Here is a 57,671-nt window from a genome sequence, read left to right as displayed (position 1 = left end):
ATCTTCGTGATGGACTTGCATTAAAACGTACTGTTCCTGATTTAGCTCAACAATTTGCTCGTGCGATTTGTATGCCGAATCTTGTTCCTCCTGTAAAAACAGTTGAAGAAGCGTTGGCATATCGTGAACGTATTATGGCACATGTACCAGAAGGTGTATCTTTTGATCCCCGTATGGTGTTGTATTTTACTGATCATACTGAGCCAGCAGAAGTTAAAAAAATTAAAGACTCCGCTTTTGTTAATGCGATTAAATTGTACCCTGCTGGTGCGACTACGAACTCTGACAATGGTGTAAGTGACATCCGTAAAGTGTATGCAGTCATTGAGCAACTTGAAGAACATCAAGTGCCATTATTGTTGCATGGCGAAGTAACGCACAATCATGTCGATATTTTTGATCGTGAAAAACGTTTCTTAGATGAAGTTTTAGCACCTCTTTTAAGACAATTTCCAAAATTAAAATTAGTTTTAGAACATATCACCACCAGTGAAGCTGCGCATTTTGTACTTGAACAAGATCGTAATGTCGCTGCAACCATCACGCCACAACATTTACTTTTTAATCGTAATGATATGTTGGTCGGTGGTATCAAACCTCATTTTTATTGTTTACCAATTTTAAAGCGTCAAGTACATCAACAAACATTATTAGAAGTTGCAACGAGTGGTAATCCTAAATTTTTCTTAGGAACGGATAGTGCGCCACATTCTAAAAATGCCAAAGAAAATGCATGTGGTTGTGCAGGCTGCTATAGTGCACCAACAGCTATTGAACTATATGCACAAGCATTTGATCAAATTGGTAAAATTGAGCGTTTAGAAGGTTTTGCAAGTCATTTCGGTGCTGATTTTTATGGTCTGCCACGTAACACCGAAACCATTACGCTGATTAAAGAAGAACAAATCATTCCTGAAAGTTTTGACTACTTGGATGGCGAAAAAATTATTCCGTTGTATGCGGGTAAGACCATTCAATGGAGAAAAGTGTGACAACTGAAATACAGCCTACAATTGCTCAACGATTTCGTGGTTTTTTACCTGTAGTTGTTGATGTTGAAACTGCAGGCTTTAATGCGGATACAGATGCTTTACTTGAAATTGCCTGTATTCCAATTATTTATGATGCGGCAGGAAAATTTGTACCTGGTGATGCCTATCATGCGCATATCAACCCATTTGAAGGTGCGAATTTAGATCGTCGCTCATTAGAGTTCATCGGTATTGACCCATCAAACCCAATGCGCGTTGCGATGGCAGAGGATGAAAAATCAGCATTAAAACGCATTTTTAAAGCTGTGAATGAAGTTCGCCGTCAGCAACATTGTACACATGCGGTTTTGGTTGGGCATAATGCACATTTTGATTTAGGTTTTCTTAAAGCAGCTATTGCACGTACTGGTACTAAGAATCAAAACCCATTTCATAGTTTTTCTGTATTTGATACAGTTACTTTGAGCGCAGTGATGTTTGGACAAACGGTATTAGCAAAGTCATGTATTCAGGCAGGTATTGAGTTTGATGGTAAAGAAGCTCACTCTGCTTTATACGATACACAAAAGACGGCTGAACTATTTTGCTATATTTTAAACAAACTCTCTCCTCATCTCCTTGACACTTTGATGGCAGATCAATAAGATAGCGCCATCTTCTATACGACCCTATCGTCTAGAGGCCTAGGACATCGCCCTTTCACGGCGGTAACCGGGGTTCGAATCCCCGTAGGGTCGCCATATTTTAGAATGTTAAGCATTCTTATAAAAAACCTGAGTATAGTGACTCAGGTTTTTTTATTACTGTATTTTACATACTAGATAACCTGAGTTCGATCAAAAAAAGAGTAGAAAAAAAGCCCTAAAGTTTGTAACGTATTGGTTCTCAAGACAAAACATTACAACCTAAGGCTTTCTATGGATCATATTACAGAATTATTTTGTCTTTTAGATGATTTTTGCAAAATATTTGATGAATCTTTAGAAAAATCTCTCATTCCACATCAAAATTTAAGGTTACAGAAGTCTGCCCTAAGCTTATCTGAAATCATGACAATCGTGATTTTATTCCACCAATCTGGATTTAGATTCTTTAAATATTTTTATTGTCATATGGTCATTCCTTTTTGGAAATCTGCTTTCCCTAAACTTCTTAGCTATAACCGTTTTGTTGAAATTATGCCTCGTTGCTTGCAAGCACTTAGCTGTTTCTTTAATCAAATTAAAGGAGCAGATACAGGAATTTGTATCATTGATTCAACTAAGCTTGTTGTTTGTCATAATCTTAGAATTAAACGACATCGTGTGTTTAAAGACCTTGCGAATCGTGGAAAAAGTAGTACAGGATGGTTTTACGGTTTTAAATTACATCTTGTGATCAACAACTTAGGAGAGATTATTAATTTAAAAGTCACATCAGCCAATGTTCACGATGTTGCAGTACTTGAGGAGCTTACTTCAGAATTTAAAGGTATCCTGCTTGGTGATAAGGGATATTTAAGTAAAACAAAAAAAGATGCTTTAATCGCAAGAGGGTTAAAATTATTAACACCTTCACGAAAAAATATGAAGCAGAAAGAGTCACAAACATTATTTGAAAAGCAATTATTATCACGACGTGGTTTGATAGAAACAGTGAATGACCAATTAAAAAATTTGCATCAAATAGATCATTCACGTCATCGTTCGGTTAATAATTTTATGGTGAATATTATGTCGGCAGTAGTCGCCTATTGTTTAAATACTAGCAAACCAACTTTTAAAAATTTGATTGCAAACTAATAATATTCATCGAACTCAGGTTAGATATTATTCGGTTCAATTTTAAACTCTACCTCAAGCACTTGTGGATGACCTCAATAGCTATCAATATTTATCAAAATTAAAAAATAGGCTTCTAATCGTATAACATCTAACATCGGTAGGCCATTATTTAATTCAGAATTAAACTTAAACTCTTCATATTCAGAGTTTAAGTTTAGTGGATAGCTAAAAATGTGTTGTCTGCTTATTCGAATCTATGATCTTTTACATCACGACACATCTGCTGTAAAACTTAGCACTTTCTCTAACGTCATTTGATTTTGAAGCACCATTAACAAACGATCAATTCCTAAAGCAATCCCGGAACATTCAGGCATATTGGGTAAAGCTGCAAGCAAATATTCATCAATCGGCATCACATGCAAGCCTAGCTTTGCACGCTCCACATTATCCGCTTCAAAACGACTGCGTAATACCTGCGCATCAATCAACTCATCATAGGCATTGGCAAGTTCTAAACCCTCGATATACAACTCAAAACGCGCAGCAACTAATTGCCCATCTTCATCAACTCGAGTCTTAGCAAGTGACGCCATTTCAGGTGGAAAGTCTGTTAAAAATACAGGTGTGTCAAAACCTAAACTTGGCTCAACTATATGCGAAAATAACAAATCCATATAAGTCAAACGATCATCACCCAAGTCAATATTTAAACCGACACGATATGCAGCATCTTTTAACTCTTTCAAAGTCGCTTGTAGCGGATTTAAATCCAAACGATCCATAAAAGCATGTTTATAACTGTAAATGGTTGGGCGAACTTTACCAAAACGAGCAGCCAAAACTACATTGAGTAAGTCGGTCACTTCAAGCATCAAATCTTTTAGAGAAAATTCAGGACGATACCATTCCAACATGGTGAATTCACTGTTGTGTTTACGCCCATGCTCATCATCACGGAAAACCTTACAGATTTGATAAATCGCACCACTGCCACTTGCCAACAATCGCTTCATAGCAAACTCAGGCGAAGTCTGTAAGTAATGTGTTTGTTTTTTACCTTGAACATGACGATGTGCTTGTATAGACGCCAAATGTACATCTGTTACGCCTGCTTGCGAAAGTACAGGTGTTTCCACTTCTAACACATCACGTTCCGCAAAAAACTGACGAAGCTGTGCATACATTTTTGCACGTGCTTTAAGAGCTTCAATATCACAACTCGGTTGATAATTCATAGTATTTTGAATAAGCTTACTCATGCTTTAGGTCCTCCATGCGCTGCCCATTCACGGCGTAGAGGATAGGTTTTTCTTAAGTGGTCAAAGGCTTTTTGATCTACTTTCCCATCTTTCACACAGGCACGTAAACTTTGATCATCACGTGAAATATCATAAATATCTGTTAAATGTTCTTTTAGGGTTTGCTTAATATTATTGCCATAAAAATACTGTTCACATGCAGGCAATTGCGACTCAAACTTTTTATGCGCTGAATAATCAAAAGTACGACAAAATGCATCATAAATCATTTGTGTACCACGTGCTTTGCCTTCCAAGCTATAACCTGCAATATGTGGCGTGACAATTGAAACTAAATTCAGCAAATGCTCAGAAATCTCAGGCTCATGCTCAAAAACATCAAGTACCACTTGTCGTTGATTATTTTCAATATCAGCAATTAAAGCGCTTTCTGCAACCACTGCGCCTCGTGCAGAATTAATTAAAATTGCATTAGGTTTCATGAGCTTTAATGCATTTTCATCAATCAAATGATAGGTTTTATGTTCACCTATTTGAGTTAATGGCACATGCGTGCTGATAGCATCAGCGGATTTTAAAAGTTCTTCCAATTCAACTTGTTTAATATCGTTATGTTGTACAAATGGATCATGCCCGATCACGTTCCAACCTAACAATTTCGCCATATATGCAAGTCGTGAACCCACATTTCCCAAACCGATAATGCCTAAGGTAAAAGCACTATTTTGATCCATTAAAGTTGGATTTAATTTTAACAAGGCAGTAATGACGTATTCAGCAACCGCTTGGGCATTACAACCTGCTGCATTTGACCATGCGATTTGATTTTTTTCTATCGCAGCAATGTCTAAATGATCGGTACCAATGGTCGCACTGCCTATAAATTTAAGTGCAGTATTTTGAATCAAACTATCATTTACTTGAGTTACAGAACGTACCAACAATGCATCAGCATCACGGACATCTTTTTGAGTCAATGTACGTCCTGCTGCTTGTTGAATTTCCCCAAATTCTGAAAAAAAATACTCAGTAAATGCTAGATTCTCATCTGCAACAATTTTCATGATTTATTCCAATACAATAGTATGTCTATCATAACGCTTTGTATCGATGATCTCCATGCACTTCGGATAACTTCTTCAGTAAAATTAAAACACTAAGTTACGTCTGGCTTAATAAAACTGTGCTTATATCTTCATTTGCTTTATTCGTTTTTTAAATTTACATATGACCTATAAAAAAAGCTCCCGAAGGAGCTTTAAATCATTGATCAATTACAATGGCTCAAGGTTTTACCACAACCAAGACTTGAATTGCTTCTGGCGTTACAGCTAAACCTTCGAGTAAATCCAAGCCTTCTTTTTGCAATTTTTGCAAACGACTGATTTCATCTTCACGAATACTTGGATTAAACTGTTTTAAATAAGTTAAACGATCAATCTCATATTGCCATTTACTCCCATAGATTTCTTTGGCTTGTTGCTTTAACTCAGGCAATGCGCCTCTAGCAAGCTCAAGCGCTTGAGCATAGCGTTGCTCAATCACCTCACGTCTTGCTTTCACTACCTGACGACAACTATTTCCATCTAGATGATGCAAATAAGGTTTTAAAATTTCAGGTGCAATTTTATTAGATAAATCCTGTCCTTTTTCACTGAGTAATACACGAATCAATTGCGTCGGTAAGCTTGACGGTAAATTCAATGCTTTTGGCGCAACCACATCAACTTTAAACCATACTTCAAGCAGAACTGAACCTTGTGGTAAAGCCGCTGATTTAAGCAAAGCAACATTGGTACTACCGAAAGATTGTGTGCGGATCATTTCCATCACACTTTCAGTAAATGGATGCTCTAAAGTGATGTACTGTGCATCTTCACGGATCTGTGCTTGATCACGATAGAAAGTGACGGTCATGCCTTCTTCATCAATATCCAACCCTTGTACTTGCATTTGATCGGTTGGTTTGATAATAACTGTTCCGTTACTTTGCTCATCAAAATCAATATTGGTTGATGCCATAAAGCGCTTCATAAACATTGGCAATAAAGTATTGTCATCATAGTCTTCAAGCGCATTAACAATCTCTTGTGCCACCATCGGACGACACGAATTGTACTCTAGCAAACGGTCACGACCTTCTTGTAATTCATCTTCCAATGCTTGACGTTGCACACTTACCGCTTCAAGTAAATCTTCAAAGACTTGACCTTTATCTGCCAATAAACAATCTTTTAGGTCAACAATAAAGTTTTCTTGTAGCGTTTGTGCAGTAGGTGAAATATTACTGAAAATATTCAATGCTTCATTATACCAACGGAACATACGCTCTTGTGCTGTGCCTAAAAGGTAAGGCACATGGATTTGAATACGATTTTCTTGACCAATACGATCTAAACGACCAATACGTTGCTCAAGTACATCAGGGTTTGCAGGCAAATCAAATAATATTAAATCTGAGGCAAACTGGAAATTACGCCCTTCTGAACCAATTTCAGAACACAGTAAAATCTGCGCACCATATGATTCTTCCGCAAAATACGCTGCAGCTTGGTCACGCTCAAGCAAGCTCATGCCTTCATGGAACATTGCAGTACGAATACCTGCATGAATACGTAAGGCATTTTCCAATGCTTCAACCACTGGACCACTACGTGCGATCAATAAAACTTTTTTATGTTTCAACTGGGTGCGAAGCATTTCCATGATCCACGACACACGTGGATCAGTTTCCATCCAAGCACCATCAAGTTGTGCTTCTTCAGGCCACATTTGCTCACGTAATTTCCCATCTTTCGACCAAGTTTCTGGTGCAGGAAGAGGTGCAGGCTGACAATCACGACCTGGGAAACCTTGAATCGCTTCACGGGTATTACGGAATAAAATACGCCCTGTACCATGACGGTCTAATAATTCATGAATGGCACGAAAACGCTGTTCAGGTTGGTCTTCAATCGCATGACCCAGTAAGCTTTCTACTGCCGCGAAATGTTCAGCTTCAAGTGGCAAATCAGACATCAATACTTCTGCGATTTTCGCAGTGTGATGATACTGTTCTTCTTCATCTAAGAAACGATCAAGCGAACTAAAACGTTGTGGATCAAGCAAACGTAAACGTGCAAAGTGACTTTCTACCCCAAGTTGCTCAGGTGTAGCAGTCAATAATAAAACGCCAGCAGTTTTTTCAGCAAATTCCTCAACAAGGTCGTAACGATCATTCCCCCCTTCTTCTTCACTCCACATCAAATGATGTGCTTCATCCACCACAAGTAGATCAAAACCTGCTTCAATGGCTTGTTCACGCAAATCATCGTGGTCAATCATCAAGTCAACCGATGCAATAATGCATTGTTCGGTCAAGAATGGATTCAGTTCAGGGTCATGCTCTTTGAGGGAAGCTGTACGCGTTAAATCAAACAATGAGAAATTTAAATTGAAACGGCGACGCATTTCGATCATCCACTGATATTGCAGCGAATCAGGTACCAAGATCAAAATACGTTCAGAACGCCCTGTTTTCAATTGTTGATGAATGATCAAGCCTGCTTCAATGGTTTTACCCAAGCCCACTTCATCGGCAAGTAATACTCGTGGAGCAAAACGTTTACCCACTTCGTGGGCAATATAAAGTTGATGTGGAATTAAACCGACCCGTGCACCAATCAAACCACGCAAAGGTGAATTTTGCATACTGGCTTGCATTTGCATCGCTTCAATACGCAGGTCATACCATTCTTTATAATCAACTTGGCTTGCTAGTAAACGATCAAGTGGTTTTGAAAGCTGAATCGAAGCCCCGATACGCGTTTCATTCAAAGATTTACGTTCTTGTGTACCATCAACCAAAGTACGAATCACATCATAACGTAACACGCCATGACGATCTTCAACCGCTTCAACTGTCCAAGTGACACCTTCTTGATCTTGCAATTCGTCATTTACATTGAAAACAATACGAGATAAAGGTGCGTTGTTACGTGCATAAACACGTGTTTCATCACTTTTAGGAAAGAGGATGCTAATTGAACGCTCATCAACGTCAATTAAAACACCTAAACCAAGTTCTGTTTCTGTATCAGATAACCAACGTTGACCTATAGCAAATTGTTGCAATTTTTCCACCTTTATCTCATGTTAGGACTGAAAACAGTTGCTCAAATCAGGAGAATATTTGAACAAAGTTTTACCCTATTACGCAATACTTTTTGACACAAAGCCCATAAAAATAACGAGCATTTTCAATCTTTGTTAATAAAACCGATCTAAAACGGAACTGGACAATGAAATTGTACATTCTCCTCTGTTTTAGGATGATGAAAGCACAGTTGCTCTGCATGTAGACACAGACGTGGCATCAGCGCTTGTTGCTCAACTGTTGCATATAACGTGTCACCAATAATCGGATGACCTAAAAACTGCATATGCACACGCAACTGATGGGAACGTCCTGTAATCGGGGTGAGTTTGACACGGGTTACAGCTTGTCCCTGAATTTCATAATTTTCGATTGCCTGCCATTCAGTCACTGCAGGTTTATTATATTCAGGCGCTGCGATATGCAATGGTGGATGACTTGAATCATAGATCACAGGCACATCTATTATACCGTGACCTTGTAAATGTCCAGCAACCACAGCTTGATAAGTTTTTGAGGTTTGGCGCTCTTGAAACTGGCGAGAAATACTTTTTTGCCCCCATTTAGACAGTCCGAATACTAAAATACCTGAAGTATCGCGGTCTAAACGGTGAATGAGTAGCGTTTTAGGTTCTATTTTTAATAAACGATTAATCACACAATCTTGTAGGTCTTCTGTTTTTCCGGGAACTGTGAGTATACCTGCGGGTTTTGCGATTACCATAAAATCTTGATCACAATGTATCAGGTGTTCGGTAAGAAAATTACTCAAGGTTCAATTCCGCTGATCGTGCAAACAAGCAGGCAATGATAAGAATCTTAGCCTAAAAATACAATGAATATTTTCGTTTTTTCACTTTGTTGATCTGATTTTTCTGCCTTTCTTAAACACTTAAGTTTTTCAAACTCAAAACACGACAGAGAATCTCAAAATTCACTCATATCAACATTTATAACTACAAAACAATATCTGATTTATTTCAAATCCAATCTTATATCCGAATCATCCCAGCAAAAAGATAAACATATAAAAAAATATAATATATTGCACTGCATTAAGTGAAATTATTTCACAGTTATTTACTGCACTTTTTACGATGAAAATCTAATGTCTGAATATGACTATCAGCTTAAAAAATAAATGCATGAACTTCTTTTTAGCATTTCCACAAGAATCATGAAAAGAATAGTTGCCCTGCATAGCGCAAACGATACAAGCCCACGATTAAGAATCTGTATTTTTAAATTTTAGCCTTCATTTAACCGTAACAAACGCTTAAGAATGATGACATTTTGCCAATAAACTCATGAAAAATACTCAGAATTCGCTTATTTATAGTAAATTTTGGCATCTTTCAAACTTATCGCATTTACATGAAACTGCTATAAATACTGTGAAAACAAACCGATGAGTATAATAAATGTCGAAGTTATTAAAAAATTCTCTTCTTGCCCTTACTTTAGGTACCGCCACCATTTTAACGGGTTGTGCAACTGCAACTCTACTCGACAAAGATGATGGTATTCGCACCAAAACAGTAAAAAATGTCTTAATTAATGACTATGTCGTTGCTTTTGGCAAACCTGCACAAGTGATCCCAAACATTCCACAAGATAGCATCGTAATCGTGGGGCAACAATATAGTTATGTACTCACACATGGCGGTGCAAGATTTGCCAAAATCATCTCAGCACTTGACCCAAAAAATATTCAAGTCACCCGTTCACTCGATTTTTACTCCGCAAAAAATGATGGTAATTTCTCAGGTGCACTCAACCTTTCTTATATCAAACTCTCTGAAGATGTGACCAAAGCCGACCGTGAGTTTTTCATTGAAAATGGCGCTGAAGAATGTACCAATTCAAGCGATAAACGTTTAAATGCACAACGTTTTTGCTTCGATATTAAACTTGCTGGTGTAGTTTATCCTGCTGCGACCAATCGAAATTCCTTTAAAGCCTTAAGTAAGCCATATCGTGTCAGCATTTATACCCAACAAGAACAAAAGGACTATTCAAAAGCTAGCAGCAATGCAGCGAATAAATTGATGTTATTCCCTTTTGCTGTGGCATTTGATGTCGTAACCTTACCTTTTCAAGCGATTCATAAAATATTTGATTGATTACTCAAGTTTATGCAGGATAAAACAGTAAATATCCTGCATACTCCAATATATTTTATGATTCCTTTTTCATTTGCTTATTTGTGGATTTTTATCGTTGCAGCGTTCGGCTGTTTGGTTTTTTGTTTATTTGCAATCGGACTAATTTTCAGTAAGCAATGCCGCATAAAACTCAAAAATGGCAATATTTTTCTACAATCTTTATTTTTTAGTAGTTGTTTATGTGTACTACTTGCAATCGGGCTCTCTTTACTGGTTAAAACCGCAAAAAATGAAAGTCAAACTAAACATGAAGCAATCTATCAAACGCTAACTACACCACAAACCATTTTAGGGATTCATATGCCCAAAGGGACAAAACTGTGGTTATTTGAACCCAATAATTTAAACTCATTTCGTGAAGCGACTTTCCCAATCCCTGTGGCTTTTGGTCATTTTCAGATTACAAGGGTACAAATCCCGAGAGGATTTGAATTAGAAATGTTTGATGACCGTTCAATCACCTTAGATGGCAAAGGCATAGATCAAATCGAAGGTTGGCAATGTAAACTTGAAAACTATATGAAAGTGTATTTGGATGAACAAGCCAATCTTTCTGGCTTAGCGTTTTGTGTATTGGCGAATCCCGTCAAACTCAAACAAATCACCTTACAAGCCAATGCAGATCTGCAACGTAGTCAATCCCCTAAATATCCTGATGGTTTTATTGCTCAAGATAGATGGTTGATTAGAAACCCCATTACTCATTATAAAAATATACCAATAGAATGGGCGAATGTATATTTAGATAAAAATCATCAATTACTTGGCATAGAAAATGGCACTCTTGCCAAAGATATATATTTTGGTGGCATTTATTATCCAAAAGGTTCAGCGTTTAATTTATTAGTACATCCCCTCATCAAAGATCAAGAAACTTGGCTCTTTACACCACCAATGAACCAAACCGCAAAAATGAATAATGGAACAATTTACACAGATCAACACGCGATTTTACACAGTGCGAAAGGGGAAATTTTACAAGTTCTAAACGCCTATGATGCAAGTATCATGTACCGCAGCAGCAATTCTTAAAATGTACTTTTTAATGACATACAGTTATATGCAACAAAGCCCATCCGATATGAACATTCAAACGTAATGTCCATCTCAGATTTACAAAAATGATTAAAATTTAAGATAAAATTTGTGACTCCGAATAAAACGAATGAGGCTGTCCTTTTCCTATAAATCTATTCTGATCGGCTTGTTCTAAAACCTCTTCGCTTTTTGTCGTATTTTGTCCAGAAACAGAAGTACCATAACTAAACTGCACAGGAATCGTCTTAGATTTAAATTTTATAGGATTAGACTTCATCACCTTTAATAAACGCTCAGCAATTTGAGTCACTTGCTCTTGATTAATATCATGTAAAATTAAAATAAATTCAGAGCAACTCAAACGTCCAACCAAATCTGTTTCACGAATATTATGCGTTAATCGTTCAGCCACGTTACTTAACACTTCATTCATGGCTTCGGATTGATATTGCTCTTTTATTTTGTTGAGATTATCAATATTAAATAGAATAATACCGTACTGTTTTCCTTCTTGTGGGTGTAGTTCTTTTAAAAATTGATTAATCGCAAACTGATTATATACACCTGTAAGTGTGTCAATTTCCAGACTATTATCTTTTTGATTTTTATGAATTAGTTTTGTAATCAAAGAGTTTTTTAACACTTGATTAACTAATCTATAAATTTTACGATGCTTTTCCGAATAAACCTTATCTCTCATTGCACACTCCCCAATTTACATTTTTTTATTTTTCATATTATTAATGTAGCAATTTATTTACAGTTATCCAAATTTAATTTTATCTAAATTATTGACTTAATTATTATTTAAAATAAATTATGTGATAAAATTCGCAAAAATAAAATATTATTTAACCTGAGTTCGATCAAAAAAAGAGTAGAAAAAAAGCCCTAAAGTTTGTAACGTATTGGTTCTCAAGACAAAACATTACAACCTAAGGCTTTCTATGGATCATATTACAGAATTATTTTGTCTTTTAGATGATTTTTGCAAAATATTTGATGAATCTTTAGAAAAATCTCTCATTCCACATCAAAATTTAAGGTTACAGAGAGATGGATCCGTAAATTTGAACAACTCCTATAAGTGATATTCTGCTCCTCAAATGATGTTATAAACATCAATATATGGAGTATTTTATGGCACGTAGACCAAGAAGAAATCATTCAAATGATTTTAAAGCTAAGGTAGCACTTGCTGCGATTAAAGCAGAAAAAACACTTGCTGAATTGAGTGCTGAGTTTGATGTTCATCAAAACCAAATTATTGACTGGAAAAATCAATTGATCTCAGCTTCCTCGCAAGCTTTCGATCAATCAAAAGCTCCAACAGAACCACCCATCGATCTAAAAAAACTACATGCAAAAATCGGTGAGCAGGCATTAGAAATTGATTTTTTAGAAGGTGTGTTGAAGAAACTGGGCCGCTTCAACCACAAAAGTTAATCGACGACTCACTTCAGATTTCAGTATCTAAGCAAGCTAAGCTGCTGAAAGTCTCCCGTGGTTGTTATTACTATCGCCCAAAACCTGTGAGTGCATCAGATCTGAAGCTGATGCGATGTATTGATGAATTACATATGCAATATCCTTTTGCAGGCAGTCGTATGATGCGTGATTTGTTGAATCGTCAAGGACATCATATAGGACGACGTCATACACGTACTTTAATGAAGAAAATGGGTATTCAGGCGTTATATTGCAAACCAAATTTAAGCCAGGCTAATCAAGCTCACCGTAAATATCCATATCTGCTCAAAGGGTTGGCTATTCAGCGCAGTAATCAAGTGTGGTCTACGGATATAACGTATATCCCTATGGCAAAAGGCTTTGTTTATTTATGTGCTGTGATTGATTGGCATAGCCGCAAGGTACTTGCGCATAGGGTATCGATTAGTATGGAGGTGGATTTTTGTATTTCGGCTTTAAATGAAGCAATTGAAAAATATGGTCGACCTGAAATATTTAATACAGACCAAGGCAGCCAGTTTACCAGTGATGCATTTATTGATGTATTGAAATCAAATGGCATTCAAATCAGTATGGATGGTAAAGGTCGATGGGTAGATAATGTGATGGTTGAACGATTATGGCGGAGCGTTAAATATGAAGAGGTGTATCTCAAAGCTTATAGCAGTGTCACAGATGCGAAAAAGCAATTAAGTGCATATTTTGAGTTTTATAATTTGAAACGACCTCATTCGAGTCTAGACAAAATGACACCAAATGAGTTTTACTATGATCAGCTACCCCAACAAAACAAGGTGGCTTAACTAGAGCGGAATATCACTTATAAATACGCTTTTAGTTGTTCAAACAAGTGGGACCACCTCTCAGAAGTCTGCCCTAAGCTTATCTGAAATCATGACAATCGTGATTTTATTCCACCAATCTGGATTTAGATTCTTTAAATATTTTTATTGTCATATGGTCATTCCTTTTTGGAAATCTGCTTTCCCTAAACTTCTTAGCTATAACCGTTTTGTTGAAATTATGCCTCGTTGCTTGCAAGCACTTAGCTGTTTCTTTAATCAAATTAAAGGAGCAGATACAGGAATTTGTATCATTGATTCAACTAAGCTTGTTGTTTGTCATAATCTTAGAATTAAACGACATCGTGTGTTTAAAGACCTTGCGAATCGTGGAAAAAGTAGTACAGGATGGTTTTACGGTTTTAAATTACATCTTGTGATCAACAACTTAGGAGAGATTATTAATTTAAAAGTCACATCAGCCAATGTTCACGATGTTGCAGTACTTGAGGAGCTTACTTCAGAATTTAAAGGTATCCTGCTTGGTGATAAGGGATATTTAAGTAAAACAAAAAAAGATGCTTTAATCGCAAGAGGGTTAAAATTATTAACACCTTCACGAAAAAATATGAAGCAGAAAGAGTCACAAACATTATTTGAAAAGCAATTATTATCACGACGTGGTTTGATAGAAACAGTGAATGACCAATTAAAAAATTTGCATCAAATAGATCATTCACGTCATCGTTCGGTTAATAATTTTATGGTGAATATTATGTCGGCAGTAGTCGCCTATTGTTTAAATACTAGCAAACCAACTTTTAAAAATTTGATTGCAAACTAATAATATTCATCGAACTCAGGTTATTTAGTAAAATTAATTTTATATTATATCTTTGCTTTATGGTAAAAATCCCTTATTTTTTATATGGTTTTATAAATATACATCTCTATAAATATTTTATAGCGTTTAAAATACTTGTGTTAAAAACCTCTCAATCGCAAATCTTGCAATCTCAGCATCCTGAAAAGATTTCACACCTGAAACCCCTATAGCACCGACCAATTGTCCTTTATACAAAATCGGTTCCCCCCCTTCTAACATACCTGAAAAAGTTTCCATGGTTAGAAAGCCCATTTGACCATTTTTAATCAAGTTTTCAAATACACCAGATGGACGACGACTGATTGCAGAACATTTGGCTTTTTCCAAAGCTAGATTTGCAGTCATTGGGGAAGCACCATCCATACGTTTCATCGCTAATAAACTGCCCGTTTCATCGACAATGCAAATACTCACATTAAAAGCGTACTCAATCGCATATTGATATGATTGTTCGAGTAAAAACTCAGCATCAGATAGCGTTAAATAATGTTTAGTTTTCATTTAAATTCTCAAATCAGTTTGAAGCACCCTCTCCTGTGCAAGTTTTAAGCACCGCTTAAAATGATGCGCAAGTGAGGGTTAGGGAGAGGTAAAATCAAACTCTCTTTTGAACAAATTAAGCTTTCATTTCGGCAAAAACTTCTTTTGCCATATCTATCGTGTATTGAATATCTTCATCACAATGTGCAGCTGAAATAAAGCCTGCCTCAAATGCAGATGGTGCAAGGTTGACACCACGTTGTAACATACCATGGAAGAACTTACGGAATGCATCCACATCACATTTCAACATGGAATCAAAGCTAGTAATATCAGTTTGATCTGTGAAATATAAACCAAACATGCCACCCACTTGTTGGGTTTTAAATGCAATACCTGCTTCATCCGCAGCAGCTTGTAAACCTGCAAGTAATTTTTCAAGCTGCGCGGTTAATTTTTCATAGAAACCTTCAGCACGTAAATGCTTAAACATTTCAATCCCTGCACGCATTGCCAATGGATTCCCTGACAACGTCCCTGCTTGGTAAACTTTACCCAATGGCGCGATACATTGCATCACTTCACGCTTACCACCGAATGCACCAACAGGCAGCCCTGCACCGATGATTTTACCCAAAGTGGTTAAATCAGGAGTGACACCATAATGCGCTTGCGCACCGCCTAAACCGACACGGAAACCTGTCATCACTTCATCAATAATAAATACTGAACCATGTTCATCACAAACATCACGAATCGCTTGTAAGAAACCATCAATCGGTTTGACCAAGTTCATATTTCCTGCAACAGGCTCAACAATCACACCTGCGATTTCTGAACCAAACTTGGCAAAGCATTCTTTTAAAGTGGCAATGTCATTATATGGCAAAGTTAAAGTATGCTTGGCAAAATCAGCAGGTACACCTGCCGAAGTTGCTTCACCCTCACCACTGGTCAATAAACCTGAACCTGCTTTTACAAGCAGTGAATCAGAATGACCATGATAACAACCTTCAAATTTGACAATTTTGTCACGACCTGTATAACCACGCGCCAAACGAATTGCCGTCATGGTTGCTTCAGTCCCTGAGTTGGTCATACGCACCAACTCAATCGAAGGCATAATTTCACAGATTATGTCAGCCAATGTCGTTTCATGAACAGTGGGTGCACCAAAGCTTAAACCATCAACAGCAGCGTCCTGAACTGCTTTGATAATGTCAGGATGTGCATGCCCAAGAATCATTGGTCCCCATGAACCCACATAGTCAACATAACGCTTACCATCAACATCATACAAATAAGCCCCTTTGGCTTTTTCAATAAATACTGGCGTACCACCGACACCATTAAAAGCACGTACAGGAGAATTCACGCCACCTGGAATATATTTACTGGCTTGTTTAAATAATTGTTCTTGCTTGGCAGATAAAGTCATGAAAAATGCTCAACTTAAAAATATAAAGACATTTAAAAAAGCTTATGCTTTTGATGTAAATAAATCAGCCCATTCATGGGTTCGCACAGAAACGCCTGATAAAGATCGTCCTAATATATCACTAATTACCGCACAAAGGTCGGCACCTGCTTCGATCACAATATCTGAATTTTCAACAGTTAATCCCCCTATTGCACAAATCGGTACATTCAATATTGCTTTGGCTTGTTTTAAGGTTTCTAAACCAATATTACCTGCTTCAGGCTTAGTATCAGTTGCATAAATTGCACCAAACGCCACGTAATTCGCCCCATCGGCAATGGCTTGTTGTGCAAGCTCTATCGAGTTATTACAACTACGACCTATTAAGACATTTTTAGGTAAACGTTCAACGGCTTCTACAATCGAGCCATCCCCTTGTCCAAGATGAACGCCAACGCCATATTTTACAGCAGCGTCTAGATCATCATTGATCACAAAAGGTACTTTATATTGTGCACACATTGATTTCATGTATTCGATTTCATAGGCTTGATCTTCTTTTGCGACTTTTTTACGGCGATATTGCAAAACAGCAACTTCATAGGTCGCCATTGCTCCTTCAAGCTTAGCCAATAAAAGTTCAATTGGATCATCATTGGTGATGAGATAAAGACCACGCATCTAAAAATTCCTTACAACATATTCTTTTTGATTATATCGCTATGTGTCTGGAAAGTCTGAAGCTGCAACAAAAAAGCCCAAACAATAGCTGTTTGAGCTTTTCTTTTATATGTATAACGTCGCTAAAACTTAGAAGCGATAACCTACGCCCACATAGGTAATTAATGGATCTAGATCAACTTTGGTTTTGGCATGAATGAGTTCCTTACCTGTATTTTGATCAGTTACGGTAATGGTCGCTGTATTATTGAAGTTTGGCATATATGTTACAGATGCTGTGGTAAACCAACGATCAGTTACATCATATGAAAACCCTGCTGTTACAACAGGAGCAAAAGCATCATCAGTATCTACATTCACTACTGGATTTGCACTGGATGAGCCAGTATTTTGCAAAGCAACACCTGCTTGACCATCCAACACATTTTGCACCATATGCCCAGCATTAACGAGGTCTTGATCCACCCCACTATCCAGTTTTAATTTATTGAAATGTCCATAGACAATACCACCACCCACAAATGGACGGAATTTATTCACACCAGATTGACCAAAATGATATTTTGCGGTGAGAGCTGGTGTCCAAGCAGTCACTTCGGCAACTTTACCATGTGCACCCAAATCGGTAATTAAAATATCTTTAGTAATATCTAAACCATTGATATTTGATGGCAATGCTGCTGTTGAATTGGCAATAGAATGTGCCGATGCAACAATTTGACCTTTACCTTGAATATCAACTTTTGGTGGAATACCACCAATTAATTCAACAGAAACTTTATCATTAACAAAGTAACTTAAAGTTAAACCTAATGTATCTACATCATCGGCCTCTAATCCTGCATTATTTGACCAATTTGAAATACCATATACATCAGCAAATGCACCATTGGTGTATAAACTCGGAACAATAAATTCTGGATCTTTATCTGTACCTTTTTGGATTCTATCTACTGCTAATTTTGAAACATACGTTTTATTTCTAATCTCTTCTAGATTATTTGCTGAAAGAAAGTCTTTTCCTTTTAATGAACCGACAGCATAGTTACCACCCTCCGTAACGGCTGTATTAATTTGTGTAGAATTAGCTTTTCCTTGTGGCATGACATGTAACCACCCCGCAGAAACTGCCCAGCGTTTAAAATTATTGGCATCTGCATAGGCAAAACTTGTAGACAAAAGCATCGCAACGGGTAAGACCGCCTTCACTAATTTACTCATGATTTATTCCCTGTAACACATCTGTTTATTTTTATGATTTCAGCGGATCCTTTCTGAAATCTCATATAATTATTAGAATAATTACTCTATAAATCAACTAAAAAATAAAAATAAAAACAACACTTTTTAAATTTTAATTTTATTTTTTGGTATAAAATGCTAATTTCAAATCAAATTTATATAAATTCAGGTTGTTTAGCCACCCATTCAAATGGCTACTTTTTACACAAAAACTAAACAAACTAAGCTTTAGCTTTGTTATTTTTGGGCAAAATAATAGTTGAATCTAAAATTATTAAACTTTTTAATGGCTAATATTTTGCTGCAAGAAATGTATATTTATAGTACTTTTGTAAACATCTCATAAGAAATGCTGCATATCAAATACAGTATTTTTATGATTAAAATCGAAAAAATATTATCCATTATTCATCTAAAGTTTAAATCTAAACTTTTACCGCATCCAATAAGATTTTGCCATTCACAACTGCTTTATGTTGTGCCTTATCAGCAAATTATCGTTACCACACTTGTAATATTATTAAAATCATTAATCATCATAGAATCACTATAAAGTGGTCTAAAAGCGTATGCTTTAACTTTATCCTCAACTCCAATAAAATAAGTGTATTATCACTACATATAGTCAACTTTAAAGTTAGGCTGTTCTTTGCCTTTTGCCTCTAATTTGCTGTTTATTTGAATTTAAAAATTATTTGCATTTCACTTTTTCGCAGTCAGTTTATAGTTAACCTCTATGAGTTTTTTACTTGCATTTAACTCTGTTACTGCAATCAACCATTAGTTGATTAAAATTAACCAATGTTCGTGCCCCCTCAAACATTTATATTTGTGTCATCACTTTCTCTATATGCAACCTTCATCATGCACTTGTCATTAAGATGAGTAATTTAGCTATTATTGATATTCTCCCTTTTAATTCAGCAATCTCATAAGTCTTGTATCCGTTTTTTAATCACTTCTATTTTCCAAATGAGATATAGGTCTCCGCAAATCATCAAAAAATTAATATCTTGGACAAATGCTCAATTAGATATTTTTGAAGCAAGATAAATGTTATAATTTACACACATATATCTGATTTACAATAAAAAATTCAAACAATGCAAAACATCAATGATCAAAATATAAGCCTTAAAAAAAGACCTATCTAAAATTTATCGTAAGTCATTTTTATTTGGTTTTTTAGGCTTATTAATTCTTATTTCTTCTGGATCTTTTTTTATATCTATATTTGGATATTTAAGCTTATATTATATTTACAAATCCTTTAAATCACATAATAAAAAAGTATTAAAACATTAAACTCTATAAAATATAAAAAACTTAAAAAAGCTTTTTATTCAGATTATTTTTTATCGTTCTTATTTTACTATTATTTTATTCGCCTATTTAGGTAGAAGTTATTGAAAGCACATTAGAATCCTCCCAACAGCCGATAGAAGAAAAAGCACACCCTACTTCAATCCCTCGAATACAAAAGAAAAATACCTACAGCAAACCAATCTACAAAATTTGAGTTTAATTTACAATATTCTTTATTGAAAAAAATATTTGAGCTAAAACAACATTTCCAATTCGAACAAGGTTTAAGGTATAGACGACAACTCAATGAACTACATCAAATTTTTCAAGATATAGAAACTAAAAGTACAGCTTCATACGTATTAATCACGCAACATAATTAGTTTACACGAGCACAAAAAAATATGTTTAGAACATGTTTTAAAATCAACTCTATTTTTCTTAAATTTTACGAAAGAAAAACGCTTAGGTTTGAATCAAGATTTAAATAGTCTACCAGATCTTTGGTTTACTCAAGAATTAAACCAAGCGATAGGATATTTATTAAGAATAAATTAAACTTTTGTATAAACAAGATTTACAATCCCTACGTGATCATCAATTTTTACAGCATAGTTTGAAGCATAAAGCGATTTTAAAATAGATAAAAGCTAAAATTACAATATACAATAAATAAGCCACTCAGAAGTGGCTTTGAATAACTCAAAAATCGATTATTTCTTAAATGGAAAAGCATATTTCACAATACGCCCTAGCACTTGACCGTACTGTTTAAATAGACTTGCATTATTATAATTTAAACCATATTTTTCACACACTGCCTGTACTTTTGGTGCCATTTTACGATAACGACGTGCCGGAATTTCTGGATATAAATGATGCTCGATTTGATGGCTCAAATGCCCTGTCAAAATATGGAATGCTTCTGTACCTGTTAAGTTCGAAGAACCCCGAATTTGGCGCATATACCAATGTCCACGACTTTCATTTTGAAGTACAGTTTTTGGAAAAACCTCAACATCCTTAGTGAAGTGTCCACAGAAAATGATACTAAATGTCCAAACGTTGCGGATACCATTTGCCACTAAATTACCCGTAAATACAGGTAAAGCCGCAGGTCCAGCAATCAATGGGAAAAAGAAATAGTCTTTAAAAAACTGTTTACCAATTTTTTTCTGTGTTGGTTTCCATTCTTCTTTAAATTGTGACCAAGTTTTACGTTTATAGATCAGCTTACCAATTTCAAGATTTTGAATTGCTACCCCCCATTGAAACAACAAACAAAATGGAACACTGTATAAAGGCTGAAATAAATAACCTGGCTTCCAACGTTGCTCAGGGAAAAGACGTAACAAACCATAACCAATATCATCATCCATGCCTTTGATATTGGTATATGTATGGTGTTTATAGTTATGGGTTTGTCGCCAGTTATCAGAGGTTCCAACGATATCCCATTCATAGCTGGAGCCATTAAATTTAGGGTCATTCATCCAATCGTACTGACCATGCATGACGTTATGACCAAGCTCCATATTTTCCATAATTTTTGCAAAACTCAGCAACCCTGTACCTAACAACCATGCTGGTGGAAACCAACCTGCAAATAAGCATGCTCGACCTAATATGCTGCTATAACGAATAGCCGTATATACTTTCTTGATATATTTAGCATCTTTTTCACCAATATCATCAAGCACTTCTTGTTTAATGGCATCAAGCTCACGTGCAAGTTCATCTAGCTCAGACTGCGTTAACTCACGATTTTTAGCATTTTTAAAGTATTCAATTTTGACTGGCATATTCATATCTTTATACTCGCTTAAATATCAATAATTAGATCGGTTTGAGCTGAATTCACACAGATTCGTAATGAATTCCTTGGTTCGGTATTTTCTACACCATTGACTAGGTTTTTGGTTGCACCTTGAACTTTATTACATGAACATTTATTGCAAATACCCATACGGCAGCCATGTTGTGGTTGAATATTTTGTTGCTCTAACCCCACCAAAATTGACTGCCCTTTTGGAATCGCAATGGTTTTATTGCTCTTGGTCAAAGTCACATTGATAAAGCCCCCTTCGTCAGAAATGATTGGGGTTAAACTAAATGCTTCACTTTTAAAATTTTTAGCCGATGTAAAAAGTTGTTCAGCAGTATTTACAAAACCTGAAGGTCCACAGGCATAAACTGTACTGTTTGATAAATCTTTAATAAAATCAATATGATTTTTATTGAGTCGAGCATCGCACGGTGCTTCTTGAGTATGAAAAATATGCACTTTAAAATTGGCATGTTGCTGCGCTAAACTTTCAAAATAGTTCGCAAATGCTGCATCTGCATGCTGCTTTACCCAATACATTAAAGTAATTGTTTGAGTGGAGATTTTATTTGAATAGTCAAGTGCTTTGAGCAAACTATACATTGGAGTAATGCCACTACCTGCCGCAAGCAAAATAAGTGCTGGCTGCTGCTCAGGTGTAACTGTCATATCACCATAAGGCTGACCAAAATGTAGTACATCACCAACTTTTGCTGTATTACATAACCACTGACTCACCACACCTTGTGCAATTCGTTTTACAGTTAATAAAACATGGTATTGATCGAGTTGCGTCAAGCTATAAGTACGTTCATAGCGGCGACCAGCAATTTCGACAATAACAGGATGATGTTGTCCTGCTTTGCCCATTAGAAAATGACGATTAACTTTAATTTTTAAACTCACTGTATCAGTCGCAGCAGACTGAATTTCAATGATTTTGCCAAGTGGCTGACTCACTGACCACAAGGGATTGATTTTTTGTAACCAGAAGTTTGCTGTATGCGCATCAAGCACCGATTCAGCAAGTGATTGCATAGGAGATTTTTGCTTTTCAATAGCGTGCATTTTTCGCTCACCATTCATGTGGTTTTAATTATTATACATATGTATATATATTTGTATATACATATGTATTGTATCTATTCATTTCACTTCTGTAGCTGCATGGGTATAATAGAAATGTATTTTTATTTCTTTGATATTTATGAACTCAAGCGCTGCAATGACTGATCCAACTACTTCTAAGCAAGATACTGAAAATAATCTTGATAAAGTCACTGTGCGCTCAGTAGGTAGAAAAGCAACGATTACCAAAGAAGAATTGTTCCAAGCGGCTTTAAATCTGATTGGTCCACAAAAAAGTATTTCTTCCCTAAGTCTTAGAGAGGTTGCACGGGAAGCAGGTATTGCGCCAAATAGTTTTTATCGACATTTTAAAGACATTGATGAACTTGCCATTGAGTTGATTGATCGCTCAGGTCTAGTGTTACGTCAAATTTTGCATGAAGCTCGTTTAAAGGCAGTCAAAAAAGGCAGTATTATTCGAAGTTCTGTCGAAGTTTTTATTGAGCAATTAGATGCAGATGAAGGTAATTTAAGCCTTTTATTACGTGAAGGTTATACAGGTTCGATTCAATATAAACGTGCTGTAGATAAACAATTGGCATTTTTCCAGCAAGAGTTACAAGAAGATTTAATCCGCCTTGAAAAATTAAATCGGCACAGATTGATTCACCCTGAATTAGTCGCAAAAGCCATTACCCAATTGGTGTTTAACATGGGGGCAAAGGTGATCGACCTCCCGATCCATGAACGCAAAGAAGTGGCTGAACAAACTATGATCATGATTCGTATGATTCTTGAAGGAGCAAGGCATATGAATGATACGTTCATTCCTTAAGTTGCAGTTTTATATATTATTTTAGACATCAACATGGCTTATTGAATTATTTTAATAAGCCAAAGTTTTATGTGGCATTAATGGCTTCGCTGCGTGACTTAGAGCTGTTTAAAAAAGTATGCTGACTCTATTTCACTTAACACATCAATGTCGTGAAACTTTGAAAATACATTAAATTTAATTTATATGTTTTCGATTTTTCTATCGGCAGATTTAACCAACATACCCTTTAAAATATCACCTAATATTTTTAAAAATCAATTCAACAGTAATCTAAAAGCAATACTCCACATAATTAAAGCAATAATAATATCTAAAATTTTCCATGCCTTTGCTTGCCTAAAAATAGGTTGGAGTAAACCTGCACCAAAACCCAAACTAAAGAAAAATACAAATGAAGCTGTCATTGCACCAGAGGCGAAATACATTTTTGTAGCTGCATACTGGGTAGAAATTGAACCAAGTAATATCACAGTGTCTAAATACACATGAGGGTTTAGCCAAGTTAATGCTAAACATATGCCCAAGATTTTCCATATATTTTGTGGTTTTTCTGCACTTGCTAACAACATTTGTGACTGCGTCAAAGCCGTATAAAAATGTTGTGCGCCATATAGCAATAAAAAAACTGCTCCAAAATATTTAGCAATATCCAAGACATGTGGATAGTTTTGAATAATATGTGCAAAACCAGTGATGCCCAATAAAATTAAAACTGCATCGGATACAGCGCAAAGCAAACAGACCCAAAGCACATATTGCCTTTTTAAACCTTGTTTCAGAACAAAAGCATTCTGTGCACCAATCGCCACAATTAAGCTCATCCCTAGAACAAATCCAGAAAGAAATGACTGCATTTTTCATCTTCAATGTCGAAAAAGCTATTATCTAAATTTATGCATTAAAATAAATTTTTCTTAGAAAATATTAGTTAAACTTAATTTTTCTTATTTTAAGTTTATTATTGGTATGGCATTACAGAGCAAACAAAGTGAAGCTTTCTTAGCTGTCGCTGAAACAGGAAGCTTTGAGTTAGCTGCAGAAAAGTTAAATATTACTGCCTCTGCCGTGACGCTTCGAGTACAAACTCTAGAAAAACAATTGGGACAAGTGCTCATTTTAAGAGAACGTCCTTGTCGTGTAACGCAGATCGGAAAAGAACTTTTACAACACTTGCAACATACCCGCTTCATGGAGCAAAACTTATTACAAAGTTTTCAAGGTAAAGCCGCAACATCCATATTTTATAAATTAAAAATTGCCACCAATGCCGATTCATTGGCAACTTGGTTATTGCCGACTTTACAAAAATCAGTACTGCAACAGCATATTTTATTGGACTTAAAAATTGACGATCAAACACAAACCCATCATCTGCTTGAAGCGGGTTTAGTGAATGCATGTATTTCTACAGAACAAAATGCCATGAAAGCCTGTGTTGCTCAGCCACTCGGGAAAATGACATATCGTATGGTCGCAAGTCAGGCATTTTATCAACAGTACTTTAAGGAAGGAATTTCACGTGAAATTTTAAAACATGTGCCTGCTGTGATTTTTAATGAAAAAGATCAACTACATCATGCGATGTTAACACAACATTTTGGGTTAACTGAGGGAATGTTCCCATATCACAGTGTCCCGTCTTCTACAGCATTTATGGATGCGATTTTATTGGGCTTCGGTTATGGCATGTTACCTGAATTTCAAATCGAAAATCGCATAAACCATGGTGAGTTAGTTGAAATCATGCCATTTGCAGAGACTGCAATAGCGTTGTACTGGCATCATTGGAAGCAGCAGTCGCCACAACTTGAAGATTTAACACAGCACCTAATTAGACACACACAGCATGTACTGCAAACAACCCAATAGTCTGCTCAAATAGTCTTGTTAAACTTATGATTTAAAGCTCTATATTCGAGGTATCCTGATTTTTAAATTTATCTTGGAGCTTTTGATAATAGTCTGTTTGTTGGAATTTCTCCAAGAAATCAATCGTTCCTAAAGGAAATTCAGCCTTTTTGATCTCTCCACGAAAATAAGCTTCTCGTAATGGAGTTGCAGAAATTGAGCCATTTAAACTTGCTAATTCCAACATTTCCCATTCAGGAAAAAGCTGTAAATAATAGGAAGATTCATCTTTAAAATGTCCAATTAACCCCACTTTATCTTCTGCTTGAACAACTTCAGCCACAAGAGATTTTACCAGTTTTACCCATTTCACATCATTATACACATCAACCACATGCACAAAATGAATACGTTTTTGATTTTGTTCAGAAAAGTTAGATAAAATCATCTTTTCACGTTCTGTCGCACTAAACGGATTTTTGATATTACGTTCATTTTGAGCAGACCCTAAGGCTAAGATAATATTCTGACTGTGTTGTAACGCAATGTTTATCGTTTGCATATGCGCCAAGTGAAAAGGCTGAAAACGACCGATATAAACGAGATAATCAAAACGATATTGCATCTTAGTTCCAACTTTTTATGAACTGACCAGTTGCGTCTATATCTAAAATATGCGACATAATGGCGTTATAAAAATCCAATTAATTTTAAAGCAAGGATAGTACGATGACCCTCAGTTGTATTCAACAGCCTCACCCACATTTAAATGCAAATTTAGACAATGGTATTCTGACTTTAGCAATTAACCGCCCTGAAGCGAAAAATGCATTATATGGTGAGCTATATTTGTGGATTGCTCAAGCACTCGATGAAGCAGACAAAGAAGATGCTGTACGTAATGTGATTTTACGTGGTGAAGCTGCTGATTTTACTGCGGGCAATGACATGCAAGACTTTTTAGAAAGTGCTCAGAAACCTTTAGATCGTAAAGCAGGCATGACCCCTCCTTTTGTTTTGCTCAAATCTGCAGCACGTTTTTCTAAACCCTTGATTGTTGCTGTGCGGGGTGTTGCGATTGGGATAGGTGTAACCATTTTATTACATGCTGACCTTGTCTATAGTGACAATACAGCACTGTTCCAGATGCCATTTGTGAGCTTAGGCTTATCCCCTGAAGGGGCTGCGACACAACTTTTAGTGCAGCAAGCAGGCTATCATAAAGCAGCAGAGTTGATCTTCACTGCCCAAAAATTTAATGCAGAAAAAGCACTTTCTACAGGTTTAGTTAATGAAATTGTGGAAGATAGTTATGCACATGCTGAGGCTCAAGCTCGCCATTTAGCAACATTACCGCTAGCGTCACTGAAACAAAGTAAAGCATTAATGAAGCATAATTTAGAGCAAATTATTGAATGTGTTGATCATGAGGCTGAAGTATTTATGTCACGTGTAAAATCACCTGAAATGGCTGAAGCTGTGGCTGCATTTATGCAAAAACGTAAACCTGACTTTTCTCAATTTCATTAATTAATTTTCACTTAGGTCAGCCACTGGATACTCAATATTCAGTGGCTTTTTATTTTATATTTTCTTAAATTTTACGTTGAGGCTGGCTGTTATGTCACAAGAAACTACAAAGAAACGTTATTATGAAGCTGCACCACAGGATATTGATGTCGAAAACTTTAAAAAAGTCATTCAAAGTCGTCGCTCTGTGCGTAAATTTACCGAAAAACAAATCCCTGCTGAAATTTTAGATGAATGTTTAGACTTAGCTTTACTTGCGCCCAACTCATCCAACCTACAACCTTGGACATTTTATGTGGTTCAATCCGCACCGCAGAAAAAACTATTGGTAAAAGCCTGTTTAAGTCAGCTTGCTGCAAAAACAGCGGCTGAACTGATCGTGTGTGTTGCACGTACCGATCGTGTGGATGAAATGTCGAAACGCAATATCAGTGAATTTCCTTTGCCAGAAGTACCGCCAGTTGTGCAAAAATATTATAAATACATTCCCTACAACTACAAAACAGGCTACTTTAATGCGCTAGGTAACTTTAAGAAAGTAGCTTTCAAAGTTGCCCGTACACTGAATAAACAACTGCCTGTTACTGTATTTACTCCAGCAGATGCACAATTATGGGCAAGTAAAACCACCGCATTGGCATGTGAAAACCTCGTGTTAGCTTTACGTGCTTATGGTTTTGACAGTTGTATGATGGAAGGTTTTGATGAGCCATTGGTTCGTAAGATTTTAAATTTAAATGATCAACAATATCCAATTATGGTGATTGGTGCAGGTGAACGTGCCAAAGATGGCGTATTCTTGCCACAGTATCGCTTTGATCGTGATTTATTTATTCAGAAAGTTTAAAAATAAAGAGTCTGTAAATAAAATATCCTCCCTTTTCAAAGCGAGGTTAGGAGGGATTTACCTGAATGAGAAACCTAAAATTTACCTATTAAATTTCATAATGAATTAAATCTCTACGATCTGAACAAACTCAAAGGCAGGCTCTTCATAAGGATGGCTTGCTTTTAAAGCCTGTGCGACCTGAACCGCTTTTTCCTTAGGGACAATGGTTTCCACACGCCATTCAGGTATTTGTTCCAAATTATCCAGTTCACCGATGAATGGATTTGCGCCTTTCACGGGTTTAAATTGACCTGTACCTAAAACCTGCCAAGCGCAATGTTCATAATTTCCAATACCACCTGCACCTGCTGTAAATATTGCTAATTTAGTTGATTCAAGATGCGATTCAGGCACGTAATAAATGAGTTTGAGCATGATATTTCTCACCGAAAAATAAATAAATGTTATGATTCATGATCTGATACAAAGTCTAATACTTAGGCTATTTAAAATAGTCTGTGAATTAATAATGCTAGTCAGTATTATTAGCACATCAAATTGACTAAAATACAAACATATACAATAACTTAATTTTAAAATAAAAAAGAGCGCCTAAGCGCTCTTTTTCAAATCTCAAAAATTACTCGTCAGATTCATGATCCATAGAATCAGGGTCACCCTCTTCCATGATTGTTTCATCACCAACAAGTTTTTCATTATCCACTAATGCTTCACCATCAACAGTAACTTCAACTGAATCAATGACTTCTTCAACGGCATCTACAGCTACAACACCAACCAAGATTTCTTCATTACCCAAACGGATCAAACGAACACCTTGTGCATTACGACCTGTTTGTGCAATTTCAGAAGCACGAGTACGGACTAAAGTACCACCATCAGAAATCAACATCACTTCTTTGGTCACATCGATTGCAACTGCACCGACCAACTCCCCGTTACGTTCAGAGGTCTTAATTGCAATAACGCCTTTACCACCACGTTTCTTGGTTGGGAAGTCATCGACTGAAGTACGTTTACCATAACCATTTGCAGAAGCACACAGTACTTCACCAGTTTCAGGTACAACCACAAGCGATACAATACGGCTGATAAATGCTGAATCCGTAGACTCATCATCATCCGAATCTACATCAGTTTCATCTTCATCCACCTGTGCCGCTGCAAGGGTTACACGCATACCACGAACACCTTTTGCAGTACGCCCCATTACACGTGCATCTGTTTCAGAGAAGCGAATTGCTTTACCTTCATTTGAGAACAACATGATCTGCTGCTCGCCATCAGTAATTGCAACACCAATCAAGGTATCTTCTTCTTTTAACTCAATTGCACGTAAACCGTTTGAACGAACATTACTAAACTGTTCTAATTCAACACGTTTAACCGTACCTGAAGCCGTTGCCATGAAGACATAGAAGTTTTTACGCACATTTTCAGCACGTTCTGCAAACTCAGCCACCAACTCATCATCACAATCAGATGCTGTTAACTCTGCACTTAACTCTTTCAATTGCTTGCGTAAAGCATCTGATAAGTCATCAGGATTGTCACCCAGTTCTGCAAAGGCGGTTCTTAATGCTTCATAATGTGCTTCAATGATGGCATTTTCACGCAGTTTGTCTACATTTGAACGCACAAAGGTTCTAAACTCAGCTAAACGTTCTGTAAATTTCTTCGGCGCATCAATCACAGGTAAAATTGCTGTAATTGTTTCATCAGCATCTAATGGTAGTAAATTCACCATCGGGCGACCTTTTGCACCACGAGATGCTTGCGGTACTTCAAAAACTCTTAGACGATAAACTTTACCGACATTGGTAAAACACAATACTGTTGCGTGGTTAGAAGTGACGATTAAATGCTGGATATAATCATCTTCTTTCATTGAGGTCGCAGATTTACCACGACCACCACGGCGCTGTGCTGCATAGTCTGATAATGGTTGAGTTTTTGCATAACCTGTTTTAGAAACAGTTAAAACAACTTGCTCTTCTGGAATTAAATCTTCACGTGAAAAATCAATACGTGATTCAACAATTTCTGTACGACGTGCATCGCCATATTGTTGCAAAATCAACGCCAATTCTTCTTTAATCACGCCCATTAACAAATTAAAGTCATTTAAAATCGCTGTAAGTTCAGCAATTTGACCTAAAATTTCAGAGTATTCAGCTTGTAATTTATCTTGTTCAAGACCTGTCAAACGGTGTAAACGTAATTCTAAAATTGCGCCCACTTGTGCAGGAGATAAATGATAAGTATCACCATCTAAACCAAATGGACGATTTGGATCTTCACCTTCAATCTCATCTGGACGGACTGAAATCGCACCCGCTTTTTCAAGCAATGCCACCACATTTCCACCAGCCCACTCACCAGCCAGTAAGCGCTCGCGCGCTTCTTGTGGATTTGCAGAAGTTTTGATGGTTTCGATAATGTCATCAATATTGGCTAACGCAACCGTTAAACCTTCTAAAATATGACCACGCTCACGTGCTTTACGCAATTCGAACATGGTACGACGTGTCACCACTTCTTGACGGTGACGAATAAATGCCGCAATGATGTCTTTCAAATTCATCAACTTAGGCTGACCATTATCTAGACAAACCATGTTAATGCTGAAAGAGTTTTCAAGCTGCGTATTTAAAAATAAATTATTAACAATAACTTCTGCATTTTCACCACGTTTTAAGTCAATGGCAATTCGCATACCTTCTTTATCTGACTCATCACGTAACTCAGAAATTCCTTCCAGTTTTTTCTCTTTCACCAACTCAGCGATACGTTCGATGGTTTTCGCTTTATTGACTTGATATGGAATTTCCGTAAATACAATCGTAGTACGACCAGTTTTTTGATCTTCTTCAAAATGGTATTTACCACGAATATGTAAACGACCTTTACCCGTACGGTAGGCGTCCACAATGCCTGATTTACCATAAATAATACCGCCCGTAGGGAAATCTGGACCTGAAATATATTCCATCAACCCTTCGATACTAATATTTGGATTATCAGCATAGGCTAAACATGCATTCACAACTTCGGTCATGTTGTGCGGTGCCATATTGGTTGCCATACCCACTGCAATCCCTGCTGCACCATTAATCAGCAAGTTTGGAATACGGGTTGGCATCACTTGGGGAATACGCTCAGAACCGTCGTAGTTATCTTCCCAATCGACTGTATCTTTTTCTAAATCAGCTAAAATCTCATGCGTGAGTTTGCGCATACGGACTTCGGTATAACGCATTGCTGCTGCGCTATCCCCATCCACTGAACCGAAGTTACCTTGACCATCTACCAATTGATAACGCAAACTAAAATCTTGCGCCATACGAACAATGGTTTCATAAACAGCTAAGTCGCCATGTGGGTGGTATTTACCGATCACATCACCAACTACACGGGCAGATTTTTTATACGCTTTGTTATAGTCGTTACCCAGCTCGTGCATAGCGAAAAGCACACGACGATGAACAGGCTTTAGACCATCGCGTACATCTGGTAATGCACGTGAGACAATAACGCTCATCGCATAGTCTAGATATGAGTGCTTGAGTTCATCCTCAATGGCAATCGGTCTAGTTTCCGATACGCTCATGCATACTCCTTATTTCAAGCAACCAAGTTACTCGATTTATATCATCAATCTTGCAAAAAATTTGACCTAAAAATATAAGTCAAAATCTAAAATTCAGCCGAAAATTATAGCACAAAAACTTCCATTTTTGTGGCTTTAAATACAGCAAAATCTTGTTAAATTTATGCATATAGGCGCCTATTTATCCATCAAATTGAACTTTATAGACAGCGGATAAAAACAAAGTCAAAAAGACCGAAGAAATTATTTGAAAATTCATGCTTTAATTTTTTCTTTATTCTTATTTTTTAGATCAATGGTATTCTTTATAAAATGTACTTAATTGTTTTATTGTATTTTTATACTTAGAAAAAAATGACTAACCTTCTAAACCATAAAAATAATTTAGAAGGTGTTTGAAGTTTTGAGATTCAATTATGGTTTGCTTATTTCAGTTTTTAGATCATTGACTTTCACCCAAACTTGAGTGCGTCCTAACATAGAAACCCCAACAAATCCTCTTAAACGAAAACGTCGCCCCTCTGCAATTAACTGCCCTTTTCCTTCAAATATTTTTCCACTTTTTGCTTCTAAAACCTTGCCATGAATAAAATTGTTTGGCTTTTTAGGATCTTCAACAAAACCAGATAAAATCTGCATACCGACAAGTGGCTTATTTTTGTATGGTTCAGGGCATTTAGTACAATGCGTCAGCGTTGCGCCATTCGGTGTTGCAAAACGATGGACAATAACACCCCCATAAGTTCCATCCTCCATTTTTTTAATCTCAATAATCGACAATGCCTCCCCAGTACGATCATCTACACTCTTCCAATAACCTGCTAATGAACTTGCATAAGCCTGCGTTAAAGCCCCGATTCCTAACAAAGCAATTAACCCAATTTTTTTTAAAATGTTTTGTTTCATCTTATGTCCTATAAGAATTATTATCCTTCCCTACTGGAAGCAAGGTTTATATTACTGAGCCCTTTATAAAATACAATTGTTATTTTTAAAATAATCCATTGATACAACTTAATATTTTTAAATAATAAAATAATATTCATTTAATTTTTATCTAAATTTAGCTTCAAGTTTTAATATTAATTTTCACTAACAATTAAATGATAAAAATAAATTCATGCGTAAAAGAGCATACAAGAATCAATATGAATGTTCCAAATAGTCGATATTTATGGATAAGAATTACCCATAATATCAATTATCGCTATCACAAAAATGATCATTGCCCATAAAATAAAAAATAATACTTTTTTATTTTTCAAGGGCGACTCAACATCTCTACCTTGTGCTTTTAACGTTTTTCTTTGTAGGAAGATGAGTAATTTTCTTAGATGGTTTTTGGAGTTATTGTCTTTATTCAGAGTATTGTCATGGGGTAATTGATGCTGTTTTTGAGTTTCACGCCGAATTGAAGATTGGACATGTTGACTCCCCGTAAAATCATCAAAAGATTTCTGATGCTTTAAGCGTACGCCACAGATGCCGCATTTTACTGCTTCATTGATATTTTCCGCATAACACTTGTGACATTTCATTCTATTTATTCCTTTACGATACTTAAAAATAATCAGCTGAGCTTTTTCCCTATCAAAAAAATTATTATAACGATCGTAAACTGCACTAATTGAAAAACGAAGATTTTTTAATATGATCTTATATAAGTCTTTAATATATCAATATATATAAAAAACGCCCTTAATGTCTTAAGAGCGTTTTTTAAAAACTGAAATTACAAAATTAGATTTTAGAAACTAATTCTGGAACTACAGTATTTAAATCACCAACTAACCAGTAGTCAGCAACAGCATTAATTGGCGCTTCTTCATCTTTGTTGATCGCAACGATCACTTTAGAATCTTTCATACCCGCCAAGTGCTGAATCGCACCAGAGATACCTACAGCAATATACAGGTCAGGTGCAACGATTTTACCAGTTTGACCAACTTGCATATCGTTTGGAACGAAGCCAGCATCAACCGCAGCACGTGAAGCACCTTGTGCAGCACCAAGCTTGTCAGCAAGTGGATCAAGTACTTTATGATAGTTCTCACCAGAACCTACACCACGACCACCAGACACAACGATACGTGCAGCAGTTAATTCTGGACGTTCAGATTTCACGATTTCTTCGTTGATAAACTTAGAAATACCCGCATCACCTGTAGATGTTGTTGCTTCAACAGCAGCAGAACCACCTTCAGCAGCCACAGCATCAAATGCAGTACCACGAACAGTTGCAACAACAACTGGCTCAGAAGATTCTACAGTTGCAATTGCGTTACCTGCATAAATTGGACGTTTGAAAGTTTTAGGACCTTCAACAGCAATGATGTCAGTAATCATGCTTGCATCTAATAGTGCAGCTGCACGTGGAAGAATGTTTTTACCTGTAGTGGTAGAAGCAGCAAGGATATGGCTATAACCTTTGCCTAGTTCTGCAACAAGTTTTGCTACATTTTCAGCCAATTGATTTGCATAAGCCGCGTCGTCAGCAAGCAATACTTTGCTTACGCCTGCAACTTTAGCAGCTTGATCAGCGACAGCTTGTGCGCCTGAACCTGCAACCAATACAGTGATATCACCACCGATTTTTTGAGCCGCAGCAACAACGTTTAATGTTGCACCGTTAAGTGCTTTATTGTCGTGCTCAGCGATAACTAAAATACTCATGATTTTTATCCTTCTGTATTAGATCACTTTCGCTTCATTTTTTAATTTTTCTACAAGCTCATCAACAGATTTCACTTGTACGCCCGCTTTACGTTCTGCAGGTGCTTCAACTTTAACTGTTTTAAGTTGAGTTGCTGGAGAAACGCCATAATCAGCAGGAGACTTAGTATCAAGCGGTTTTTTACGTGCTTTCATAATGTTTGGAAGCGCAGCATAACGTGGCTCATTCAAACGTAAGTCAGTTGTGATGATCGCAGGAAGACCAAGCTCAACAGTTTGTAAACCACCGTCGATTTCACGAGTCACTTGAACTTTGTCGCCTTCAACTTTTACTTCTGATGCGAAAGTACCTTGACCAGCATTTAACAATGCACCAAGCATCTGACCCACTTGGTTAGAGTCGTCATCGATTGCTTGTTTACCCAAAAGGATGAGTTGTGGTTGTTCTTGTTCAACAACACCTTTTAAGATTTTAGCAACTTCTAAAGCACCTAGTTGGCTTTCATCAGCTTCAACTAAGATACCACGGTCTGCACCCAATGCCATCGCAGAACGGATTTGTTCTTGTGATTCTTTAGCACCAATCGAAACCACTACGATTTCAGAAACAGTTCCTTTTTCTTTTAAGCGAACCGCTTCTTCCACTGCGATTTCATCGAATGGGTTAATTGACATTTTAACGTTAGTAAGGTCTACCCCACTATTGTCCGGTTTAACGCGAACTTTAACGTTGGCATCAACCACACGTTTTACAGCAACAAGAGCCTTCATGTAATCCTCGGCTGTTTTAGCAAAAGTAAATGTTAAGAAGAGTTATAATAACCCTTCATTTAAAATTATTTAGGTGTCCTATCTTGCAATGTGATTGGCATTTCGGTCAAGTCACAATTGGCTAAAGTGATGTAAAAAAGCGTAAAAATAGTTGAACGCACAGTTCAAAAATATTTTCCACAAACACTTCTATTTATTAAAATTATTATTCTATATTTACTAATTTATTGATTTTTATTAAATAAAATTATAAAAAAAACTCTAAAAAATATTTTATTAAGATTTGGCAGCAACAAATTAAAATCTATTTTTTTTCGCTAAAATTTATTGATGCGATATATCAGGAAATGTCATTTAAGATATAACACCCAAAATAATTACTTTTTTTTACGATTATTCACAAATTTAGTTTTAGATTAAGCTTAATTCCAAGATAAATACTCCAATAAATTTAAAAAACTTGAATTAAAGATAAGTATTTCTAATTTTATCAAATACACACTGCTCAATAACTTAAGTGAGAACATATCTTTTAAAGTGTATCAATATACTCAAATCGCACTAAAAAATACGATCCATAAAAAAACAGGCGATTGCCTGTCTTCTAACGCTTACCCATCGAACGGCGTGTACCACGAGGTGGCATCCATGTCCGATCTGCATAGTGTTGTGGTTTTGGGCGCATGCCCTCTACATCTTCATCCGCAGGCTTCGCATCATTGGCTTGTTTCACTGGGAAAGGTAATTTTGCCACAGCTTTTTTCTTGGGCGTATTTTGGGTGCTCATCAGATTCACTCAATTTTAACTGTGCATATTGTACAAAAAATTATGTTCTGAGGCGAGTTCCCAAGCTATTTATAATGTGTTTGTATTTTATTGATACATTAATTTTTGATTTTCGTGACTATTTGGTGAATTTGCTTAGATTTTACACGACCAACTCGGAATTTTTAAGCTATTATGGTGTGCTTTTTTATTTTTAATCCCCATAAGAAGGAATACTGCCGTGGACGTACGTCTCTCTGATCGTGTAAATGCCATCAAACCGTCCCCTACGCTTGCTGTGACAAACAAAGCTGCTGAATTAAAAGCTGCTGGCAAGAATGTTATTGGCTTGGGCGCTGGTGAACCTGATTTCGACACCCCACAACACATCAAAGATGCAGCAATTGCAGCAATTAATAACGGTTTTACCAAATACACTGCTGTTGACGGTACGCCTGGGCTTAAAAAAGCAATCATTGCGAAATTAAAACGTGATAACAACTTAGAATACGCAGCAAACCAAATCTTGGTGTCTTGTGGTGGTAAACAATCTTTCTTTAACTTGGCATTAGCTTTGTTAAATAAAGGCGATGAAGTGATTATCCCTGCACCGTACTGGGTCAGCTATCCAGATATGGTGATCATCGCTGAAGGTGTACCAGTTGTAGTGAAATGCGGTGAAGAACAACGTTTCAAAATCACGCCTGCTCAACTTGAAGCTGCAATCACAGACAAAACACGTTTAGTGGTTTTAAATAGCCCTTCTAACCCGACTGGTATGATCTATACTAAAGCTGAATTAGAAGCTTTGGCTGAAGTACTGCGTAAATATCCAGAAGTTCTAGTCGCTTCTGATGATATGTATGAACCAATCCGTTGGGATGACGAATTTTACAACATCGCAACTGTGGCACCTGACCTTTATGATCGTGTGATCGTGCTTAATGGTGTATCGAAAGCTTATGCAATGACTGGCTGGCGTATTGGCTATGCAGCAGGTCCTGCTAAACTCATCGGTGCGATGAAAAAAATCCAATCTCAATCGACTTCAAACCCAACTTCGATTTCACAAGTTGCTGCTGAAGCTGCATTGAATGGTCCTCAAGATGTACTTCAACCAATGATTGAAGCATTCAAACGTCGTCATGACTTAGTGGTAAATGGTTTGAATGACATCAAAGGCATCACTTGTCTTCCTGCTGATGGTGCATTCTATGCTTATGCAAATATCCGTCCATTGATTCGTGCTAAAGGCTTAAAATCTTGTACAGAATTCTCTGCATGGTTATTGGAAGAAACTGGTGTTGCAGTTGTTCCTGGTGATGCATTTGGTTTAGGTGGTTATATGCGTATTTCTTATGCAACTGCTGACGAAGTGTTGGTTGATGCGCTTGCACGTATCAAAAAAGCGGCTGATTCAATCGAAGGCGTGGATGCTGCGATTGCATCTATCGAAGCTGAAAAAGCTGCAAAATAAGTTAAAGGTTTAGATGAAAAATCCGCCAAAATTGGCGGATTTTTTATTGTCTAAAATATTAATTTGAATTTGTTTTAGCAGTTGAAAAGATCACCAAAAGAATCCCACACAAAACCAAGATAGATGAAAATATAATTCTCCAACCAATCATTTCCCCAATAAAAAGTGAACCACCAATAATAGATAAACACGGTACGCTCAGCTGAACGGTACTCGCAGTAATCCGATCAATATACTTTAAAATCGAATACCACAATACATAAGCTCCACTGGATGCCAGTCCACCTGAAATAAACGCTAAAATGATTCCTTGTGAACTTATGTATATATTTTCAATAAAAAATAAGCTGAAGATCAAAACTAAAGGTAAAGCAATGATAAAATTACTATAAGTACTGACTAGAGGATGAGCTGAACCCTTACCTGAAATACTATACGCTGCCCATGCTAGACCAGAGATCAGCATAATCAAGGAGTACATCAAGTTTGGTGCACTCGCACCAGGTAACAATAAAACGATGATGCCAATAACTGCCAACAATAAACCGCTACCACTTTTAAAATTCAGCCGTTCACCATGTGCCAATCCATAAATAACCATCGTGAGTTGAACCGTACCAAAAAGAATCAATGCACCTACCCCTGCATCAATTTTGACATAGGCTAATGAAAAAGCAGTAACATAAACCGCTAAGAAAAAACCATGCTTTATATTCCAATTCAGCTTTAACTTTTGATTAAGTCGATAATTTGTAATAACAAATAAAATACTCAGCACAATCACGCCACTTAATACGCGTAGCACACTAAAACTCATTGGGTCGATTTGATTTTGTGCTAAGGCTAACCGACACAAAACAGAATTTGCAGCGAAAGCGAGCATCGCCAATACAATCTTATAGTTCATCCTTAAACATTCTCATGTAAATTTTATTTTAAATATCACATGATTCGCTTTAACTTGCTCTAACAAAATAGGCAAATATTCTTTTAGGTTATATAAGGTCTTAAATAGTTCTGATGATTCAATTTTCTTTCAGTTGTTTATACATCGCACGACATGATCAACTGAATAATGCCCCCATTCTGAAAGTGCTTCAATAAATAGATTGAGTTCAGATATTTCAAAATGACTGATCAACATATAACAAGCCGAACCAGAAACTTTATAACTTTTTTCAACTTGCACATAAGTTTTTAAAAACGCTTCAAAAGCTGAGAATTGGTTATTTTCCATTATAATGCGAATAAACTGTGTTGCGGAGTAATTGATTTTTATTGTGTATTTTTCAATTACATTAAGATCAATTAAGCGTTGAATTCTTTGACCAACCGCTTGTCCTGTTCGATGTACTTGTGTACCTATATCCTTATGACTTAACCGAGAATCTATCTGAAGAATATTTAAAATTTTTAGATCAATTGCATCGAGTTGTAGCATTTTTATCCTCAAAATTTTCAAATTGAAAGTTACATTTTATAAAGTCTTTCATTACTGACTGTGCAAGAAATCTAGCATTGTTTAAGGTTATAACAACTTAAATTAATGAAAATCTAAAATGAATCAGACAGCATTACTAGTGATCGATGTACAAAATGATTATTTTCCAGATGGAAAAATGGCACTGTTTCAACCTGAAAAAGCGCTTACCAACATTTCTATTTTGGAAAAAGAATTTCATTTAAGCAATGCACCTATCATTTATATCCAACATATTTTTGCTGAAACTCCTGCGCCATTTTTTGAAAAAAATACTGAAGGTGTAAAGTTACACCCAAATTTAGCAGTTCAAGATCATTCGTTTATCGTTGAAAAAGCATTTCCAAATAGCTTCTTTCAGACAGACCTACAAACCCTACTCAGCCGTTTAGGTATTCAAAAACTTGTTATTACAGGCATGATGACACATATGTGTGTAGATGCTACTACCCGTGCAGCAGCAGAATTAGGTTATCAGTCCATTGTCATTTCGGATGCAACAGCTACTCGAGATTTAAGTTATGCCGGTCAGACAGTTCAAGCGCTTGATGTGCAAACTGCCTTTCTTTCTGCATTTCAAATGTTTGCCCAAGTTCACAGCACAGCATCTTATTTATCAACCCTGATATCATCAGAAAAGCAATAAGCTTGCGAAAACTTAAAAATCTCAGTGCATGAAGAAATTGAACGTGCTAAAATAAGAGAAATCGGGTGTGCTCCCGATTTTTTTATGCGGATTACTTCCGCGCTGACAGGATTTAGGTTTACAACATGCCCATTTCAGAGACATGGTTATTACCTGATGGTGTAGCTGATGTATTACCAGAGCAAGCGCAAGTAATTGAAACCTTGCGTCGTAGTGCTTTAGATTTCCTCGCTTCTCGAGGTTATCAATTGGTGTACACGCCGTTTATCGAATACATCGAATCTCTCTCTTCTCTTTCAGAATCGAATCAAGATTTAGACTTAGCCACTTTTAAAGTCATCGACCAATTGACAGGTCGTTTACTTGGTGTGCGTGCCGATATGACACCACAAGTGGCTCGTATTGATGCGCATGTACATCCAGTAGAAGGTGTGGCTCGTTACTGCTATGCAGGAACTGTACTTCATACCAAACCACAAGGCTTTAATACCACACGTGCCCCACTTCAGTTGGGTGCAGAATTGTTTGGTTCAGACAGCATTGACGCTGACGTTGAAATGATCGACGTGATGCTGAGTTTGATCGAAACCGCAAATTTAGTTGAAGGTGTCCATCTTGATTTAGGGCATGTCGGCTTATTCCGTAGCTTGGTTAAACATGCTGACTTAAATAAAACCACTGAACGTCAACTTTCAGATTTATATCAACGTAAAGCGTTACCAGAATTGGCTGAATTTACCCAAAAATTAAAATTCGGTTCAGATTTTTATGCTTTAGGTCGCTATGCCAGTGATTTAGCTGCATTACAACGCAATTTAAGTGCTGAAATTCTACAGGACGAAGCATTTAAACAAGCCTTTGATGCACTCACAACCACGCAAGCAGAAATTCAGGCACGTTGGCCAAAACTACACATCGGTATAGATGTAGTCGAATTGCGTTCATACCATTATCACACAGGTTTAATGTACGCAGTTTATGCACCAAATCGTGCTGCACCATTGGCACAAGGTGGGCGTTATGATGGTATTGGTGAGCACTTTGGTCGTGCACGTCCTGCAACAGGTTTTTCATGCGACTTATATGCACTCAGTGCAGGTCAATTCCAAGCGATTAAAACAGTGATTGCACCAAAAGGTACAAACACAACCCTACTCGCTGCAATTGCACAAGTACGCAACAATGGTCTAAGCGTAATCCAGTTATTAGGTGAAGATGACTTAACATCTGTTCCGAATGCAACACATCAGTTGGTGAATGTTGCAGGTGAATGGAAAGTCAAACAAATTTAATCACTTTATGCCAATGTTCATGTCATTGGTATGAGGTTTTCAATTTTAACAGCATGATGTAATGAGGCTATTATGGGCAAGAATGTTGTGGTACTTGGTACCCAATGGGGCGACGAAGGTAAAGGTAAAATCGTTGACCTGCTCACAGATCAAGCGGCTGCGGTAGTACGTTATCAAGGCGGACATAACGCAGGTCACACGCTCGTTGTTGGTGGTAAGAAAACAGTTCTTCACCTCATTCCATCTGGTATTTTACGTGAAAACGTACTGTGCTTAATTGGGAATGGTGTTGTACTTTCTCCTGAAGCGTTGATTAAAGAAATGGACATCCTTGAAAAAGAAGGTGTTCCAGTACGTGAACGTTTACGTATTTCCCCAAACTGTCCTTTGATTCTTCCGCATCACATTGCGTTAGACCAAGCACGTGAAATTAAACGTGGCAATGCCAAAATCGGTACAACAGGTCGTGGTATCGGTCCTGCGTATGAAGACAAAGTTGCACGTCGTGCGATTCGTGTTGCGGATTTGGTACGTGGTGGCGAACATCTTAAAGCACAACTTGAAGAACTCCTTGAGTACCATAACTTCCAGTTAACCCAATTCTTCGGTGTTGAAGCTGTTAAAGTTGAAGATGTGATTGCACTGTGTGACGAATGGCGTAAAGTTGTTGCTCCATTAGTTGTTGATGTAACAACTGAGTTACACAACTATCGCAAAAACGGTCAAAACGTGATGTTTGAAGGTGCCCAAGGTTCACTGCTTGATGTTGACCATGGTACATATCCGTATGTAACATCTTCAAACACAACTGCGGGTGGCGTAAGCTCAGGTTCTGGTCTTGGTCCATTACACCTTGACTATGTATTGGGTATTACCAAAGCTTATACTACACGTGTAGGTGCAGGTCCATTCCCGACTGAATTGGTTTATGATGCTGCAAATGATGTTGGTGATGCAATCGGTAAACACTTAGGTACGATTGGTGCTGAGTTTGGTGCGTCTACAGGTCGTCAACGTCGTTGTGGTTGGTTCGATGCCGAAATCTTACGTCGTTCAGTGGATGTCAACTCACTTTCAGGTATTTGCTTGACTAAACTTGACGTTTTAGATGGTTTAGAAGAAGTTAAAATCTGTGTGGGTTATGAAGCTGCTGACTCTGGTTGTGTCGGTTCTTCTGATGCATTGGCATTTGAAACTTTAAAACCAATCTACGAAACTATGCCAGGTTGGTCTGAGTCAACTTTTGGTGCAAAATCATTAGATCAATTACCACAAAATGCAATCAACTATATCAAACGTATTGAACAATTGATCGAATGTCCGATTGACATTGTATCAACAGGTCCAGACCGTGATGAAACGATCGTATTACGCCATCCATTTGATGCTTAATATTCATAATACCTAAAAAAAGAGTCTCTTTATGAGGCTCTTTTTTATTTTATAGAAAAGTTAAGATTCAAGACTAAAGTTAGTTCTGTCTGGCTTATATCCTTTACATGAGCTTGTTACAATAAATTTCCCGACTAATTTTTACCGACTAATTTTTTGAGAATATGGAATGCAAAAAAATATTTCAGGCGCAATTTTTTATTCATCACTCTTTGCGATTGGTGGCGCACCAACGCTTGCGATGCTGATCATTCAAGCACAAACCAATAATCCTGAAATTATCCAAAATGCGCTACTCGGTTTAACCATTGCTTTAGCTTGTGTGCTTATCCCTATTATTCTGATTCAAAATAGCATCCTCTTTTTTCATCGCAACAAACCCAACCTGAATGAAAAAATCAAACCACTTTGTACTTTCTATTTAGTCCTTGATGCGATGTGTTTATTATATTGGTTAGCAATTCAATTCTTGTAAACCTATAAAATTACATAAATACTATGATTATGAAGCAATTTCATATACATGCTATGTTTCAATTTAAATATAATTGCGCTTATTACTTTATATTTGTTGGAGCACATGATAATGAATAATAAATTTATGTTGGGTGTTTGTGCAGCAAGCTTAATTTCTCTTTCTGGCTGTACAACAATGGCAGATATGGCGGGTGCAGATAGCGCAACTTTAAATGTCGCAGCAACCCAAGGGTTTAATAAAACAGTACAAGAAGCACGTAGCAATAAAACGCTAGATACTTCATCTTCGACTTATAGTCGTATTAACAATGTATTTAAACGCTTAAAACCTTATGCGGATCAAATGAATCAAACTGGTACAAAGTTTGACTGGCAACTTGCTGTACTAAAATCTGATCAAGTGAATGCCTATGTTGCACCTGGTGGTAAAGTGGTGTTCTATACGGGCATTGTCAATAAGCTCAACCTAACGGATGCTGAAATTGCAGCAGTAATGGGTCATGAAATGATCCATGCTTTAGAAGAACATTCAAAAAATAAAATTGGTGCGCAAGCATTGACTGATTTAGCATTACAAATTGGTTTAAGTGCTGCAGGGGATCGTGTCGGTCAACTTGGTACAGCAGCAGCACAACTTGGTTCACAAGTAGGTGTCGGCTTGCCTTACTCTCGTAGCTTAGAAAGTCGTGCTGACCAAGGTGGTTTAATGCTTATGGCGAAAGCAGGCTACAATCCACAAGCTGCAATTACGCTTTGGGAAAAGATGAATAAACTTGAAGGTGCAGGTGGTGCTTCATTCTTATCAACTCACCCTTCAAATTCACAACGGATTGAAGCTATGCGTAAAAATTTGCCAGCAGCACAAGCAATCTATAACAGCAAACGTTAATAAGTGCTATTCGGGCAAAAACTTCAACTTTTTAATCGAACCGAGCTTCTCTGCTCGGTTTTTTAATGAATCTCTTGAATAACAAGATAATAAAACACTGCTGCTGAGTTTTTATAGAATAGTACAGCAATTCTAAAAACTGCTGTAATTTATAGGGAAAGCAATTTTATTCATCTTACAAAATGTAACTGTGCGCCTTTATAAAACCTTTGTAGATAAAATCTTTCGACCTTATCAAAAAAATTGATTCATTTTTACCATTTTCACTATTTAGATTTTAAATAGTTGTGATAACAAGTATCACAATAAATAATACTCACACTCATTTTTTATATAATTATGTGCTATTTTCTTAAGCAATACCGTTATAAATGAATCTAAACTCCAATACAAAAACGCTTGTTATTTAGTCTAAATATATCCCAAAAAAATTAGATTTCCCCCACGGATTAATATAAATTTCATATAATAAAATTATTCATTTTAATGAAAAAAGCAGAATTTATATTCAGCTTTTTTCATCTGAGATGGCTGGTTTTATGGCTGCTTATTAAACAATTCTACGTTTTAAGCCAGTCATCTGTAGAATACGTGTAGAGATTTCTTCAATTGACATTTCTGATACATTGAGATATTTGATCCCTTCAGAGATATAGATTCCTTCAACTGCACGTAGTTCCATTTGACACTGAGAGAAGCTGGCATAACGGCTATTTGCTTTGCGTTCAGTGCGAATTGCTACCAATCGTTCAGCATCAATCATTAAGCCAAACAACTTATGCTTATGCTCTTTTAACACTGCTGGCAAGCGATTATCATCCAAATCTTCTTCTGTAAGTGGATAATTTGCAACACGAATTCCAAACTGTAATGACAAATAAATAGAGGTTGGCGTTTTACCCGAACGAGATACACCAATCAAGATCAAATCGGCTTTATCGTAGTGGCGTGTACGTGCACCATCATCATTATCCAACGCAAAATGTACCGCATCAATACGAGCCTTATAAGACTCTGAATCGGTTACTGCATGGGTCTGTCCGACTAAAGTTGTAGGCTGTGTCCCTAAAACATCCGATAACTTACTAATAAGACCTTCAAATACATCAAGATTTACTGCATTTGCAGTATTAATAATGTCCCGTACATATGGATCAACTAAGGTATCAAATACTAAGGGTTGTTGCCCATCTTTTTCTGCACGAATATTGATCTCTTCAACCACACTCATTGCAGCCTCTTCAGAGCTGATATATGGGATAATATGTATATCAAACCTTACATGAGGAAATTGCGCTAATAAGGAGTGTCCAAGGGTTTCTGCAGTGATCGCAGTGCCATCAGAAATGAAAAATACACTGCGCTTTATTTGGTTACTTTCTGACATTAAAAATCTCCTCAAATATTTGTCTTAGCAATGTATAATCTTTATAGTAATGCCCATCTTACATGACTATGACTTAGTTGAATCAAAAAGCTAAGTTTTTTGTTATAATTTCAAGCCAAGATAGTGATTAATACTGCAAAAGTGGAGTAACAACTTTGGAAGCACGCGTAATCGGTCTGGAAAAACTAGGGAAACACGACGTTGAGATCGTGGGTGGTAAAAACTCTTCACTTGGAGAAATGATCAGCCATTTAGCAAATGCTGGCGTATCTGTGCCAGGTGGATTTGCTACGACTGCTGAAGCGTATCGCGAATTCCTTGAGCAAAGCGGCCTAAATGCTAAAATCAATGCAGAGCTTGCATCATTAAATGTTGATGATGTAAACGCACTTGCTGAAACTGGTGCAAAAATCCGTCAATGGATTGTAGACACTCCACTTACGCCAGGACTTGAGCAAGAAGTTCGTGAAGCTTTCACTGCACTTTCAAACGGTAATCCAGACATTGCTGTTGCTGTTCGTTCATCTGCAACTGCAGAAGATTTACCTGATGCATCATTTGCAGGGCAACAAGAAACTTTCTTAAATATCCGTGGAATCGATAACGTTCTGATCGCGATTAAAGAAGTGTTTGCTTCACTTTATAATGACCGTGCAATCGCTTACCGTGTTCACCAAAACTTTGCCCATGACATCGTAGCCTTGTCTGCGGGCGTGCAACGTATGGTGCGCTCTGAAACTGGTGCTGCGGGTGTAATGTTTACTCTAGATACAGAATCTGGTTTCCGTGATGCAGTATTTATTACCGCTTCTTACGGTTTGGGTGAAATGGTTGTACAAGGTGCAGTCAACCCAGACGAATTCTATATTTCAAAACCTCTTCTTAAAAATGGTAAACATGCAGTAATTCGTCGTAACCTTGGTTCTAAACACCAAAAAATGATTTATGGTGAAGAAGGCGCTGCAGGTAAATCTGTTGTGGTTGTAGACGTTGAAAAAGCTGAACGTCAACAATTTGCTTTAAATGACTTAGAACTTCAAGAACTTGCTAAACAAGCATTGATCATTGAAGAACATTATCAAGCACCAATGGACATCGAATGGGCGAAAGATGGCGATGATGGTCAAATTTACATCGTTCAAGCACGCCCTGAAACTGTAAAAAGCCGTGAAAATGTTGGCACAATGGAACGCTACCTCCTTAAACAAAAAGGTACTGTACTTTGTGAAGGTCGTTCAATCGGTCAGCGTATCGGTTCTGGTAAAGTGCGTATCGTCACTTCTATTAAAGAAATGGACAAAGTACAAGAAGGTGATGTTCTTGTATCTGACATGACTGACCCAGACTGGGAACCGGTGATGAAACGTGCTGCTGCGATCATCACTAACCGTGGCGGTCGTACTTGTCATGCTGCAATTATTGCACGTGAGTTAGGTGTACCTGCAATTGTAGGCTGTGGCAACGCAACAGAAGTTTTAACTGATGGTCAAGAAGTGACAGTTTCTTGTGCTGAAGGTGATACAGGTTTTATCTATGAAGGTGCTTTGGATTTTGAAATCCAACGCAATTCGATTGAATCTATGCCTAAACTTCCGTTTAAAATCATGATGAACGTAGGTAACCCTGACCGTGCATTTGACTTTGCTCAAATTCCAAATGAAGGTATTGGTCTAGCACGCTTAGAATTCATCATTAATCGTATGATTGGTGTGCATCCTAAAGCATTATTGAACATTGACAGCCTCCCACGTGAAACGCGTGCAGCTGTAATGGCACGTACTGCAGGTTACTCTTCACCAATCGAATTCTATGTTGAAAAACTAGTTGAAGGTATTTCTACACTTGCTGCTGCATTTGCTGATAAGCCAGTGATTGTTCGTATGTCTGACTTCAAGTCTAATGAATATGCGAACTTGATCGGCGGTAAATTGTATGAGCCTGAAGAAGAAAACCCAATGCTGGGCTTCCGTGGTGCAAGCCGTTATGTATCTGATAACTTCCGTGACTGCTTCGAATTAGAATGCCGTGCGTTGAAAAAAGCACGTGACGAAATGGGTTTAACCAACATTCAAATCATGATTCCTTTCGTTCGTACTGTAAACGAAGCGAAACGTGTCATTGAATTGCTTGCTGCAAATGGCTTAAAACGTGGTGAAAATGGTCTTAAAGTCATCATGATGTGTGAATTACCAACCAATGCATTATTGGCTGAACAATTCCTTGAACACTTCGATGGTTTCTCTATCGGTTCAAATGATTTAACTCAGTTAACCCTTGGTCTAGATCGTGACTCTGGTATTGTTTCTCATTTGTTTGATGAACGTGATGCAGCCGTTAAAACATTATTAGCAATGGCAATCCATGCATGCCGTAAAGCAGGTAAATATGTAGGTATCTGTGGTCAAGGACCTTCTGATCATCCGGATCTTGCTAAATGGCTTATGGAACAAGGCATTGAGTCTGTTTCTCTTAACCCAGATTCAGTTTTAGATACCTGGTTCTTCCTTTCTGAAGAACAATCACAACAAGCTTAATCTTATTAGACCTTAAAAAATAAAAGACCCATTCGTGGGTCTTTTTTATGCTTAAAACTAAGTAAAATTTTGAATTAAATATATTTATTTATACGTTGTAATTTAGATTTCGTGTAAATTTAATATGAATGTACCTAAAAATCGAGTATACATAAGGGTTCAAAAAAGTAGATAAATGAATTTAATGCTACTATATAGATGTTTATCTACAGATTTTATGTTTTAGATTTTTTGAGAATGATGCTTTATGCAAATTTACTTAGCGAGAAATAACCAACAAGCTGGACCATATACACTGGAACAAGTCAATCAAATGCTTGCAGACCAACAAGTCTTACTCACAGATTTGGCTTGGCATCAAGGCATGACTGAATGGAAAGCTTTGGGTGAACTCACACAAGGTAAACTTGTCTATGAACCTACAGGCTATGTTGCACCAGTTTCACTCAATAAAACTGAACCTTTTTCTCATCCTTCTACTGGCGCATCTACAAATAAAGCCAAACAAGAGGTAGAACTTGCATCACTGCCTTCTCGCTTTTTAGCTAAAATCATCGACTTATCTTTTTGGTTACCTGCTTCTATTATTTTAGGATTATTCTTAAATAATGACCAGATCCAAAAACTTTCTAGTCTACAAGAACAAATGCTTGCCAAAGCGCAAAGCAATGATGTGAATCAAGTTCTAGAAATACAATCTCAAATGTTGGCACTTTTTCCTGATCACGCATGGATTGCGATGTTTAGCTATATTTTCCTGATGCTCGCTGTTCAAGCTTACTTTCTTTCTAAGTCAGGACAAAGTATTGGCAAAAAAGCATTAAAAATTAAAATCGTAGATGAAGAAAGTAATGAAAAAGTCAGTTTTTTACGTGTATTCGTGCTACGCTCAATCTTGTTTATTGTAATTTATCGTTTTTTAGGTTTATTTGCGATCGTAGATCTACTCTTTGCTTTCAGTAAAAAACGACAAACATTACATGATAAATTGGTTAAAACCAAAGTCATCAAATAATATTTTTTCTATTTTTATAAAGGATGTAAAAGCATCCTTTTTTACACCTATATAGTATTGATTTTTTTTAAAAATATTTAAAAAACAAATTACAAATGCAAGTAAAAAAAGTGGTTTTTGTTACAGTGATTTAATGCCCTTTTACATATAGCTAAGTTTGTCGATATAAGGCATAATGCCCAACAACGTCTGAGTGTCACATCATTGAGAATATTTACTATTTGTGATTAATATTCATTTTCAATCATGCGACACTTTAATCGCTATCCCATATTTAATAGGGAATGGGACTCTTCACCGAGGTTGTAAAATGAGACAAACAATTTTAGCTGTATTGTCTTTATCTACGCTAGCTGCGCTCTTAACTGGGTGTGGTGGTGATATGGTACTACTAAACTCTAAAGGTCCAGTTGCTGAAGGTCAAAGTAACCTGATGATGACTGCGATTTATTTAATGCTTTTGGTCGTAATTCCTTCGATCATTATGGCGTTAGTGTTTGGTTGGAAATATCGTGCGTCAAATAAAGATGCAGACTATAAACCTACTTGGGCACATTCAACTGCAATTGAAATTGTAGTATGGGGTGTTCCTGTAATTATTATTGGTATTCTTGCGTATTTAACATGGTGGGGCTCACATAAATATGACCCATACCGTCCGCTTGAATCTGACAAAGCACCTGTAACTATTCAAGTTATTGCCGAACAGTTCAAATGGATATTTATCTATCCTGAGCAACAAATTGCAACTGTTAACGAAATTCGTTTCCCAGAAAAAACGCCTGTTAACTTTAAAGTGACTTCTAACTTTACAATGAACTCTTTCTTCATTCCTAAGTTAGCGGGTCAAATCTATGCAATGGCAGGTATGCAAACTCAGTTACACGTATTAGCTGATGAAACTGGCGTATACCGTGGTTTCTCTTCTAACTATAGTGGTTATGGCTTCACACAAATGCGCTTTTTAGCTCATTCAGTCACTGAGCCAGAATTTAACAACTGGGTAGAAGCAATTAAAGCAGGTAAAGCGAATTCAATTAACCCTGAAGCTCAACAAAAAACTGTTTTAGATGCAGCAGAGTTTGCAACGCTTAAAGACGGTGACCGTTCTAAACATCAAATTGAGAACATGGTCAAAAATGCGCATACCCCAGAAGAAAAAGCACTTGCAGAAGAAGCTGAACGTAAAGGTCCATTCCCTACTAAGCCGTATCCTGTAACTTACTATTCTTCAGTTGAGCCTAATTTGTTCGAAAGCATTATCAATAAATACATGAGCAACTACCACGGTGCGGATCATTCTGTACAAGCGGGTGCTGAGCATGTGAATGCTGAACATGCAACTGCTTCAGTAGAGGAATAAGACATGTCTGTATTATTCGGTAAACTCAACTGGGACTCGATCCCTTATCAAGAGCCAATCGTACTTGTAACCATGGTGATCATGGCTTTGGGTGCGGCTGCGCTTCTTGGTGGTATCACCTATTTCAAAAAATGGGGCTACCTGTGGAATGTATGGTTTAAATCTGTAGACCATAAAAAAATTGGTATCATGTATATCATTGTATCAGTCGTCATGCTTGTACGTGGTTTTGCTGATGCGATCATGATGCGTCTTCAACTGTTCCTTGCAAAAGGTGGCGGTGAAGGTTACTTACATCCTGACCATTACGATCAGATCTTTACTGCGCATGGCGTAATCATGATCTTCTTCGTAGCAATGGGTCTTGTTGTTGGTATGATGAACATCACTGTACCTCTTCAAATTGGTGCACGTGACGTTGCATTCCCATTATTAAACTCTTTGAGCTTCTGGTTATTTGCTGGTGCTGCGGGGCTGATGATGGCATCACTTGTATTAGGTGAATTTGCTGCGACAGGTTGGATGGCTTATCCTCCTCTTTCAGGTATTCAATATTCTCCTGGTGTTGGTGTTGACTACTATATTTGGGCGCTTCAGGTTTCAGGTTTAGGTACGCTTTTAACGGGTGTTAACTTCTTCGTTACCATCATTAAAATGCGTGCACCAGGTATGGGTCTGATGGACATGCCGATCTTTACTTGGACTGCACTGTGTACAGCAGTATTGATCATTGCATCATTCCCTGTGTTAACTGCAACAATTGCAATGTTAACGCTTGACCGTTACTTCGATTTCCACTTCTTCACCAATGAGCTAGGCGGTAGCCCAATGCTTTATGTGAACTTGATTTGGACTTGGGGTCACCCAGAAGTATATATTCTGATTTTACCTGCTTTCGGTTTATATTCAGAAATCGTTTCAACTTTCTCTCGCAAAACATTGTTTGGTTACAAATCAATGGTATATGCGACTATCGCGATCACAGTTCTTGCGTTCGTGGTATGGTTACACCACTTCTTTACAATGGGTGCTGGTGCCAACGTTAACGCGTTCTTCGGTATCATGACCATGATTATTGCGATCCCAACGGGTGTGAAAATCTTCTCTTGGTTATTCACCATGTATAAGGGTCGTATTACATTTACATCACCAATGTACTGGACACTTGGCTTCCTTGTGACTTTCGGTATCGGTGGTTTAACTGGTGTACTTATGGCTGTTCCACCAGCTGACTTCTTAGTACACAACTCGCTATTCTTGATTGCTCACTTCCATAACGTAATTATTGGTGGTGTGGTATTCGGTATGTTCGCAGGGATCACTTTCTACTGGCCGAAAATGTTTGGTTGGAAGTTAAATGAAACTTGGGGCAAAGCATCTTTCTGGTTCTGGTTCTTTGGTTTCTACTTCTCTTTCATGCCTTTATATATCCTTGGTTTTATGGGCATGACACGTCGTCTAAACTCGTATGACAACCCAGATTGGGATCCATATTTAGCAATCGCATTCTTTGGTTCTTGTTTGGTTGCAATAGGTATTTTCTGTTTCATTATGCAAGTTGTAGTTGGTTTCTTACAACGTGAGCAAAATATTGATTATACAGGTGACCCATGGGATGGTCGTGTGCTTGAGTGGTCTACCTCATCTCCTGCGCCATTTTATAACTTTGCACACCTTCCAAAAATCAATGGTATTGATACTTTCTGGAATGACAAAGAAAATGGTGTAGCGTATGCACGCCCTACCAAATATGAAGATATTCATATGCCGACTGACCGAGCTGCAGGCTTTGTGATGGCAATGTTCATTACTGTAATGGGCTTGGCTTTGGTATGGCACGTGTGGTGGCTTGTTATTGCAACTTTCTTAGGTGCTGTGATCAGTTTCATCGTAAGTTCATTTACGAAAAAAGTGGATTACTATGTACCTGCTGCTGAAGTAGAACGTATCGAAAATGAACGTTATGCTTTACTTGAAAAACACTTGAAGAAGGACTAAGACAATGGCTGAAGTACTTCATCACGATAACCACGGACATGATGAACATCATCATCACGATGATACTGACATCACTGTCTTTGGTTTCTGGACATACTTGATGAGTGACTTGATTTTATTCGGTACACTCTTCATCGCGTTCGCTGTATTAAGCAGTCATATTCCACCTGGAACACCAAGTGCAAAAGATTTATTTGGTGAGTCTTTAGGTTTCGTTTTAACTGAAACTTTCGCTCTCTTGATTTCTTCTGTGACTTTTGGTTTTGCAGTACTTGCTTCATACAAGAAAAATGTGGGTCAAGTTTTAACTTGGCTCGCGATTACTTGGGTATTTGGTGCAGCGTTCATCGGCATGGAACTTTATGAATTTAATCATTTAGTTCATGCTGGTCATGGTCCAAGCACAAGTGCGTTCTTATCTGCGTTCTTTACCTTGGTAGGTACGCATGGTATTCACGTAACTTCAGGTTTGGTGTGGATGATCGTGTTAATGATTCAAATCAAGAAAAATGGTTTGACTTTACCAAATACACGTCGTCTTGCTTGCTTAAGCTTGTTCTGGCACTTCCTTGACATCGTATGGATCTGTGTATTCAGCGTCGTTTACTTAATGGGAGTTATCTAATGAGTCACGATCATAATTCTGCAGGTGCTTCACATGGTAATGTGAAACAATATACGATTGGTTTTATTGTTTCTGTATTACTTACCATTGTTCCATTCTATATGGCAATGCATCCAGCTGACTTCGGTCGTGGTGCGATTGTAGCTACGATTGCGATTACAGCTGTGGCGCAGGTTCTTGTGCAATTGGTTTTCTTCTTGCACATGAATTCCTCATCAGAACAACGTTGGAACGTGATTGCATTCATTTACACCATCTTGTGTATCGCAGTTCTGCTCATCGGTTCTGTATGGATCATGAACTACTTACATTCAAACATGATGCTCTAGGGTGTCATGTTGAAGAAATATTTATTCCTGACTAAGCCAGGAATTCTCTTCGGTAACTTCGTTACCACTTTGGGCGGCTTTTTTTTAGCCGCTCAAGGTTCTGTAGATTTCCTCTTACTTCTTCTTACCCTGCTCGGTACAACATTGGTTGTGGCATCGGGCTGTGTAGTCAATAATGTCATTGATCAAGACATTGACCAAAAAATGCAACGTACGATGAATCGTGCTTTAGTCAAAAAAACCATCAGTCCAACAGTTGCATTAATGTTTTCTGCTGTACTCGGTATACTTGGCTTTGCTTTGTTGTGGTTTTTTGTCAACGCCTATGCTTTTGGCTTTGCTGCACTTGGCTTTTTCGTTTATGTGGTGTTATATAGTCTATGGACAAAACGTACAACCATTCATCAAACCATCATTGGCAGTATTTCGGGTGCAAGCCCACCTGTAATAGGGTATACCGCTGTTTCTGGTGAATTTGATGTTGCTGCTTTACTCATTTTTTTGGCATATGCATTTTGGCAAATGCCACACTCATGGGGAATAGCGGTCTATCGTTTTGATGACTATAAAAATGCGAATATTCCCATTCTGCCTGTAGCACGCTCAATTTATCGTACAAAAGTTGAAAGTCTGATTTATGTACTATTATTTGCTGCAGTCTTAAATGGTTTATATTGCTTTGGCTATACCAATATTTTCTTCTTGATTATCTTTAATGCGATGTCTGCCTATTGGGTATATCTATCAATTATTGGCTTCAAAGCTGAAAATGACCAAGTTTGGGCAAAACGCTATTTCTTATATTCTGTAATTTTAATCACAGCATTAAGTTTTAGTTTTAGTTTTAGCTATGTATCCCCTGCCCCACATCTTCCAATTTTTTAAAAAGATAGAGTTTGCTCTATCTTTTTATTTCAATTCCAAATATTCAGTAGATTCAAAAATACATTAGTTATCTAATAATGCACATAGGCTATGACTATTAATTTTGTTCATATTTAAATCAAAAGCTACAACACCTAACAAAATAAGAATGTAATAGAATGGTATTATCACAACTTAGACAACTCTCACCGTTGAATATGAAGCAATGCTCGGCGGCATATAAACATTCTGCCAAACTGAGTTTACATAGCCAAAAATATTTTGTTACTTTAATTATTATTCTTAAAAATATTATTCCAAATGAATTTGCTGTTGAATACGAATGATACGTTGCTTAAACCTATGTGTTAAAGCATATAAAATAAGACTCAACAATAAAAACAATGCTGCAATACCCAATAAAATCTTTTGAACTATTGCTGACCAATACTGTGCATTTTCAATACGAGGGTGTAATTTTTCAGTAGTTGTTGTCACTGATTTTCCATAAACAGCATGCTGCATTGCCCACAATTGCTCAGATTTAAAACCATATTCAAAAAAATGAGGATCTGTTCTTTCAGCCTGAACCAATTGTGCAACATAGGCAGTTGCGGCATCTTGATCTTGTGGTTTATGCAGTAATGCAGCTTGCCCTAGTAGATAAGCTTTTACAGGCGGTGCTGTTTCAGATTGTTGCAAATACTGAAAAATATGACTTTGTTGAATATTACGGTCATAATGCACCAGTTTTTCATAGGCAGATTGTTCATTGTCACTCCAGTCATACTGCACATAAGTCAAACCTGTCCACAAAATAGCAAATGCAATGATCCAAGCCACAAACTTAAGTACAAAAGACTGAAAGCGCACTAAGAAAAAACGAAATTTCTTTAAAAAACCCACAATAAAAAAAGCACCAATAAATGACACTACAACTTTCAGCAGTAACCAGCCAAACCATGAAAATAAATTCATAAGATAATTGGGTTGATCAATATACGCTTGTAAGTTTTGATCAACACTCAAAGGAATATGTAGTTGAGAAATATTTTGTGTCAAACCTAAAAAATGAAAAACCACATCCTGCTGAATAAATAAACTTAAAGCAGTCGTGATAAAAAGTACACAACTCAGTACGGTAAATACATTCAACTTACTCTGACGTTGCTTTAAGCGCATTAAACCCGTTTTTAAATCTGCTGACTGCACAGGATAGTCATCTTTAAGTGACAATATGTTCTCCTAAAAACTTAAGACGAATGTGTATTTTCCAAAACCAATTGTTTCAAGTTGCTTTGTAAGGCACGAATGCGCTCAGATGCTTCCTCACGTTTTTGTACACCTTCTTTCTGGATTTGGATTACATCATTAACAGTTTTAATGAGGGTATTTTGCACATGTTCAAGGGTTTCAATATCAATCACAGAACGTTGATTGGCTTTGGCGGTATCAACTGAGTTCTGATGCAGCAAATCTGCATTACGCTTCAATAAGTCATTGGTTGCATCATCAATGGTATTTGCCAATTGCACACTATTACGTTGCTCATGTAATGAAATCGCTAAACTAATTTGGTTTTTCCAAGCAGGTAAGGTAATATTTTTAATCGCATAAAATTTATCGACCAACATCATATTATTTGATTGGATAATACGAATCATCGGCAAAGTTTGCATGGCAGACTGTTGCAATACTTGTAAATCACTCACCCGTTTTTCTAAATTATTCGCCAAATGATTCAAATCATAAATACGCTGATGTGTTTGTTGATCTTGTTCCTGTGAAGTAAGCGTTGAAATCTCTTGCTGTAACTCTTGCTGTTTTAACTTTCCTGCCGCAATATAAACGCCGAGTTGCTTATATTCCTCTTGCACCGAGTCAAACATTTTGTCTAATGTACTAACACGTGCTTTTAAACCATTTTGCGAAGTTTCAATTTCTTTAACCAAACTGTCGATTTGCTCTTTGGTCGAATGAAAATGCTGATCAAAACTTTGCTTGGCTCCTTTAAACTTGCTCAAAATACTGCCAAAAAAGCCTGAATTTTTGGATTGATTTAAAATACTCGTGGTATTTAATTGCTGTGCAACTTGCACGACTTGATTGAGTTTTTGTCCTGTTGCATCAAGGTCTTTATTTTTAACCAAATCCAATAGCTCATCTGTATAAGATGAAGTTTTCGTTGCAATATTTTTACCATATTCGGCAACAGCGTGATGATCAATATTAATCAACTCTTTTTGTGCATTTAGCACTTCATTATAATCTTCAGAATTTAACCCAATTTCTTTTAAACTCAATTGCTCATAACGCTGCTGCAAATCTATAGAAGATGCAACAACAACATTTTTATCTAACTCACTCATAACTCTACCCTATTTCTGCTCTAATGATTTTTTCAATGATGTAATTAATTTTTCACGACTTTTGTCAAGTTCTTGTACAGATGCCCGAGACTGCTGTTCAGCATTTTGCTTTAAATGATATTGCCAAGCGGGAATCAAAACTTGCTGCGCCTCTTTAAAGCGATCCATCAAACTTAATGACAATTGTTGTGTCAGTTGCATCTGTGTCAGCGCAATATCATTACTGGCTTGTAAAGTTTCTAAAGTATGAATTTTTTTGGATAATCGTTCTTCAAAATTATCCAATGGATGTCTATTTTTAACAAATGCTGGATATTCTCCTAGAAATTCCTGTGCTGCACGAATATATTTCGCCATTTGTTCACGAAACCCTAAAGCTTGTTGATAACGTGATTGAGATTTTTGAATCTCGATTGCAATTTTCTGATTTAAATAATTGGCTTCCTGAATTAACACATCCAAGTCTTTAAAATATTTAACTTGACCTGCACTAAACTCTAAATCTAAGCCTAGCCATTTTTGCAAAGCATTAAATTTACGTTGTTTTAATTTTTTTTGTGAATTAGATAATTGCTCAATAATTTGTGCAATAACCTGACTCAACTTTTGAGTTAAATGTGTATCCACACCATTTAATAAAACCGATTGTGCTTGAATGAGCTGGTCTGCATACAAATTTAATCGACTTTGATTATCCAATAACGGAACCAAATCATTACGTTTAATCGACAACAAATCTTCAGGATCAATCTGAATTTTTTGTAAAGGGGTCAGTGTAATCAATTGGGTCATGGCAAAATCATATAAAAATATACATCTATGTATGGGTGGTAAACTTGATAAATACAAGCTTTATTTAAACTTATAATACAATTTTTAGTGTTTCAATATAGTAATATGTAAACGCTTATTTTTTAAAATAATCAATAATAAAAAAACCAGTGCGAACACTGGTTTTTTCGAATGCTATTTAATTATTTTGTATTTTGTTTTTATAACGACGATAGCCAAGTAAAGTGAACAAACCCAAAATACCAAATCCGCCAATCGCACCACCACCACTATTGCGTACACCACTATCTGATGTTGCTGTGTTGTTTAGTTTTACGGTTGCTTCATTGGAGATCTTACCATCCGCATCATAGACAGAATATCCAAATTTATAACTAAAAGGATCTAATATATTTTTATACTGAACGGTAATTTTACCACCATAGCAATTATAAACTCGATCTTCACCAGGGCATGGACCACTGCGCTCTGCGCTAAAAATTAATGGGTCAATCTTAGTGGTTATACGAATTGCTAAATCTTGCCCATTTGCATCGGTATAATAAGGTAATTTTTTCTTTTGTTCAGTGGTTAAAGCACTCACTAAACCATCACCATCATCATTAACATAATTGAGTAAATCAACTGTAATTTTCTTATCTGAACCTTCTTTTACTGTAAATTCAGCATTTTTGGCAAGCGGTGAAATATTACTAAAAGTGCCTAAAATGTATGCCGAAGAGGTTTTACTTGCATCAGTTTTAAGCTGCAAGGTGTATTGACAAAATTCTTTGTCACCAGTTGGAGTAATATTATCATCCACTCGCCACATTTTAATCAGACCTAAACTCGCATCCCATTCACAAAATAAGTTTTTATCAGGAATGATGGTTTCTGTATTACCACTAATATTACCTATACCTTTTGCAACTGCTGTGACTGTATAATTGTCTGCAGTGAGATGTTTAATTTCTCGCCCACCATTTGGCAAAAGATTTTCATGCGGTAAGTTTGTCACAAATGGATCAAAGAAAATTGTACGATATTTCTGTTTAGTTTTTACCGTTAATAAATTTTCAAAATATTTTTTCTGTTTTTGATAATAAGGTAAAAGCTCAGGTTTCGTGGTTTTATCTTCTATTAGTTTATTAAATAGATCTAAATTTTCTTGATAATTATCCAGCAACTCTACCACTGAATCATTACTTAACTCTGCTTTAAATGCTGTCAAACGGATTACCTCCGTTGAACCAATATCACAAGAGTTCGATTTATCCGAGGTTTGAGCATTTTTATCCGAATCAACTCGCGCCACACCACGCTGATCAGGGCTACTGCAACCATACAAACCTGTATCCACTAA

General features: G+C 36.8%; 50 protein-coding genes, 1 tRNA gene and 2 pseudogenes (2 of these 53 running past the window's edge). 26 read left to right on the top strand and 27 right to left on the bottom strand.

The annotated features are described in order from the left end of the window. The 4 genes from pyrC to DJ533_RS07820 all read left to right on the top strand — a co-directional run. Positions 1 to 992 carry the 3' portion of a dihydroorotase gene (gene pyrC / locus DJ533_RS07835; RefSeq protein WP_065991820.1) on the top strand. It extends 43 nt beyond the left edge of the window, so the window shows 992 of its 1,035 coding nt (coding positions 44-1,035); its start codon lies beyond the left edge, outside the window; its stop codon occupies positions 990 to 992. Next, positions 977 to 1,636: a ribonuclease T gene (rnt, locus tag DJ533_RS07830; protein WP_065991818.1), complete on the top strand. Its 660-nt coding sequence runs from the start codon at positions 977 to 979 to the stop codon at positions 1,634 to 1,636. Before pyrC ends, rnt begins: the two co-directional genes overlap by 16 nt. A gap of 20 nt (positions 1,637 to 1,656) precedes the next feature. After that, positions 1,657 to 1,732: transfer RNA gene (locus DJ533_RS07825), tRNA-Glu, on the top strand. A 177-nt stretch (positions 1,733 to 1,909) separates the two neighbouring features. Next, entirely contained in the window at positions 1,910 to 2,773 is an 864-nt protein-coding gene (locus tag DJ533_RS07820) for an IS982 family transposase (RefSeq protein ID WP_109849250.1), read from the top strand. 251 nt (positions 2,774 to 3,024) lie between these two features. Here DJ533_RS07820 and epmA read toward each other — a convergent pair whose 3' ends face one another. The 4 genes from epmA to DJ533_RS07800 all read right to left on the bottom strand — a co-directional run bounded on the left by epmA (position 3,025) and on the right by DJ533_RS07800 (position 8,876). Continuing rightward, positions 3,025 to 4,017: an EF-P lysine aminoacylase EpmA gene (gene epmA, locus DJ533_RS07815; RefSeq protein WP_065995543.1), complete on the bottom strand. Its 993-nt coding sequence runs from the start codon at positions 4,015 to 4,017 to the stop codon at positions 3,025 to 3,027. Continuing rightward, positions 4,014 to 5,081, bottom strand: a complete 1,068-nt coding sequence (locus DJ533_RS07810) for a 4-phosphoerythronate dehydrogenase (RefSeq protein WP_065995544.1) — start codon at positions 5,079 to 5,081, stop codon at positions 4,014 to 4,016. Before DJ533_RS07810 ends, epmA begins: the two co-directional genes overlap by 4 nt. A 220-nt stretch (positions 5,082 to 5,301) precedes the next feature. Beyond that, a complete protein-coding gene (gene rapA, locus DJ533_RS07805; RefSeq protein ID WP_065995545.1) occupies positions 5,302 to 8,139 on the bottom strand; it encodes an RNA polymerase-associated protein RapA in 2,838 nt (945 codons plus the stop codon). Between the two features lie 140 nt (positions 8,140 to 8,279). Next, positions 8,280 to 8,876, bottom strand: coding sequence for an RluA family pseudouridine synthase (locus tag DJ533_RS07800; RefSeq protein WP_065995546.1), 597 nt, complete (start codon positions 8,874 to 8,876; stop codon positions 8,280 to 8,282). Positions 8,877 to 9,573: 697 nt separating this feature from the next. Here DJ533_RS07800 and DJ533_RS07795 point away from each other — a divergent pair. Then, positions 9,574 to 10,275 (top strand): YidX family protein, encoded by a 702-nt coding sequence (locus DJ533_RS07795; RefSeq protein WP_065995547.1) that lies wholly within the window; start codon positions 9,574 to 9,576, stop codon positions 10,273 to 10,275. A gap of 57 nt (positions 10,276 to 10,332) precedes the next feature. Further along, positions 10,333 to 11,349: a hypothetical protein gene (locus DJ533_RS07790; RefSeq protein ID WP_065995549.1), complete on the top strand. Its 1,017-nt coding sequence runs from the start codon at positions 10,333 to 10,335 to the stop codon at positions 11,347 to 11,349. Positions 11,350 to 11,449: 100 nt separating this feature from the next. On the opposite strand, the gene DJ533_RS07785 is transcribed toward DJ533_RS07790, so the two are convergent. Further along, entirely contained in the window at positions 11,450 to 12,055 is a 606-nt protein-coding gene (locus DJ533_RS07785) for a GGDEF domain-containing protein (RefSeq protein WP_065995548.1), read from the bottom strand. Between the two features lie 247 nt (positions 12,056 to 12,302). On the opposite strand from DJ533_RS07785, the pseudogene DJ533_RS19180 reads away from it, so the two are divergent. The 3 genes and pseudogenes from DJ533_RS19180 to DJ533_RS07775 all read left to right on the top strand — a co-directional run. After that, positions 12,303 to 12,410: pseudogene (locus DJ533_RS19180) on the top strand (IS982 family transposase); the annotation flags it as partial. Between the two features lie 85 nt (positions 12,411 to 12,495). Continuing rightward, positions 12,496 to 13,628, top strand: a protein-coding gene (locus DJ533_RS07780; RefSeq protein ID WP_223155595.1) for an IS3-like element ISAba14 family transposase whose coding sequence is annotated in 2 segments (ribosomal slippage) — positions 12,496 to 12,748 and positions 12,748 to 13,628 — 1,134 coding nt in all. Because the reading frame shifts where the segments join, the coding sequence is not laid out codon by codon here. Between the two features lie 61 nt (positions 13,629 to 13,689). Then, positions 13,690 to 14,451: pseudogene (locus DJ533_RS07775) on the top strand (IS982 family transposase); the annotation flags it as partial. Between the two features lie 126 nt (positions 14,452 to 14,577). On the opposite strand, the gene DJ533_RS07770 reads toward DJ533_RS07775, so the two are convergent. From DJ533_RS07770 to DJ533_RS07745, 6 genes are all read right to left on the bottom strand, one after another. Continuing rightward, on the bottom strand, positions 14,578 to 14,994 hold the full coding sequence (locus tag DJ533_RS07770; protein WP_065994828.1) for a GlcG/HbpS family heme-binding protein: 417 nt from the start codon (positions 14,992 to 14,994) through the stop codon (positions 14,578 to 14,580). Positions 14,995 to 15,109: 115 nt separating this feature from the next. Beyond that, complete coding sequence (gene hemL, locus DJ533_RS07765) at positions 15,110 to 16,411, bottom strand: glutamate-1-semialdehyde 2,1-aminomutase (RefSeq protein ID WP_065994829.1); 1,302 nt, start codon at positions 16,409 to 16,411, stop codon at positions 15,110 to 15,112. A 42-nt stretch (positions 16,412 to 16,453) separates the two neighbouring features. Then, positions 16,454 to 17,074, bottom strand: a complete 621-nt coding sequence (gene thiE, locus DJ533_RS07760; RefSeq protein WP_065994830.1) for a thiamine phosphate synthase — start codon at positions 17,072 to 17,074, stop codon at positions 16,454 to 16,456. Between the two features lie 129 nt (positions 17,075 to 17,203). Then, positions 17,204 to 18,295 (bottom strand): OmpW/AlkL family protein, encoded by a 1,092-nt coding sequence (locus DJ533_RS07755; protein WP_065994831.1) that lies wholly within the window; start codon positions 18,293 to 18,295, stop codon positions 17,204 to 17,206. A gap of 2,039 nt (positions 18,296 to 20,334) precedes the next feature. Continuing rightward, positions 20,335 to 21,429: a fatty acid desaturase family protein gene (locus tag DJ533_RS07750; protein WP_065994832.1), complete on the bottom strand. Its 1,095-nt coding sequence runs from the start codon at positions 21,427 to 21,429 to the stop codon at positions 20,335 to 20,337. A gap of 14 nt (positions 21,430 to 21,443) precedes the next feature. Beyond that, on the bottom strand, positions 21,444 to 22,514 hold the full coding sequence (locus DJ533_RS07745; RefSeq protein WP_065994833.1) for a ferredoxin reductase: 1,071 nt from the start codon (positions 22,512 to 22,514) through the stop codon (positions 21,444 to 21,446). A 157-nt stretch (positions 22,515 to 22,671) separates the two neighbouring features. On the opposite strand from DJ533_RS07745, the gene fabR reads away from it, so the two are divergent. Continuing rightward, positions 22,672 to 23,349 carry an HTH-type transcriptional repressor FabR gene (gene fabR / locus DJ533_RS07740; protein WP_065994887.1) on the top strand — a complete coding sequence of 226 codons (678 nt, stop codon included), beginning with the start codon at positions 22,672 to 22,674 and terminating at the stop codon, positions 23,347 to 23,349. 257 nt (positions 23,350 to 23,606) lie between these two features. On the opposite strand, the gene DJ533_RS07735 is transcribed toward fabR, so the two are convergent. After that, the gene (locus tag DJ533_RS07735) at positions 23,607 to 24,206 is read right to left on the bottom strand and encodes a LysE/ArgO family amino acid transporter (RefSeq protein WP_065994834.1); all 600 of its coding nucleotides are present in this window, start codon (positions 24,204 to 24,206) and stop codon (positions 23,607 to 23,609) included. 112 nt (positions 24,207 to 24,318) lie between these two features. Between DJ533_RS07735 and DJ533_RS07730 the strand changes: the two genes are divergently transcribed. Beyond that, complete coding sequence (locus DJ533_RS07730; RefSeq protein WP_065994835.1) at positions 24,319 to 25,221, top strand: LysR family transcriptional regulator ArgP; 903 nt, start codon at positions 24,319 to 24,321, stop codon at positions 25,219 to 25,221. Positions 25,222 to 25,252: 31 nt separating this feature from the next. Here DJ533_RS07730 and DJ533_RS07725 read toward each other — a convergent pair whose 3' ends face one another. After that, a complete protein-coding gene (locus tag DJ533_RS07725; protein ID WP_065994836.1) occupies positions 25,253 to 25,825 on the bottom strand; it encodes a nicotinate-nicotinamide nucleotide adenylyltransferase in 573 nt (190 codons plus the stop codon). A 104-nt stretch (positions 25,826 to 25,929) separates the two neighbouring features. On the opposite strand from DJ533_RS07725, the gene DJ533_RS07720 reads away from it, so the two are divergent. Together DJ533_RS07720 and DJ533_RS07715 are read left to right on the top strand one after the other, a co-directional pair. Beyond that, positions 25,930 to 26,730 carry an enoyl-CoA hydratase-related protein gene (locus tag DJ533_RS07720; RefSeq protein ID WP_065994837.1) on the top strand — a complete coding sequence of 267 codons (801 nt, stop codon included), beginning with the start codon at positions 25,930 to 25,932 and terminating at the stop codon, positions 26,728 to 26,730. Positions 26,731 to 26,821: 91 nt separating this feature from the next. Continuing rightward, complete coding sequence (locus DJ533_RS07715) at positions 26,822 to 27,577, top strand: nitroreductase family protein (RefSeq protein WP_065994838.1); 756 nt, start codon at positions 26,822 to 26,824, stop codon at positions 27,575 to 27,577. Between the two features lie 105 nt (positions 27,578 to 27,682). On the opposite strand, the gene DJ533_RS07710 is transcribed toward DJ533_RS07715, so the two are convergent. From DJ533_RS07710 to DJ533_RS07680, 7 genes are all read right to left on the bottom strand, one after another. After that, positions 27,683 to 27,994 (bottom strand): NGG1p interacting factor NIF3, encoded by a 312-nt coding sequence (locus tag DJ533_RS07710; RefSeq protein WP_065994839.1) that lies wholly within the window; start codon positions 27,992 to 27,994, stop codon positions 27,683 to 27,685. Between the two features lie 205 nt (positions 27,995 to 28,199). Further along, a complete protein-coding gene (gene gyrA / locus DJ533_RS07705; protein WP_065994840.1) occupies positions 28,200 to 31,190 on the bottom strand; it encodes a DNA gyrase subunit A in 2,991 nt (996 codons plus the stop codon). A 414-nt stretch (positions 31,191 to 31,604) separates the two neighbouring features. Continuing rightward, positions 31,605 to 32,096, bottom strand: coding sequence for a DUF2147 domain-containing protein (locus tag DJ533_RS07700; protein ID WP_065994841.1), 492 nt, complete (start codon positions 32,094 to 32,096; stop codon positions 31,605 to 31,607). Positions 32,097 to 32,362: 266 nt separating this feature from the next. Continuing rightward, positions 32,363 to 32,728: a hypothetical protein gene (locus DJ533_RS07695; protein ID WP_065994842.1), complete on the bottom strand. Its 366-nt coding sequence runs from the start codon at positions 32,726 to 32,728 to the stop codon at positions 32,363 to 32,365. Between the two features lie 202 nt (positions 32,729 to 32,930). Next, positions 32,931 to 33,863, bottom strand: coding sequence for an FAD-binding protein (locus tag DJ533_RS07690; RefSeq protein ID WP_065994843.1), 933 nt, complete (start codon positions 33,861 to 33,863; stop codon positions 32,931 to 32,933). An 18-nt stretch (positions 33,864 to 33,881) separates the two neighbouring features. Continuing rightward, entirely contained in the window at positions 33,882 to 34,634 is a 753-nt protein-coding gene (locus DJ533_RS07685; protein WP_065994844.1) for an electron transfer flavoprotein subunit beta/FixA family protein, read from the bottom strand. 604 nt (positions 34,635 to 35,238) lie between these two features. Beyond that, a complete protein-coding gene (locus DJ533_RS07680; RefSeq protein ID WP_065994845.1) occupies positions 35,239 to 35,421 on the bottom strand; it encodes a hypothetical protein in 183 nt (60 codons plus the stop codon). Positions 35,422 to 35,641: 220 nt separating this feature from the next. Here DJ533_RS07680 and DJ533_RS07675 point away from each other — a divergent pair, with 220 nt between their 5' ends. Beyond that, on the top strand, positions 35,642 to 36,877 hold the full coding sequence (locus DJ533_RS07675) for a pyridoxal phosphate-dependent aminotransferase (RefSeq protein ID WP_065994846.1): 1,236 nt from the start codon (positions 35,642 to 35,644) through the stop codon (positions 36,875 to 36,877). 58 nt (positions 36,878 to 36,935) lie between these two features. Here DJ533_RS07675 and DJ533_RS07670 read toward each other — a convergent pair whose 3' ends face one another. Both DJ533_RS07670 and DJ533_RS07665 read right to left on the bottom strand, forming a co-directional pair. Further along, the gene (locus tag DJ533_RS07670; protein ID WP_065994847.1) at positions 36,936 to 37,784 is read right to left on the bottom strand and encodes a DMT family transporter; all 849 of its coding nucleotides are present in this window, start codon (positions 37,782 to 37,784) and stop codon (positions 36,936 to 36,938) included. A gap of 129 nt (positions 37,785 to 37,913) precedes the next feature. Beyond that, a complete protein-coding gene (locus DJ533_RS07665; RefSeq protein WP_065994848.1) occupies positions 37,914 to 38,318 on the bottom strand; it encodes an AsnC family transcriptional regulator in 405 nt (134 codons plus the stop codon). Positions 38,319 to 38,436: 118 nt separating this feature from the next. Between DJ533_RS07665 and DJ533_RS07660 the strand changes: the two genes are divergently transcribed. The 5 genes from DJ533_RS07660 to DJ533_RS07640 all read left to right on the top strand — a co-directional run bounded on the left by DJ533_RS07660 (position 38,437) and on the right by DJ533_RS07640 (position 43,053). Next, the gene (locus tag DJ533_RS07660) at positions 38,437 to 39,003 is read left to right on the top strand and encodes a cysteine hydrolase family protein (protein ID WP_065994849.1); all 567 of its coding nucleotides are present in this window, start codon (positions 38,437 to 38,439) and stop codon (positions 39,001 to 39,003) included. 125 nt (positions 39,004 to 39,128) lie between these two features. Continuing rightward, positions 39,129 to 40,295 (top strand): ATP phosphoribosyltransferase regulatory subunit, encoded by a 1,167-nt coding sequence (locus DJ533_RS07655; protein WP_065994850.1) that lies wholly within the window; start codon positions 39,129 to 39,131, stop codon positions 40,293 to 40,295. Positions 40,296 to 40,367: 72 nt separating this feature from the next. Next, positions 40,368 to 41,687, top strand: coding sequence for an adenylosuccinate synthase (locus DJ533_RS07650; RefSeq protein WP_065994851.1), 1,320 nt, complete (start codon positions 40,368 to 40,370; stop codon positions 41,685 to 41,687). A 169-nt stretch (positions 41,688 to 41,856) separates the two neighbouring features. After that, entirely contained in the window at positions 41,857 to 42,162 is a 306-nt protein-coding gene (locus DJ533_RS07645) for a hypothetical protein (protein ID WP_065994852.1), read from the top strand. 111 nt (positions 42,163 to 42,273) lie between these two features. Continuing rightward, a complete protein-coding gene (locus DJ533_RS07640) occupies positions 42,274 to 43,053 on the top strand; it encodes a M48 family metallopeptidase (protein WP_065994853.1) in 780 nt (259 codons plus the stop codon). 550 nt (positions 43,054 to 43,603) lie between these two features. Here DJ533_RS07640 and ppsR read toward each other — a convergent pair. Then, positions 43,604 to 44,440 (bottom strand): posphoenolpyruvate synthetase regulatory kinase/phosphorylase PpsR, encoded by an 837-nt coding sequence (gene ppsR / locus DJ533_RS07635; protein ID WP_065994854.1) that lies wholly within the window; start codon positions 44,438 to 44,440, stop codon positions 43,604 to 43,606. Positions 44,441 to 44,595: 155 nt separating this feature from the next. On the opposite strand from ppsR, the gene ppsA reads away from it, so the two are divergent. The 7 genes from ppsA to cyoE all read left to right on the top strand — a co-directional run bounded on the left by ppsA (position 44,596) and on the right by cyoE (position 53,189). After that, complete coding sequence (gene ppsA / locus DJ533_RS07630) at positions 44,596 to 46,974, top strand: phosphoenolpyruvate synthase (RefSeq protein WP_065994855.1); 2,379 nt, start codon at positions 44,596 to 44,598, stop codon at positions 46,972 to 46,974. 247 nt (positions 46,975 to 47,221) lie between these two features. Continuing rightward, positions 47,222 to 47,989, top strand: a complete 768-nt coding sequence (locus tag DJ533_RS07625; RefSeq protein ID WP_065994856.1) for an RDD family protein — start codon at positions 47,222 to 47,224, stop codon at positions 47,987 to 47,989. Positions 47,990 to 48,299: 310 nt separating this feature from the next. Next, positions 48,300 to 49,352 carry a ubiquinol oxidase subunit II gene (cyoA, locus tag DJ533_RS07620; protein WP_065994857.1) on the top strand — a complete coding sequence of 351 codons (1,053 nt, stop codon included), beginning with the start codon at positions 48,300 to 48,302 and terminating at the stop codon, positions 49,350 to 49,352. A 3-nt stretch (positions 49,353 to 49,355) separates the two neighbouring features. Further along, positions 49,356 to 51,350: a cytochrome o ubiquinol oxidase subunit I gene (gene cyoB, locus DJ533_RS07615; protein ID WP_065994858.1), complete on the top strand. Its 1,995-nt coding sequence runs from the start codon at positions 49,356 to 49,358 to the stop codon at positions 51,348 to 51,350. A gap of 4 nt (positions 51,351 to 51,354) precedes the next feature. Then, positions 51,355 to 51,975 (top strand): cytochrome o ubiquinol oxidase subunit III, encoded by a 621-nt coding sequence (cyoC, locus tag DJ533_RS07610; RefSeq protein WP_065994859.1) that lies wholly within the window; start codon positions 51,355 to 51,357, stop codon positions 51,973 to 51,975. Further along, the gene (gene cyoD, locus DJ533_RS07605) at positions 51,975 to 52,304 is read left to right on the top strand and encodes a cytochrome o ubiquinol oxidase subunit IV (RefSeq protein ID WP_065994860.1); all 330 of its coding nucleotides are present in this window, start codon (positions 51,975 to 51,977) and stop codon (positions 52,302 to 52,304) included. The genes cyoC and cyoD overlap by 1 nt, the downstream gene beginning before the upstream one ends. A gap of 6 nt (positions 52,305 to 52,310) precedes the next feature. Then, positions 52,311 to 53,189, top strand: a complete 879-nt coding sequence (gene cyoE / locus DJ533_RS07600; RefSeq protein ID WP_065994861.1) for a heme o synthase — start codon at positions 52,311 to 52,313, stop codon at positions 53,187 to 53,189. Between the two features lie 291 nt (positions 53,190 to 53,480). On the opposite strand, the gene DJ533_RS07595 is transcribed toward cyoE, so the two are convergent. The 4 genes from DJ533_RS07595 to DJ533_RS07580 all read right to left on the bottom strand — a co-directional run. Further along, a complete protein-coding gene (locus DJ533_RS07595) occupies positions 53,481 to 54,404 on the bottom strand; it encodes a hypothetical protein (protein ID WP_089024799.1) in 924 nt (307 codons plus the stop codon). A 17-nt stretch (positions 54,405 to 54,421) separates the two neighbouring features. Further along, positions 54,422 to 55,537 (bottom strand): toxic anion resistance protein, encoded by a 1,116-nt coding sequence (locus DJ533_RS07590; protein WP_065994862.1) that lies wholly within the window; start codon positions 55,535 to 55,537, stop codon positions 54,422 to 54,424. A 9-nt stretch (positions 55,538 to 55,546) separates the two neighbouring features. Continuing rightward, positions 55,547 to 56,329, bottom strand: coding sequence for a tellurium resistance protein (locus tag DJ533_RS07585; protein WP_065994863.1), 783 nt, complete (start codon positions 56,327 to 56,329; stop codon positions 55,547 to 55,549). A gap of 178 nt (positions 56,330 to 56,507) precedes the next feature. Next, a protein-coding gene (locus DJ533_RS07580) for a CSLREA domain-containing protein (RefSeq protein ID WP_065994864.1) crosses the window boundary here: on the bottom strand, positions 56,508 to 57,671 show its 3' end. Its footprint extends 1,263 nt past the window's final position; 1,164 of the gene's 2,427 nt are visible here — the last part of the coding sequence; its start codon lies beyond the right edge, outside the window; the stop codon is at positions 56,508 to 56,510.

Origin of the sequence: Acinetobacter defluvii (genome assembly GCF_001704615.3) — a bacterium.
Taxonomy (GTDB): Bacteria; Pseudomonadota; Gammaproteobacteria; order Pseudomonadales; family Moraxellaceae; genus Acinetobacter; species Acinetobacter defluvii.
The sequence above is the reverse complement of the archived record's forward strand: the minus strand, read 5'-3'. Positions and strand labels throughout refer to the sequence as shown.

Coding starts and splice junctions, on each gene's coding strand:
- cyoD (WP_065994860.1), top strand. CDS start 51,975: ATGAGTCACGATCATAATTCTGCAGGTGCTTCACATGGTAATGTGAAA.
- DJ533_RS07820 (WP_109849250.1), top strand. CDS start 1,910: ATGGATCATATTACAGAATTATTTTGTCTTTTAGATGATTTTTGCAAA.
- DJ533_RS07660 (WP_065994849.1), top strand. CDS start 38,437: ATGAATCAGACAGCATTACTAGTGATCGATGTACAAAATGATTATTTT.
- cyoE (WP_065994861.1), top strand. CDS start 52,311: ATGTTGAAGAAATATTTATTCCTGACTAAGCCAGGAATTCTCTTCGGT.
- cyoB (WP_065994858.1), top strand. CDS start 49,356: ATGTCTGTATTATTCGGTAAACTCAACTGGGACTCGATCCCTTATCAA.
- DJ533_RS07710 (WP_065994839.1), bottom strand. CDS start 27,994: ATGCTCAAACTCATTTATTACGTGCCTGAATCGCATCTTGAATCAACT.
- fabR (WP_065994887.1), top strand. CDS start 22,672: ATGACTGATCCAACTACTTCTAAGCAAGATACTGAAAATAATCTTGAT.
- DJ533_RS07810 (WP_065995544.1), bottom strand. CDS start 5,081: ATGAAAATTGTTGCAGATGAGAATCTAGCATTTACTGAGTATTTTTTT.
- epmA (WP_065995543.1), bottom strand. CDS start 4,017: ATGAGTAAGCTTATTCAAAATACTATGAATTATCAACCGAGTTGTGAT.
- DJ533_RS07690 (WP_065994843.1), bottom strand. CDS start 33,863: ATGAGTATTTTAGTTATCGCTGAGCACGACAATAAAGCACTTAACGGT.
- DJ533_RS07650 (WP_065994851.1), top strand. CDS start 40,368: ATGGGCAAGAATGTTGTGGTACTTGGTACCCAATGGGGCGACGAAGGT.
- cyoC (WP_065994859.1), top strand. CDS start 51,355: ATGGCTGAAGTACTTCATCACGATAACCACGGACATGATGAACATCAT.
- DJ533_RS07645 (WP_065994852.1), top strand. CDS start 41,857: ATGCAAAAAAATATTTCAGGCGCAATTTTTTATTCATCACTCTTTGCG.
- DJ533_RS07670 (WP_065994847.1), bottom strand. CDS start 37,784: ATGAACTATAAGATTGTATTGGCGATGCTCGCTTTCGCTGCAAATTCT.
- DJ533_RS07590 (WP_065994862.1), bottom strand. CDS start 55,537: ATGAGTGAGTTAGATAAAAATGTTGTTGTTGCATCTTCTATAGATTTG.
- DJ533_RS07745 (WP_065994833.1), bottom strand. CDS start 22,514: ATGCACGCTATTGAAAAGCAAAAATCTCCTATGCAATCACTTGCTGAA.
- DJ533_RS07720 (WP_065994837.1), top strand. CDS start 25,930: ATGACCCTCAGTTGTATTCAACAGCCTCACCCACATTTAAATGCAAAT.
- DJ533_RS07800 (WP_065995546.1), bottom strand. CDS start 8,876: ATGGTAATCGCAAAACCCGCAGGTATACTCACAGTTCCCGGAAAAACA.
- DJ533_RS07585 (WP_065994863.1), bottom strand. CDS start 56,329: ATGACCCAATTGATTACACTGACCCCTTTACAAAAAATTCAGATTGAT.
- DJ533_RS07640 (WP_065994853.1), top strand. CDS start 42,274: ATGAATAATAAATTTATGTTGGGTGTTTGTGCAGCAAGCTTAATTTCT.
- DJ533_RS07715 (WP_065994838.1), top strand. CDS start 26,822: ATGTCACAAGAAACTACAAAGAAACGTTATTATGAAGCTGCACCACAG.
- DJ533_RS07790 (WP_065995549.1), top strand. CDS start 10,333: ATGATTCCTTTTTCATTTGCTTATTTGTGGATTTTTATCGTTGCAGCG.
- gyrA (WP_065994840.1), bottom strand. CDS start 31,190: ATGAGCGTATCGGAAACTAGACCGATTGCCATTGAGGATGAACTCAAG.
- DJ533_RS07655 (WP_065994850.1), top strand. CDS start 39,129: ATGCCCATTTCAGAGACATGGTTATTACCTGATGGTGTAGCTGATGTA.
- hemL (WP_065994829.1), bottom strand. CDS start 16,411: ATGACTTTATCTGCCAAGCAAGAACAATTATTTAAACAAGCCAGTAAA.
- rnt (WP_065991818.1), top strand. CDS start 977: ATGGAGAAAAGTGTGACAACTGAAATACAGCCTACAATTGCTCAACGA.
- DJ533_RS07730 (WP_065994835.1), top strand. CDS start 24,319: ATGGCATTACAGAGCAAACAAAGTGAAGCTTTCTTAGCTGTCGCTGAA.
- DJ533_RS07680 (WP_065994845.1), bottom strand. CDS start 35,421: ATGAGCACCCAAAATACGCCCAAGAAAAAAGCTGTGGCAAAATTACCT.
- DJ533_RS07750 (WP_065994832.1), bottom strand. CDS start 21,429: ATGAATATGCCAGTCAAAATTGAATACTTTAAAAATGCTAAAAATCGT.
- DJ533_RS07770 (WP_065994828.1), bottom strand. CDS start 14,994: ATGAAAACTAAACATTATTTAACGCTATCTGATGCTGAGTTTTTACTC.
- thiE (WP_065994830.1), bottom strand. CDS start 17,074: ATGCGTGGTCTTTATCTCATCACCAATGATGATCCAATTGAACTTTTA.
- DJ533_RS07700 (WP_065994841.1), bottom strand. CDS start 32,096: ATGAAACAAAACATTTTAAAAAAAATTGGGTTAATTGCTTTGTTAGGA.
- DJ533_RS07735 (WP_065994834.1), bottom strand. CDS start 24,206: ATGCAGTCATTTCTTTCTGGATTTGTTCTAGGGATGAGCTTAATTGTG.
- cyoA (WP_065994857.1), top strand. CDS start 48,300: ATGAGACAAACAATTTTAGCTGTATTGTCTTTATCTACGCTAGCTGCG.
- DJ533_RS07685 (WP_065994844.1), bottom strand. CDS start 34,634: ATGAAGGCTCTTGTTGCTGTAAAACGTGTGGTTGATGCCAACGTTAAA.
- DJ533_RS07795 (WP_065995547.1), top strand. CDS start 9,574: ATGTCGAAGTTATTAAAAAATTCTCTTCTTGCCCTTACTTTAGGTACC.
- ppsR (WP_065994854.1), bottom strand. CDS start 44,440: ATGTCAGAAAGTAACCAAATAAAGCGCAGTGTATTTTTCATTTCTGAT.
- DJ533_RS07625 (WP_065994856.1), top strand. CDS start 47,222: ATGCAAATTTACTTAGCGAGAAATAACCAACAAGCTGGACCATATACA.
- DJ533_RS07785 (WP_065995548.1), bottom strand. CDS start 12,055: ATGAGAGATAAGGTTTATTCGGAAAAGCATCGTAAAATTTATAGATTA.
- DJ533_RS07695 (WP_065994842.1), bottom strand. CDS start 32,728: ATGAAATGTCACAAGTGTTATGCGGAAAATATCAATGAAGCAGTAAAA.
- DJ533_RS07725 (WP_065994836.1), bottom strand. CDS start 25,825: ATGCAATATCGTTTTGATTATCTCGTTTATATCGGTCGTTTTCAGCCT.
- DJ533_RS07755 (WP_065994831.1), bottom strand. CDS start 18,295: ATGAGTAAATTAGTGAAGGCGGTCTTACCCGTTGCGATGCTTTTGTCT.
- DJ533_RS07665 (WP_065994848.1), bottom strand. CDS start 38,318: ATGCTACAACTCGATGCAATTGATCTAAAAATTTTAAATATTCTTCAG.